The 57,671-nt window shown below is 33.1% G+C and carries 44 protein-coding genes and 1 tRNA gene (2 of these 45 only partly in view); 16 read left to right on the top strand and 29 right to left on the bottom strand.

What is annotated here, in order from left to right; all coding sequences use genetic code 11:
- On the bottom strand, nt 1-734 hold the 5' portion of the coding sequence (gene miaB, locus IPO86_14015; GenBank protein ID MBK9729220.1) for a tRNA (N6-isopentenyl adenosine(37)-C2)-methylthiotransferase MiaB. It extends 697 nt beyond the left edge of the window; the window shows 734 of its 1,431 coding nt (coding positions 1-734); its start codon is at nt 732-734; its stop codon lies beyond the left edge, outside the window.
- 310 nt (nt 735-1,044) lie between these two features.
- Here miaB and aroE point away from each other — a divergent pair, with 310 nt between their 5' ends.
- From aroE to IPO86_14030, 3 genes are all read left to right on the top strand, one after another.
- Entirely contained in the window at nt 1,045-1,773 is a 729-nt protein-coding gene (gene aroE / locus IPO86_14020) for a shikimate dehydrogenase (protein MBK9729221.1), read from the top strand.
- An 8-nt stretch (nt 1,774-1,781) separates the two neighbouring features.
- On the top strand, nt 1,782-2,972 hold the full coding sequence (locus IPO86_14025; GenBank protein ID MBK9729222.1) for a proline dehydrogenase family protein: 1,191 nt from the start codon (nt 1,782-1,784) through the stop codon (nt 2,970-2,972).
- Between the two features lie 193 nt (nt 2,973-3,165).
- Complete coding sequence (locus tag IPO86_14030; protein MBK9729223.1) at nt 3,166-3,900, top strand: hypothetical protein; 735 nt, start codon at nt 3,166-3,168, stop codon at nt 3,898-3,900.
- A gap of 78 nt (nt 3,901-3,978) precedes the next feature.
- On the opposite strand, the gene IPO86_14035 is transcribed toward IPO86_14030, so the two are convergent.
- The 3 genes from IPO86_14035 to IPO86_14045 all read right to left on the bottom strand — a co-directional run bounded on the left by IPO86_14035 (nt 3,979) and on the right by IPO86_14045 (nt 5,946).
- Complete coding sequence (locus IPO86_14035) at nt 3,979-4,638, bottom strand: hypothetical protein (GenBank protein ID MBK9729224.1); 660 nt, start codon at nt 4,636-4,638, stop codon at nt 3,979-3,981.
- 131 nt (nt 4,639-4,769) lie between these two features.
- A complete protein-coding gene (locus IPO86_14040) occupies nt 4,770-5,135 on the bottom strand; it encodes a CoA-binding protein (protein MBK9729225.1) in 366 nt (121 codons plus the stop codon).
- A 52-nt stretch (nt 5,136-5,187) separates the two neighbouring features.
- Nucleotides 5,188-5,946 carry a glycosyltransferase family 2 protein gene (locus tag IPO86_14045; GenBank protein MBK9729226.1) on the bottom strand — a complete coding sequence of 253 codons (759 nt, stop codon included), beginning with the start codon at nt 5,944-5,946 and terminating at the stop codon, nt 5,188-5,190.
- Between the two features lie 58 nt (nt 5,947-6,004).
- Between IPO86_14045 and IPO86_14050 the strand changes: the two genes are divergently transcribed.
- The 4 genes from IPO86_14050 to IPO86_14065 all read left to right on the top strand — a co-directional run bounded on the left by IPO86_14050 (nt 6,005) and on the right by IPO86_14065 (nt 9,447).
- The gene (locus IPO86_14050) at nt 6,005-6,460 is read left to right on the top strand and encodes a low molecular weight phosphotyrosine protein phosphatase (GenBank protein MBK9729227.1); all 456 of its coding nucleotides are present in this window, start codon (nt 6,005-6,007) and stop codon (nt 6,458-6,460) included.
- Between the two features lie 43 nt (nt 6,461-6,503).
- A complete protein-coding gene (locus IPO86_14055; GenBank protein MBK9729228.1) occupies nt 6,504-7,025 on the top strand; it encodes a ferritin in 522 nt (173 codons plus the stop codon).
- A 289-nt stretch (nt 7,026-7,314) separates the two neighbouring features.
- Nucleotides 7,315-7,785, top strand: a complete 471-nt coding sequence (locus IPO86_14060; protein MBK9729229.1) for a T9SS type A sorting domain-containing protein — start codon at nt 7,315-7,317, stop codon at nt 7,783-7,785.
- A gap of 24 nt (nt 7,786-7,809) precedes the next feature.
- Nucleotides 7,810-9,447 (top strand): hypothetical protein, encoded by a 1,638-nt coding sequence (locus IPO86_14065; protein MBK9729230.1) that lies wholly within the window; start codon nt 7,810-7,812, stop codon nt 9,445-9,447.
- Nucleotides 9,448-9,543: 96 nt separating this feature from the next.
- On the opposite strand, the gene hppD is transcribed toward IPO86_14065, so the two are convergent.
- Both hppD and IPO86_14075 read right to left on the bottom strand, forming a co-directional pair.
- Nucleotides 9,544-10,668: a 4-hydroxyphenylpyruvate dioxygenase gene (gene hppD, locus IPO86_14070; GenBank protein ID MBK9729231.1), complete on the bottom strand. Its 1,125-nt coding sequence runs from the start codon at nt 10,666-10,668 to the stop codon at nt 9,544-9,546.
- 27 nt (nt 10,669-10,695) lie between these two features.
- Nucleotides 10,696-11,895 (bottom strand): homogentisate 1,2-dioxygenase, encoded by a 1,200-nt coding sequence (locus IPO86_14075; protein ID MBK9729232.1) that lies wholly within the window; start codon nt 11,893-11,895, stop codon nt 10,696-10,698.
- 761 nt (nt 11,896-12,656) lie between these two features.
- On the opposite strand from IPO86_14075, the gene IPO86_14080 reads away from it, so the two are divergent.
- The 3 genes from IPO86_14080 (at nt 12,657) to IPO86_14090 (ending at nt 19,127) form a co-directional block, all read left to right on the top strand.
- The gene (locus IPO86_14080) at nt 12,657-15,662 is read left to right on the top strand and encodes a histidine kinase (GenBank protein MBK9729233.1); all 3,006 of its coding nucleotides are present in this window, start codon (nt 12,657-12,659) and stop codon (nt 15,660-15,662) included.
- Nucleotides 15,659-16,405 (top strand): response regulator transcription factor, encoded by a 747-nt coding sequence (locus tag IPO86_14085; GenBank protein MBK9729234.1) that lies wholly within the window; start codon nt 15,659-15,661, stop codon nt 16,403-16,405. Before IPO86_14080 ends, IPO86_14085 begins: the two co-directional genes overlap by 4 nt.
- Before the next feature lie 529 nt (nt 16,406-16,934).
- The gene (locus tag IPO86_14090; GenBank protein MBK9729235.1) at nt 16,935-19,127 is read left to right on the top strand and encodes a glutamine synthetase III; all 2,193 of its coding nucleotides are present in this window, start codon (nt 16,935-16,937) and stop codon (nt 19,125-19,127) included.
- Nucleotides 19,128-19,898: 771 nt separating this feature from the next.
- Here the strand turns inward: IPO86_14090 and IPO86_14095 are convergent.
- From IPO86_14095 to IPO86_14110, 4 genes are all read right to left on the bottom strand, one after another.
- Nucleotides 19,899-20,990, bottom strand: a complete 1,092-nt coding sequence (locus IPO86_14095) for a cytochrome C peroxidase (GenBank protein ID MBK9729236.1) — start codon at nt 20,988-20,990, stop codon at nt 19,899-19,901.
- Nucleotides 20,991-20,997: 7 nt separating this feature from the next.
- Entirely contained in the window at nt 20,998-21,741 is a 744-nt protein-coding gene (locus IPO86_14100) for a hypothetical protein (protein MBK9729237.1), read from the bottom strand.
- A 172-nt stretch (nt 21,742-21,913) separates the two neighbouring features.
- A complete protein-coding gene (locus IPO86_14105; GenBank protein MBK9729238.1) occupies nt 21,914-22,741 on the bottom strand; it encodes a ribonuclease H-like domain-containing protein in 828 nt (275 codons plus the stop codon).
- The gene (locus tag IPO86_14110) at nt 22,738-23,586 is read right to left on the bottom strand and encodes a TerC family protein (GenBank protein ID MBK9729239.1); all 849 of its coding nucleotides are present in this window, start codon (nt 23,584-23,586) and stop codon (nt 22,738-22,740) included. The genes IPO86_14105 and IPO86_14110 overlap by 4 nt, the downstream gene beginning before the upstream one ends.
- 233 nt (nt 23,587-23,819) lie before the next feature.
- Here IPO86_14110 and IPO86_14115 point away from each other — a divergent pair.
- Nucleotides 23,820-23,894, top strand: a tRNA-Val gene (locus IPO86_14115).
- A 44-nt stretch (nt 23,895-23,938) separates the two neighbouring features.
- Here the strand turns inward: IPO86_14115 and IPO86_14120 are convergent.
- From IPO86_14120 to IPO86_14205, 18 genes are all read right to left on the bottom strand, one after another.
- Nucleotides 23,939-26,149, bottom strand: a complete 2,211-nt coding sequence (locus tag IPO86_14120) for a PQQ-dependent sugar dehydrogenase (GenBank protein MBK9729240.1) — start codon at nt 26,147-26,149, stop codon at nt 23,939-23,941.
- An 11-nt stretch (nt 26,150-26,160) separates the two neighbouring features.
- Nucleotides 26,161-30,006, bottom strand: a complete 3,846-nt coding sequence (locus IPO86_14125) for a T9SS type A sorting domain-containing protein (GenBank protein ID MBK9729241.1) — start codon at nt 30,004-30,006, stop codon at nt 26,161-26,163.
- Nucleotides 30,007-30,362: 356 nt separating this feature from the next.
- The gene (murB, locus tag IPO86_14130) at nt 30,363-31,349 is read right to left on the bottom strand and encodes a UDP-N-acetylmuramate dehydrogenase (protein MBK9729242.1); all 987 of its coding nucleotides are present in this window, start codon (nt 31,347-31,349) and stop codon (nt 30,363-30,365) included.
- 36 nt (nt 31,350-31,385) lie between these two features.
- Nucleotides 31,386-33,164 (bottom strand): ATP-binding cassette domain-containing protein, encoded by a 1,779-nt coding sequence (locus tag IPO86_14135; protein MBK9729243.1) that lies wholly within the window; start codon nt 33,162-33,164, stop codon nt 31,386-31,388.
- Between the two features lie 557 nt (nt 33,165-33,721).
- Entirely contained in the window at nt 33,722-35,140 is a 1,419-nt protein-coding gene (locus IPO86_14140) for a PKD domain-containing protein (GenBank protein MBK9729244.1), read from the bottom strand.
- Nucleotides 35,141-35,336: 196 nt separating this feature from the next.
- Nucleotides 35,337-36,722 carry a cell division protein FtsZ gene (gene ftsZ / locus IPO86_14145; protein ID MBK9729245.1) on the bottom strand — a complete coding sequence of 462 codons (1,386 nt, stop codon included), beginning with the start codon at nt 36,720-36,722 and terminating at the stop codon, nt 35,337-35,339.
- Nucleotides 36,723-36,826: 104 nt separating this feature from the next.
- Nucleotides 36,827-38,194 (bottom strand): cell division protein FtsA, encoded by a 1,368-nt coding sequence (gene ftsA, locus IPO86_14150; protein ID MBK9729246.1) that lies wholly within the window; start codon nt 38,192-38,194, stop codon nt 36,827-36,829.
- A gap of 31 nt (nt 38,195-38,225) precedes the next feature.
- Nucleotides 38,226-39,017 carry a hypothetical protein gene (locus tag IPO86_14155; protein ID MBK9729247.1) on the bottom strand — a complete coding sequence of 264 codons (792 nt, stop codon included), beginning with the start codon at nt 39,015-39,017 and terminating at the stop codon, nt 38,226-38,228.
- Nucleotides 39,014-40,393: a UDP-N-acetylmuramate--L-alanine ligase gene (locus IPO86_14160; GenBank protein MBK9729248.1), complete on the bottom strand. Its 1,380-nt coding sequence runs from the start codon at nt 40,391-40,393 to the stop codon at nt 39,014-39,016. Before IPO86_14160 ends, IPO86_14155 begins: the two co-directional genes overlap by 4 nt.
- Before the next feature lie 5 nt (nt 40,394-40,398).
- Complete coding sequence (murG, locus tag IPO86_14165) at nt 40,399-41,496, bottom strand: undecaprenyldiphospho-muramoylpentapeptide beta-N-acetylglucosaminyltransferase (GenBank protein MBK9729249.1); 1,098 nt, start codon at nt 41,494-41,496, stop codon at nt 40,399-40,401.
- Nucleotides 41,480-42,691: an FtsW/RodA/SpoVE family cell cycle protein gene (locus IPO86_14170; protein ID MBK9729250.1), complete on the bottom strand. Its 1,212-nt coding sequence runs from the start codon at nt 42,689-42,691 to the stop codon at nt 41,480-41,482. The genes murG and IPO86_14170 overlap by 17 nt, the downstream gene beginning before the upstream one ends.
- Nucleotide 42,692: 1 nt before the next feature.
- On the bottom strand, nt 42,693-44,006 hold the full coding sequence (gene murD, locus IPO86_14175; protein MBK9729251.1) for a UDP-N-acetylmuramoyl-L-alanine--D-glutamate ligase: 1,314 nt from the start codon (nt 44,004-44,006) through the stop codon (nt 42,693-42,695).
- 3 nt (nt 44,007-44,009) lie between these two features.
- The gene (locus IPO86_14180) at nt 44,010-45,266 is read right to left on the bottom strand and encodes a phospho-N-acetylmuramoyl-pentapeptide-transferase (protein ID MBK9729252.1); all 1,257 of its coding nucleotides are present in this window, start codon (nt 45,264-45,266) and stop codon (nt 44,010-44,012) included.
- Between the two features lie 355 nt (nt 45,267-45,621).
- A complete protein-coding gene (locus tag IPO86_14185; GenBank protein MBK9729253.1) occupies nt 45,622-47,073 on the bottom strand; it encodes a UDP-N-acetylmuramoyl-L-alanyl-D-glutamate--2,6-diaminopimelate ligase in 1,452 nt (483 codons plus the stop codon).
- A gap of 24 nt (nt 47,074-47,097) precedes the next feature.
- Nucleotides 47,098-49,209 carry a transpeptidase family protein gene (locus tag IPO86_14190; GenBank protein MBK9729254.1) on the bottom strand — a complete coding sequence of 704 codons (2,112 nt, stop codon included), beginning with the start codon at nt 49,207-49,209 and terminating at the stop codon, nt 47,098-47,100.
- Entirely contained in the window at nt 49,209-49,538 is a 330-nt protein-coding gene (locus tag IPO86_14195) for a hypothetical protein (GenBank protein MBK9729255.1), read from the bottom strand. The genes IPO86_14190 and IPO86_14195 overlap by 1 nt, the downstream gene beginning before the upstream one ends.
- A gap of 6 nt (nt 49,539-49,544) precedes the next feature.
- A complete protein-coding gene (gene rsmH / locus IPO86_14200; GenBank protein MBK9729256.1) occupies nt 49,545-50,453 on the bottom strand; it encodes a 16S rRNA (cytosine(1402)-N(4))-methyltransferase RsmH in 909 nt (302 codons plus the stop codon).
- The gene (locus IPO86_14205) at nt 50,446-50,895 is read right to left on the bottom strand and encodes a division/cell wall cluster transcriptional repressor MraZ (protein MBK9729257.1); all 450 of its coding nucleotides are present in this window, start codon (nt 50,893-50,895) and stop codon (nt 50,446-50,448) included. The genes rsmH and IPO86_14205 overlap by 8 nt, the downstream gene beginning before the upstream one ends.
- Before the next feature lie 643 nt (nt 50,896-51,538).
- Between IPO86_14205 and IPO86_14210 the strand changes: the two genes are divergently transcribed.
- The 3 genes from IPO86_14210 to IPO86_14220 are packed head-to-tail and all read left to right on the top strand — an operon-like array spanning nt 51,539 to nt 55,654.
- Nucleotides 51,539-54,274, top strand: coding sequence for a 2-oxoglutarate dehydrogenase E1 component (locus IPO86_14210; protein MBK9729258.1), 2,736 nt, complete (start codon nt 51,539-51,541; stop codon nt 54,272-54,274).
- A 7-nt stretch (nt 54,275-54,281) separates the two neighbouring features.
- On the top strand, nt 54,282-54,995 hold the full coding sequence (locus IPO86_14215) for a 16S rRNA (uracil(1498)-N(3))-methyltransferase (GenBank protein ID MBK9729259.1): 714 nt from the start codon (nt 54,282-54,284) through the stop codon (nt 54,993-54,995).
- Entirely contained in the window at nt 54,992-55,654 is a 663-nt protein-coding gene (locus tag IPO86_14220; GenBank protein MBK9729260.1) for a DUF4159 domain-containing protein, read from the top strand. Before IPO86_14215 ends, IPO86_14220 begins: the two co-directional genes overlap by 4 nt.
- Before the next feature lie 50 nt (nt 55,655-55,704).
- Here the strand turns inward: IPO86_14220 and IPO86_14225 are convergent, their stop codons facing one another.
- Complete coding sequence (locus IPO86_14225; protein ID MBK9729261.1) at nt 55,705-56,214, bottom strand: hypothetical protein; 510 nt, start codon at nt 56,212-56,214, stop codon at nt 55,705-55,707.
- A 211-nt stretch (nt 56,215-56,425) separates the two neighbouring features.
- Here IPO86_14225 and IPO86_14230 point away from each other — a divergent pair, with 211 nt between their 5' ends.
- Nucleotides 56,426-57,073 (top strand): DedA family protein, encoded by a 648-nt coding sequence (locus tag IPO86_14230; GenBank protein MBK9729262.1) that lies wholly within the window; start codon nt 56,426-56,428, stop codon nt 57,071-57,073.
- Nucleotide 57,074: 1 nt separating this feature from the next.
- Nucleotides 57,075-57,671, top strand: partial view of a cation:dicarboxylase symporter family transporter gene (locus tag IPO86_14235; protein ID MBK9729263.1) — the 5' end (the start) only. It continues 816 nt past the right edge of the window; 597 of the gene's 1,413 nt are visible here — the first part of the coding sequence; it begins with the start codon at nt 57,075-57,077; the stop codon falls past the right edge of the window.

The raw sequence follows: 57,671 nt of genomic DNA on the forward strand, positions 1-57,671 counted from the left end.
TCATTGGTTTCTGGGTTTTCCCATTTATAGGAATCCACATTTTGCCCTAAAAGTGTAACTTCCCGATACCCTTGTTCAAATAATTGTTGTGCCTCCGCCAGGATCGTAAATGCACTGCGACTTCGCTCCCTGCCTCTTGTAAATGGGACCACACAAAAAGAGCACATATTATCGCAGCCTCTCATAATTGAAATGAGTGCTGTAACGCCATTACTATCTAAACGCATTGGGGCGATATCCGCATATGTTTCTTCCCGGGACAGAAACACATTTACCGCTTTATATCCTTCATCCACCGTATGGATTAATTGTGGTAAATCTCTATAAGCATCTGGGCCCACTACGATGTCAACCAATTTTTCTTCTTTTAAAAATTGATCTTTAAGCCGTTCTGCCATGCATCCAAGGACAGCCACCATCAAATCTGGTTTTCGTCGCTTCAGTTTCTTGAAACAACTCAATCGTTTACGAACTGTTTCTTCAGCTTTTTCACGAATTGAACAGGTATTTAACATTATTAAATCTGCTTCTTCTAAAATCTTTGTAGCGTACATTCCATGTTCTGAAAGAATACTTGCTACAATCTCAGAATCCGAAAAATTCATTTGACATCCATAACTTTCCAGATAAAATTTTCGAGCACCAGGAATCTGCATTTGCATAGTTCCATAGGCCTCTCCCTGGCGTTCTTCCGCCAATAATGCTTGTTCCGTATCAGAATGAGCCCGTTGCATTTAGAATTTACAATTTGGGATGCAAATTTAGTATATTTTAAGGAATATGACAAATTGTCAGCAAAATTATTGGAAATGTTTAACAAAATGACCCTTAATAAAAGATCAAAGCTTTTGGTTTCCTGCAATTCCATCAACTTAAATTGTACATCGTCACAGCAATTTGAACTTATCCTGAAAGAGTGTTTAGACTTCCTCAATAAAGTGTAGCTTAAGGTACATTAGAAATATGAATAAATTTTCTATTTAGGCTATCTATAATCTAAATGAAAAATCCCTTCATTTTTCATTCTCAGCGTATCTTGCCTTCATGCGTCAATTCGGTTTGATAGGCAAAAATTTAAGCCATTCTTTTTCTCAAGATTACTTTACAAAAAAGTGGAAAAATACTGGGATTATTGATTGTCAATACCAGCTCTTGGAAATAGAATCTATTTCTGATTTTATTGCGTTAAAATCACAGTTGCCTGCATTTCAAGGATTTAATGTTACAATTCCTTACAAAATTCAGATAATTCCATATCTTGATATGCTAACCCAGGTCGCTAAAGATATTCAAGCAGTGAATTGTATTAAATTCTGGCAGGGCAAATGGATTGGACATAATACCGATGGAGAAGCTTTTCTTCAAAGCTTGATTCATTACATACCTGAGAATTTTGAAGAAAAAGCGTTAATCCTTGGAAGTGGTGGAGCTTCCTTAGCAGTGCAATGGGCCTTGAAACAAGTCAATATCCCATTCGATATAGCCTCATCATCCGGAAATGGCATTTACTATGCCGATTTAGATAGAATTTGGGATTCAAAATGGAAACTCATCATAAATTGCAGCCCAGTAGGTATGTTTCCACAACTCCATAAAACGCCAAAAATTCCATATCAAAGAATCGATAAAACATTCTATCTATATGATTTAATCTACAATCCTGAAAAAACCCTATTTTTGAACCTTGGAATGGATAAAGGTTCCAATATTAAGAACGGCCTGGAAATGTTAAAGCTACAAGCTGAAAATTCCTGGTTTTTCTGGAATGATTAATAAGCAATATGGAAGAAACAGATGGGCGTCATTTAGATTTTGGAAATACAGAAATTGCATTTTCTCATAAATCTGATCGTGAACTCAAAAAGACCTATCGTCTTTTTAAGTTAATGAATAACCCGAAATTGGTTAGTATAGGCTCATTTTTAGGCAATATTGCTGCTAAAGTGCCTTTTCACCTGTTGGACCCAATAATTCGAGAAACTGTGTTTTATCAGTTTTGTGGTGGTACCAATCTATTGGAATGCCAAAAAGTAGTCGATCGATTGTATCACAAAAAAGCATTAACAATCCTGGATTATGGCGTTGAAGCGCGGAATCATGACGAGGATTTTCAGAACACACTGGAAGTAAACCTAAAAGCTCTTGAATTTGCTTTTAGCAACCCGAATATCCCAGTTATTAGTACAAAGCTAACTGGCTATATTCCATTTTCTGTTTTAGAAAAAATGCATGCTGGCGAAACCCTAACAACCTTTGATAAAATAGCTTGGGAACGATTAGAAGAGCGATTTGTAATTTTATGCAATAAAGCTGCGGAACTCGGTGTGGGAATATTTATTGATGCTGAAGAATCCTGGATTCAAAATCCGATTGATCATTTGGTAGATAAATATATGCCGGTTTATAATAAAGAAAAACCTATTTTATATAACACCTACCAAATGTATAGAACCGGAAGGCTCGAATACTTAAAAAATAGTTTTGACAAAGCGAGATCAGAAAACTATATACTAGGTGCCAAAATTGTAAGAGGTGCATATATGGAAAAGGAACGCAACCGGGCAAAAGAAAAGGGCTATCCAGATCCAATCCAGATCGATAAATTAAGTACGGATAACCAATATGATGATTCGATTCGATTTTGTGTACAGTTTCCGGAACTCATAAGCTTATGTAATAGTAGCCACAACTGGAGCAGTTGTTTGTTACAAGTGGAACTTATGAAAAAACACAATATTCCTAATGATCATCCCAATTTAAATTTTTGTCAGTTATTAGGAATGAGTGATAATATTACATTTAATTTAGCATCTCAAGGCTACTACGTTGCTAAATATGTACCTTACGGTCCTATTAGAGATGTGGTTCCATATTTGGTGAGACGTGCTCAGGAAAACTCAAGTATAACCGGTGATATGAGTAGAGAATTGAAACTATTAGACACAGAAATGAAACGAAGAGGACTTAAATAAATGCATTTTTAATAGCCATAAATTTATCCTATTTACAATATTCAACGGTGTAAAAATTATTAAAAAAATAAAAGATTTCTAAAATAAACATGAAGTATTCATAAAATAATTAAATATTTATGGTTCAATTTTTAAAATTCGAGAAACAAAAGCCCAATTAAATTTTTTATAATAAAAATAAACTACTTATAAAATGAAAAAAATTACATTCTTATTCTTTTTTGCCTTGTCCGTTAACTTTGTTAATGCTCAAAAAGTATACGCCTGGATGGATGCCGGAATAAAAGTTGGATATGGTCTTACAGGTATGGTGAATTCAAATTTATTTGATGATAAAAATTATGAACACCATTTAACAACAGGAACCTCTATTGGTGCTAAACTTGGCTTGTACATTGGTTTGTATAATGGAATAACAGTAGATTTTATGTTATCCAGCAATAATCAGAAATTTGATTTCTTTAAAAATAACAAAAGCTATATTCATGATATTAATTGGAAAAATTATGATATTGCAGTATTGTACAGAATGCAAAAAGATGGCATTTATGTTGAACTTGGTCCACAATTTTCTATTTTAAATAAAGTAACTGAAAAAAACGAATTCAATCCTGGTGAAAAAGATGTTAAAGATTTTTATGCTAAAAATTATATTTCCGGAATTTTTGGAATCGGTGGATATATTTTAAACTATGAAAATTTTACTACCATGCTGGGCATCCGATTGGGATATGGATTTACAGATATGATTGGCGACAAAGGAAAAGAAGCACCTTATTATCCAAATCCATTAGCGGAGGCGCAACCTTATGCATCGTATAAATCTACCAATGCAGCTTTTGTACAATTGAATCTGGAATTTAATTTTGCCTTGGGTTATTACGGTAAATCTTCTTGTAGTAAAAGGGCCACTTTGTTTAGTTTTTAATTGAAGTTTAAAGATTTAAGCAGAGCATCTAACGATAAAAACGCTGACAAAAAATCTTACTTACCGGGTATAAAAAATTTAATTTTTACAAAGTGCATTGTTCCAGGCCATTCTGGTTTCAACCATATTTTTATAATGAAAGTTGATCAAATTCGACATTTCATTTATAATGATAACCAGATTGGAAAGTTCGTCTAAAGCTTGATTATTTACCATAGGGTGTTTGATTTTACTGAGGCTGGAATATTGGGATTGAAAACTTTCCACGTTTGCTTTTATAGCATTTTGAAAACTCTGAATTTGCTCATTTATGGATTGGGATGTTTTATTCAGCGCTTTAATAGCATCTTGCATTTGTTCACAACTATTATCTAATTCATTTGGTACGATAAAATCAGCATTTATCGTAGTAAATGACTCCCGGATAATCAACCATTTATTAGAAATTAATTCACGGGTTTTTGTTAATTCACTTAATGCATTCAGAACATCCTTATCTATAGATGCAGGAGCTGTTAATGAAAAACTATTGTCTTCAGAAGCTCGTTCTATATAGGCCGTAAGTTTATCAATCCCCAGGGAATACGCTTTCAGTGATCCACCTGGCACCCAATTTTTAGCCCTATGAAATATGGAATCATTATCAAGTTTTTCCGATTCCCATTCTATTTCAGCGGATTTAAAAGCTTCCTCACAATTTTCATTTGCCAAAGGAAATGATTCAAATAAGAGTTGCATATTTTGAGCCGATAAAGTTAGACTCGAAAACAAATAAATTGCGAAGAATTGAATTTTCATACAATAAAGATAAAATCCTTTTCGGATCTATTCATCCTGCTCTATAAAAAGATCTAAAGTCTTACAAATTATTAGTATTGCCCGGTTTGCAGAAGTACTAAAGTACATGCTTCCTCTGTATGAATTCCGTGCTCTTGAGCCAATTTTTGAAGTTCCTGATTTTCAGTACCCGGATTAAAAATGAGTCGCCTTGGGTGGGTCGACAAAATATAAGGATACCATTCTTGCTGATGATCAGGGTTCAGGTAAAGACTTATCGTGTCAATTGATTTTAATACCGGCTTGTTGTTTTCAATTTTGATACCCTCTATTTCACCTTTTCGAATACCCACAGGTATAACTTCATGATGATACTCCACCAACTTTTTAACTGCTAAATAGGAATAGCGTTCTGGATTTGTTGTGGCTCCTAAAACCAGTGTTTTTTTCGATTTCATGTAGTATTAAAACAATAAATTCTATATTATGTTTTAAATTCGTTCCTATTGCTTATGTACGGGAATTTAGGCTGCGAAGTTTCTTATATTTTAAATAGGTTCCATAGGAAGAAATAACACAGATTTGGATACCGCGCCATCCATCTAATATACCTAATTTAATAATGTACGATTTTACAAAATGCAAAATTGGATTTATAACTAAATGAAACCAATAAGGTTTTTTTGATTTTTTAAAAAGTTCGTTTGCCGCAATGGTTGCGAAATACTCCATTTGTTTAAAATGTTCTTCAACCGTATAATAACTAAAATGAAGAATGTCACCGTTCAATAATTCTGTAAATTTGTCACCGGCGTCTAAGCTGAATTTATCATGAGGATTTGTACCTTTCCAGCTTCCTTTTCGTCGATCAAATAATCGCAACTTTTTATCAGGATACCAACCTGAATGACGCACCCAATAGCCGCAGTAATTATTTAAACGTTTTAAATAATAACCCTCTTGATTAAAATTTGCTTTTACCCTTAAAATTTCTGATTTTAATAAATCATCTAATGCTTCATCCGCATCGAGTGACAAAATATGATCATAACTCGCTTTGGTCAATGCGTAATTTTTTTGTTGAATATGACCTTCAAATGGATGTTTAAAGACGATAGCTCCTTCCAAAATACCTGTTGAAACGGTTCGGTCTTTGCTAAAAGAATCAACCAATATAACTTCATCTGCAATTCCTTTAACAGATCTCAAACAACGAAGAATATTATGTTCTTCATTATAGCAAATAATAACCACTGAAAGTTTAATCATGACTTAATAGAAGTGCAAAGAACGCAAGCATTTTTAAATTTGTGTTATAATTTTGAAAATGAAAATCTTAATGATTTGTGCAGGTAATATTTGCAGATCCCCAATGGCACAAGGTGTAATGGAAGCATTAATTGCCAAGAATGGTTTAAACTGGACGGTAGATTCTGCTGGAACTAATGGATATCATGATGGTGAATGTCCCGATCCAAGGGCGATTCGAGAAATTAGAACGATTGATATTGAGATCTCACATCAGATTTCAAGAAAAATAAAACAACAAGATTTAGATCAATATGAGCTCCTCTTTGCGATGGATTTAAACAATTTAAAGAATCTCCATGCAATGAGCCCTCAAGGTTTACATCGCTCGAAAATTCATTTATTAATGGACTTTGCCTATCCTGGAAAGAATATATCCGTTCCGGATCCTTATTATGACAATCGATTTAAAGATGCCCTTAGGCTTATTCAAATAGGATGCCAGGCAATTATCGCTAATTTTAATAAAAATTGAACCTCTCTAAAGATTATATGTTTGAGTATTAAATTAACTATTTATGTTGGACAAACAAATAGAATTCGCATTAAACGGACAATTGGAAAAAGAAGCGTTCTCCAGTTATAGCTATTTGTCAATGGCTGTTTGGTGTGATCAGAAAAGTCTTGACGGTTGCTCTCGTTTTTTTTATAGACAAGCTGAAGAAGAACATTTGCATATGATGAAAATTATGCATTATTTAATCGAACGAAATGGACAACCTACGATTCCTGCAATTAATCAACCTAAGAGTGAATTCAAAGATATTATTGAGATCTTTAATTTAACCTTCGAACAAGAAAAATCAGTGACGTTATCAATTCATGAGATTATTAATATTGCGCAAAAATTAAATGATCATTCTACTCAAAACTTTCTACAATGGTATGTTGCAGAACAAAGAGAGGAAGAATCGGTGGTACTGAAAATTTTAGATCGTATAAGTTTAATAGGTGAAGGACCCATGAGTTTATATTATATTGATAAAGAAGTTGAAAAAATAAATACCCAGATTCTTGCCGCTGAAGCAGCAGAAAAATAATGTTTATAGAAAATGGATTAAATGCATTTTTACAGGTGCTTTGCGAATTGAAAATGAATATTTGAATATACTGTAAAATCGATTTTTAAAGAATCCTTCTGCTTTCAATCATTCCAAAACAGACGAAATAGCGACCCTTAAGTTTAATATATTAAACATATTTTTAATTCATAATTATCTATAATATAGTTTTTTATATATTAGTTAATTAATTATGTTAAACAAATAAAGGATAATAAACAATATATTCTTTTTGAATGATTAACTTTATCATTCAAATTAAATTAACATGAAGTTTATATTCGGAATTTTCATAGTTGGGAGCATGTTTTTAAGTGTTTCAGCTCAAAAAATTACACCTACTGTTTTATGTAATGCTGGTGCTGTTATGAAATCCGGTAATTTTAGTATTGAATGGACTTTAGGGGAACTAGCAACAGAAACATTGAAATCAAACAATACCATTTTAACCCAAGGTTTTCATCAAACTAATTTAACGATCGTTTCTACCAACAATCCGCAAATTCAAGGATTGGATATATACCCTAATCCAGTGGTTCATAATTTAACAATTAAAAATCAATCCGGACAGGGATTGCAATTTCATTTAATGTCATTAACAGGACAATGTATTGCTAGCTATTATTTTGAGAATGGAGTTCATAATTTAAATATGGAAGCTTATCCTGCTGGTACGTATTTATTGGAAGCCATTTTAAATAATACGGTACAAAATTTCACTATTGAAAAAATCAAATAATCATTCCATTAAAAACAGAATACAATGAATAAACTTTTTTCAACACTTCTTTTTTTTAGCATCGCTTTATGGAGCTTTGCTCAAGGACCATCCTTTAAATATCAGGGGGTTGCTCGAAATAATCAAAATGCCAGTTTAAATAATCAAAACATAGCATTGCGGTTAACTATTTTAAATGCAGCTAATTCTCCAGTATTTTCAGAGGTACATGCAGTTAAAACTTCTGAGATTGGTATTTTTAGCGTGAATGTTTGTCAGGGTACAAACCAAAATGGAACTTGCGGTGCCATAGATTGGGCATTAGGTGGCTATCAATTAAAAGTTGATATGGATCCAGCTGGTGGCGCAACCTTTGCACCCATGGGCGTTTCTCCAATTTTGGCAGTTCCGGTAGCAGCATTTGCATTAAAGGCTCAATCTGCAATTAATGGTGATGCCGATTCTAATCCTCAAAATGAATTACAAAATTTAACTTTCAATTCAGCGACAAATAACCTTGCAATTTCACAAGGTAATAATGTGGATTTGACAAGTTTAAAAAATGATGCGGATGCAGATGCTACAAATGAAATTCAAACAATTTCACTGGATACCACAAATAATCAATTATCCTTAAGTAGAAATGGAGGTTCCATTATTCTACCAGGTGGTGGTGCAAGTCCTTGGAAAATCAATGGTAATATTCTTTCTTACGTCAATGGATCGCAATCTATTACCTTCGATAAAGCAGGTTCTGCACCATTGAATCAAGCATTATTTGAAATCAACTTCAGGTCTAATGCAAAGAGAAGATTTATTTCAGGACCAACAGATTGGTATGATGAATTTTGGACTAAACCTGGAAATGCATTTGGTAAAGAAATTGCATTTGGTTCTTATGTTAAAGAATATCCGGTTACCTATGCCGAAAGCTATTTAAGATTTAATGCCGATTCATTTTTAAGAACTAGAATTACAAATTATACTTTTCAACCAGGTGGTTCACCTGGAGTTCTTACTGAATTTACAGCGTTCAGTCAGGCAAATAATAATGGCAATCCTGTACGTGTTTTATCAGCTGCCACACTCGGACAAGGTGGTTACGGAAGTCATCATGCATATATTGCAAATACCATTTCAGCAACAACCGGTAATGTGATTATTAATAATGCAATTACTCCTTTTGTAGGAGTCTGGCCAACAACGAGTACAGTAGCCGGTATCTTTTTAATGAATGGTCAAGCAACTATTACAGCAGCTTTAAAAAACTTTGTGATGCCACATCCATTAGATCCTCAAAAAGAAATCTGGTATGCGTGTGTTGAAGGTCCGGAGGCTGCTGCTTACGAGCGTGGTACCGCAACTTTAATTAATGGCGAATCTGAAATTATTTTTAGAGCTGATTTTGGCTTAGTCGTTAATCATACAACGATGACCATCCAGTTAACACCTCTTTCTGCAGATTCAGAAGGAATGGCTGTTATTGAAAAATCTGCTAACGGATTTAAAGTAAAAGAACTTAGAAAAGGAAAGGGTAATTATCAATTTGATTGGGAAGTAAAAGGTGTTAGAAAAGGCTATGAAAATTATCAGGCAGTCAGACCAAAAATGGTTGCATCATTACCTACCAATCAGGTATATGATATGAATCAAGTGCATCCTGTAAAAACAGTGGATAAATAATAAACCAAATATCTTTTTAAAATTAAAAGCCCATTTCAATGCGATTGATAATGGGCTTTTAAATTTTATATTAAAAACTATAAATTTATCTTGAAACTACAAATTTCCGCGCAAGTCTTGTTCTCTTTCAATGGCTTCAAATAAGGCTTTAAAGTTTCCTTTTCCAAATGATTTTGCACCTCTTCTTTGAATAATTTCAAAAAACACCGTTGGACGATCCTGAATTGGCTTCGTAAAAATTTGAAGCAGATAACCATCTTCATCCCGATCTACTAAAATATTTAACCTTTTTACTTCATTAATATCTTCTTCAATGCTTCCCACTCGTTCCATCACGGTTTCATAATAATTATCTGGAACATATAAGAAATCAACTCCATTATGTCTTAATTGGTCTACTGTTGCCAGAATATTATCTGTTTCAATTGCTATATGCTGTACGCCAGCACCTTGATAAAAATCAATATATTCTTCAATCTGAGATTTTTTACGCCCTTCCGCAGGCTCATTTATTGGAAATTTAATATAGCCATTACCATTAGAAACTACCTTGCTCATGAGCGCTGTAAATTCAGTCGAAATATCTTTATCATCAAATGTTATGAGTAATTTAAATCCCAATACATCTTGATAAAATTTTACCCAACGATTCATCTGACCTATTTCGACATTCCCTACACAATGATCTACAAATTTCAAACCTGTAGAATGTACTTTGAGTAAACTTTGTTTTTTTACATAACCTGGTAAAAACAATCCTTTATAATTCTTTCGTTCTACAAGCGTATGAATCGTTTCACCATAGGTTTTAATCCCAGCCATTACAACTTCCCCATCCTGATCTTGTAAAACCATTGGTTCAAATGCTGATTCTGCACCCCGTGAACATGCAATATTATAGGAACTTCTCACATCATCGACCCAGAGTGCTAATACTTTTACACCATCTCCATGTGTTTGAAAATGTCTATTAATTTCATGTCCGGGAACTAAGGCTGAAGTTAAAATAAATCGTATTTTATTTTGTTGTAAAACATAAGAACAAAAATCTCGATTTCCAGTTTCAGGTCCTTTATAAGCGATCAATTCAAATCCAAAAGCAGTTTGGTAATAATGCGCAGCTTGCTTTGCATTCCCAACATAAAATTCTATGAAATCGGTGCCCAAAATCGGAAAGGCATCTGTTACTTCTTTCGATTTAAATTCGGTAAGCGTTTGCATAATAATTAATTTTATTTAGATATTAAATTAGGAAGTGATATTGTTAAGTTGCATTCCTGCATTTCCGGAACCTTCAGGTAACCAGGATTTATAGTAATCTGGATCTTCAATTTCAACTGCATTCGTTGTCATCAAAAGCGGTTTAAAAGTATCTATCATCACTGCTAGTTCTCTAGTTTCTTTAGCTCCGATACTTTTTTCAACGGTACCAGGATGTGGACCATGTGGAATCCCACCTGGGTGCAAAGTTAACATTCCTTTTTCTACATGCTTGCGACTCATAAAGTCACCATCCACATAATACAACACTTCATCGCTATCAATATTACTATGATTATAAGGTGCAGGTATCGCTAATGGGTGATAATCAAATAACCTTGGAACAAATGAACAGATAACAAAATTGTGACCATCAAATGTTTGATGGACAGGAGGTGGCTGGTGAACCCTTCCTGTTATAGGTTCAAAATCATGAATTGAAAATGCAAAAGGATATACAAATCCATCCCAACCAATAACATCAAACGGATGATTTAGATAATGGTACGGATAAATATTGTCTTGCTTTTTAATATAAAGCAGATAATCACCTTTCATGTCATTAGTTTCCAAATCTGTTGGTTTTCGAATATCTCGTTCACAAAATGGAGAATGCTCCATTAATTGACCAAAACCATTCCGATATCGCTTTGGAAATGTTATCGGACCAGCGGACTCAATAATTAATAACCTGTTGGAACTTGTGTCAAAATGCATTTGGTATATTGTGCCCCGGGGTATAACAATATAATCACCATAAGAAAATCGAATTTGACCATACATCGATTTCAAAACGCCGGTTCCTTCATGAATGAAAATCACTTCATCCGCATCTGCATTTTTAAAAAAATAAGAAGAACTTGACTCTTGAGGTGCTGATAAAATTATTTTACAATCATTATTAACCAGAACAGGCTTTCGGCTTTTAAGGTAATCCTTTTCAGGATTCACCCTAAATCCATTAAGACAACGATGCTTTAATTGCTTATCATGAATCGTCTGGGGAGCTATTGAATACGGATTATCAACCTGTACAATTTGTGTTGGCGGGGTGCAATGATATAATAAAGAATACAAATCGGAAAATCCTTCCGTTGAAAATAGCTGCTCCTGATAAAGGCTTCCATCCGGTTTTCGGAATTGGGTATGTCGCTTTTGGGGTATTTTCCCAAGACTATGATAATGCATACAAACTTACAAATTTGAGAGGTAAAGATACGATTAAATCACTAGTTAAGAACCTCTGAGATTTAATAATAGTTTCAAATTTTAAAATATAATTTTACAATTTTTACAAAAATATATACGCACTCCATTAACTTTAAATTTCAAAATGTTCACTTTCCAGGCTACTTAAAAATATCAATACAAATAAGATTAAATTTTAGTAGCCGAAAACAAAAAATTAAGAAATCACATCAAAACAAATTGCTGTAAAATTATAAATGGCAGTCCATGACATTAAATATAATTATTATAACTCTTAAACAACAAAATTATCTACCACATTCAAATACAATAAAAAATGCTAGCTCCAAGAAAAGCTAGCATTCGGCATTCACATAGAATATTTAAAGAAGTGTTATTTAAAATTATTTAAAAAATCAAAACAAATGATTCCTATTAACCTACTAAATAATGATCCCAGAAACAAAAATAGCAATTACCAATACGCGCATACTAATATAAGAACACATTTTATTTAAATGTCGAACTATTTTATTGAATGTCACTGATGTTTGATTCAATGAATTAAATAATGTCAATTAAAAGGTGAACCTATAAAATCTACAGTATCTTATTGAATGGGCTTAACTTCTGATTGAGCTTCGAGACATTATTATTAAATAACCTATCCTTGAAAAACTTATTAAAAATTAAACAAATTCAATTGCAAATAACTAAAAATAAATATTCCAATTTAAATTGCATAAGTTATATTTGCTAAAATGGATAGCATCATTAACTCTTTAAACTATCTTATAAAAACAAAAATAAAAGTAAGCAGATTCCTTTTATATATACTTCTATTGAAATTTCATATCGCCATTAGCCAGGCTCCGGCATTTCGACAATATACAGATGAGGATGGGCTTCCAAGTATGACAGTATATGGCATTAAGCAAGATCTATCTGGATACTTATGGTTAGCCACTACGAAAGGTATTTGCCGCTTTGATGGTCATGAATTTAAAAAATATTCGCTTCCTGATATGAAAGGTCAGGACATTCCGTACTTATTTATGGATGAAACAGGTACGCCCTGGTTTTACAATATGGCCGGAGAAATATTTAATATTGAAAATGACAAGATTAGAAAAATTGATATTTCAAGTCCTCATCCAGATCTGACAATCTATTACTTTTTTGTTCATGAAAATTGTATTTACATTACCTGGGGCGGCCTTAATACATATGTTTCTTATAAATATGATAATTGCAATTTAAATTCTTTTGAAAAACTACCCAATGCTTATGGTTTTATTAAAATACACAATGGCAAATTTTTATGTACGTCTATAATTAAAAGGGATTCCTGTTTTCAAATTATAAACTTAAAGAATTCAAATCTACTATTCAATTATAAACTTCCATCCAATTACTTTTTTAATTATCATAATGAAACGAATATTTTCACTGCGGTTACAGAAGATTCATTATTTTTATTCACTCCATATTACGCCGCACTCTTTGATTCACAATTCAGTTTACTAAAATCAATTCGATTAAGGGAACTTGTAAACGATACAGTAGTTTATATATCCCTGATTAATAAAACGGAACTTTTTATTAAAACAAACTACAAATCCGTAGTGTATAATCTAAGAAACAATAAAATATCAGCTGAAACTAAATATGGTGTTTCACTCAATTCCATAATGGAAGATCGCCAAAAAAGACATTGGGTAAGTACAACAAATAAAGGACTTTTCTTGATTTTTAATAAAAATCTAAGTTTATACACTGAGGACAACTCAAAGATTTTCAGTAATGAAATTATTTCTTTAAAAAGTGATTTTCCATATTTATATATCGGCCATAGTAACAATTCAATTTCTATTTTGAATCAATTAACACTTGAATGGAAAACGATTCTAGTACCAGGAGCCAGAAGAATCAAATCGATTTCCAGAATTAATGAAAATAATTTAATCGTAGGTGCAGACAATGGGATATATCAAATTCAATTAAGGGATAAACAAAAAGATAAAATCACTCTTTTAAAATTTGGTAGTATTAAAGATGTTTTTTGGCAAGATGCTGAAAATATAATCATCTTAACAAGTTTAGGAACTTTTTATTGTAACTATAATGACCTTCTCAATACGAACTATAAATTTTTACTAGAAAATTCTTCCATAAATATAAGAAGCACAAGTCTCACAAAATTTAAAGATACAATTTACATCGGCACCGTTAAAGGCCTTTTTAAAAAAATTGGCAGTCATTTTGAAAAAATTAACCTTGGTCAATTTTCAAATTTATATATAAACAAACTATATACCGACCATAATAAACTCTATATCTGTACAGACGGGAATGGTCTATTGGTTTATCAAAATGGACAAATTATTGATATTATAAATAATCAAAATGGTTTACCGAGTAACAGCATCACCTGTATCTGGTCGATCCATCCTTCACAAATTGCAATTGGAACAGATAATGGTGCCTATCTATTTAATCCAAATACAAAAAAAGGTTTCGGATTTAATCAGTTAGATGGCCTACCTGCCAAGGAGATTGTCGACTTAAGTTGTGACCAGGGTAGACTTTGGATAGGCACAAACAAAGGACTAGCCTCCATACCAATTGAAGAAATCCAACCAAATAAAGAAAAGCCACTTGTTGAACTAATTTCATCAGAAGTTTTTTCTAAATCAGGAAAATTTCCGTTTTCCAAGATATTGCCGTATAATTTTAATCACCTTAGGTTTAAATTACAAACCCGGTGTTTACAATCCAAAGATCAATTAAAAATTTACTATAAATTATATAAAAATGACTCAAATTGGATCAGCACAACAAATAAAATTCTTGAATTTATTGGACTTTCACAAGGAGATTATGAACTTCAAATTAAAGCCACAAATGAAGATGGCATTGAATCTGATCCACCTTTAATTTTCCCCTTTAAGATTGAAGCTCCTTGGTGGGAAACTACCATTTTTAAAATTAGTCTATTAAGTTTCATGATATTCAGTACTATTGGCATCTCTTATTGGAGATCTTTTAGTATAAAAAAAACCGAAAAAAAACAACGGGCTATCCTGGATCAAATAAATCAACTAAGATTGCAAGCGCTTCAACACCAAATGAATCCTCATTTCATTTTTAATTCTTTAAATGCTATTCAAAGTTTTTTAGGAAATAATGAAGAGAAAGTAGCGATGACTTACCTTTCACAATTTGGAAAACTTATCAGAATTATTTTTGATCAATCTAAATTAAAATCCATCTCACTTCAAGAAGAAATTGAACTCTTGCAACATTATATTTATTTAGAAGAATTAAGATTCAAAAATAATTTAGTAATAAAATTAGAAGTAGATCCAATCTTATTAAAATACAGTCGACAAATACGCATACCTCCATTAGTAATTCAACCCATTGTTGAGAATTCATTTCGGCATGGGTTAATACATTTGGGAGCTCAAGGTAAGCTATCAATTAAACTTGAACTTAATGGAAATCAAGTACAATGTGTTGTTCAAGATAATGGAATTGGCAGAGAAAAATCAAAACTGATCAATGAATGGAAACGCAAAAATCATGTTTCCACCGGCATTGCTTCGGCTGCTGAAAGGCTTTTGATAATTGATAATGAACGAGATAAAATTGGTTTGGATATTATCGATTTATATGATCCCTTTGGCAACCCAGCTGGTACAAAGGTTACCCTTGTTTTACAGATATTTGATCCATCTAAATATAATATTAATAGAATATCATGAATAAACTAAAATGCATTATCATAGAAGATGAAAAGGAAAGTCAGGCAGCCCTTCAAAACTTAATAACAACCTATTGCCATAATGTTGAAGTGATTTCCACCTATGAATCGGTTACAAGTGCTATGGATTTTCTGAATACAAATACTGTAAATCTTGTTTTTCTAGATATTGAATTGCAAGGAGAATCTGGTTTCAATTTATTTACATTTATTCCAAATCCTAAATTTAAAATAATATTCACAACAGCGTATAATCAATATGCAGTTAAAGCTTTTAAATTTTCGGCAATAGATTATTTAATGAAACCGATAGATCTAAATGAATTGAGATCAGCGATCACAAAAGTTATAGAATTGGAAGAATTTATTAAAACGAATGAACTTTACAATATTTTAATCCATAATATAAAAAATGGATCAAATCAAATTGCAATAACACATCAAAATGGCTTTGACCTGATAAATATAAGCGATATTGTTTGGTTAGAAGCCGAAGTAAATTACACATCTATTCATTTAAGCAATGGTTCAAAAATAACCGTTGCAAAAACACTAAAGCATTTTGAAGACTATTTGGATTCCAATATGTTTTTTAGAGTGAGTCGATCAGCCATTGTAAACATTCGTTGCATATCTAAGTTTCATAAACAAAATGCACTTACAGTAACGATGACAGATCGTTCTACTATAACGGTTTCAGAAGCCCGGAAAGATGAATTGCTTTCAATTTACCATAGAATATAAATGAAACTATTGGATACTTTATGGAATGCATTTTCAATGGATACAAATTGCAAAGCCTTGATTAAAATTGTATTCATTACACTGAAACCATAATAAATTTTAATTGAGAAATGTGTCTATTGCTTTCGAATTCTAATAATAACAGAATTAAATATAAGTTGGGATCTCAGTCTTAGATCCTTTTTAAATTTTAAATGTCTTTGTACATTCATAAAATAACAACCCAGTTGATTTCAAAATTTTAAGAAATCCGAACTAAGAATTCAGAATTGCTTAGAAACTGGAGGAATCCAGTTTAAAATAGAATTGCGAATGAATTTTCATAAAGTCAAAATTAGGTTTGATTCAATCGACCATAAGTATAAAAAATTAATATTTGATATATTTTTCATTTTTGACTATATTTCAATAGTATTTGGTATATATTTTTTAATTATTTTTGTTAATTTTATCATTTTCGTAATAAAATTGCAAAAATATATCACTAATTTTGCCAATAAATCAATTTCTTCATTAAAATCAATCACCTATGTCTACCAACCGCAGAACGGCATTAAGTTTATTTTTATCAAGGCCTAAAACACCAAAAGAAAGAGAAAATAAAAAAATATCTTTATATTATGGAGATAATGTCTTCACAGACAATAAGTTAAAAAGCTATCTTTCAAATGACGCATACAAAGCTTATAGCCAAACGATATTAAATGGCCAAAAAATATCCCGCGAACTAGCAGACCAAATTGCCGCAGCAATTAAAGCTTGGGCAATGGAACAAGGCACAACGCATTACACTCATTGGTTTCAACCATTAACTGGAACGACGGCAGAAAAACATGATTCCTTTTTTACACTAAGCTCATCCGGAGCTGCAGTAGAAAAATTTGATGGAGATGCACTTGTTCAACAAGAGCCGGATGCTTCTTCTTTTCCTAGCGGTGGTTTGCGTGCTACTTTTGAAGCCCGTGGATATACTGCTTGGGACCCAATGTCTCCTGCTTTTATAATGGATATTGCTGGATCCAAAACCTTGTGTATTCCTACGGTTTTTATTTCATATACCGGGGAAGCATTAGATCATAAAGCACCTTTATTAAGATCTATAGAAGCTTTAGATAAAGCTGCAACAGGTGTAGCTCGATATTTTGACAGGTTTGTGAATAAAGTTACTGCTACTTTAGGCTGGGAGCAAGAATATTTTGTGATAGATAAAGCGATGTATTATGCACGTCCAGATTTAATGGCAAGCGGACGAACTGTATTTGGAAGAGGACCTGCAAAAGGACAACAACTTGAAGATCATTATTTTGGCGCAATTCCGGAACGAGTGTATTCATTTATGGTAGACTTGGAAATGGAATGTCACAAACTTGGTATTCCAGTAAGAACCAGACATAACGAAGTTGCGCCAAGTCAGTTTGAATGTGCTCCTATGTTTGAAGTGGCAAATATCGCTGTGGACCATAATCAATTATTAATGGATTTAATGGATCGTGTTGCCAGAAGGCATCAACTCATCGTATTATTACATGAGAAGCCATTCGCAGGAATCAATGGATCTGGAAAACACAATAACTGGTCCATGAGCACAGACACCGGAACTAACTTATTAGCTCCCGGTAAAACGCCAAGGAATAATCTTCAGTTTCTAACTTTTTTTGTCAATACTATTAAAGCGGTACATGATCATGCAGATCTCTTAAGAGCTAGTATCGCTGCTGAAAGTAATGATTATAGGTTAGGCGCTAATGAAGCACCTCCAGCGATAATTTCTGTTTTTATTGGCGGCTATTTGACAAATGTATTAGATGCTATAGAACAACGCGTTGACAATGATCTACGAGAAGAGGATGAAAATGAATTGAAATTAGATATTCATAAAATGATTCCAGATGTAATGATGGATAATACAGATAGAAATAGAACATCACCCTTTGCATTTACCGGAAATAAATTTGAATTCCGTGCAGTTGGTTCGTCTGCAAATTGTGCAGATCCAATGATGGTTTTAAATATGATCGTTGCGAATCAATTAAATGAATTTAAAGAGAAAGTTGATAAGCATATTGCAGATGGTGAAAAGAAAGATTCTGCTATCTTAAAGGAACTTAGGGCCTGCATTAGTGCATCCAGAAATATTTTATTCGAAGGTGATAATTATAGCGCTGCCTGGGCAAATGAAGCAGCCAAGCGCGGTTTGCAAAATATCAAAACCACTCCATTGGCATTGGATGCATATACTACCAAGAAAGCAAATAACTTATTTAAAGGAATGAAAATTTTAAATGATAAGGAACAAGAGGCAAGACATGAAATTCATTTAGAAAAATATATTAAAAAGGTTGAAATTGAAGCTAGTTTGGTTGAAGAATTAGCCTTAAATCAGATTATTCCTGCTTGTCTTAGATATCAAACGGAAGTCATGCAAAATATAAAAACTTCCATTGATGCCGGAATGCCAAAATCATCTATTTTAACACAACAAAAGATTGCACAAACGATTGCGAATCATATAGACGCTGTGTATCTAGGAGTCGAAAAAATGGTGGAAGAAAGAGAAAAAGCAGAACATCAAAAATCAACCCGTGAAAAAGCAATTTATTTTTGTGATCAGGTAAAACCAATTTTTCTTGAAATTAGGTCTCATGTGGATGACCTTGAATTACAAGTTGAAGACCAATATTGGCCTTTACCAAAATATAGGGAAATATTATTTAATCGTTAATCCAATCTTTGGTATCAATTCACTCATGGTAGAAAATGGAATTTATTATTTCACATTAAAATTTTAATAAACAGGTTCTGATTAAAATTTAAAGTTCAAAGATTATTCCACACCAAATAAAAAGTCTATTCAAATTGAATAGACTTTTTATTTATAATGCTTTATATCTTTTTGTATAAAAAAGTAAAGATTCACTTCAGTTTTTAAAAAACATCATATAAAAAAAAAGTCCTGCACTGCTGCAGGACCTTTTCTGTTTTTCGTTTTGAAATAGATTTATCAGAAAGTACATTTTATTTTCTTAAAAAAGAGCCGGTTGCTTGCCAACCGGCTATGAATAATCCCATGAACATATCCAAAATAGCTTACTTATATAGAAAAGACGAATTTCAAATTACTGGGGGGTAGAAATAAATTTGTTAATAGGAGCTAATCTCCTTGGAGCCTAGCTCCCTATTAACAAATTATTAATCCCATGAACATATCCGAATTTTACGGTCGCCGATACGTTTACCGGCATTCTGATTGTATTCTTTCCCTTTGTTAAACAATCACAGTACAAGTATCCGACTATTTGAAAGCCTAGACAAGTACAAAAAAACAGGCTTGTCATATATTAAATTTATATATATGAAACTGAATTTTTATTAACATATTGATTATTAGCTAATTAAATTTATTGTATCTTTAAAATTATCAAAATTAATTTAAAATAAATTTAAATTAAAGACCTTTTGAAGGCCTTTTCAGAAAAAAAAAATTAAAATAAAATTAAAATGGGCTTAAAATATCTGGATTTTGGAGATAAGAAGTGTCCGTTAAGGTTTTTAAAAATAAAACCAGATTTTGCTTTTGACGTTTATTCAAACCTAATGGCCGGATAAATCCATCTTTATTTTCAGCATAATGACCTCCAGAATTATAATGCTCAATAACTTCTTCTAAAGTTTGAAAACGCCCATCATGCATATATGGAGCAGTCAATGCTATGTTAAACAAACTCGTTGCTTTAAACTTGCCATTGTCAAACCTAAGTTTCGTGATTTCTCCCCGACCCTTATCGTTAAAATCATCAATAGATTGAATGGTATCAATACCATTATTAAAAAATTCATTGGCTTGAAACAAGGGTGCTGCATGACAATGAAAACATTCTGCATCTGGTATCAAAAGATCCGTATTAAAAAATAGGTCATGGCCTTCTTGTTGATCAGGGTCAAAAAATACTTCACCTCGAACTTGCTTGTGATAGAGTGAATTCCCACCAGTCAGTAATATGCGTTCAAATTGTGCTATTGCTTTTGTGGCTAATTCCTTGGTAATCATAGTTTTTGATGAAATACCAAAAGCTTTACGAAACATCTCAGGATAGACAGGATGTCGTTTTAACTTAGCTTCAACATTTGGCCAAAGTTCATGTAGCTCAATTGGATTTTGGACGGGTTCAATTGCTTGTGCTTCCAGATTGATCGACCTTCCATCCCAAAATAAACCTTTATAATAGTATGCTGCATTTAAAATTGTCATTGAACTTCTATTGCCTATCGCTCCTGTAACCCCAGGACTAAATGGTAAATTGTCTGTAAATGCTTTTCTAGGATTATGACAAGACGCACATGACATCGTGCTATCAGATGAAAGAATCGGATCATAAAAAAGATGCCTACCTAACTGTACTTGATCTTTCGTTAAGGGAGAATTTATAAAATCTGGAAGTATCGGTAAACCTTTGGGAATGATTAATGGATATTCTACTGGATTGTAGGCTATTTGGCTTAGATCATTCAAATCTAATTTAGGATCATCCTGACAGGATCCAAAGAGTAATAAAAAAGCAAGTAACCCTATTTTAAAGGATCGCATGTTTTGACTATTTTATTTGAATAGATGATTGAAATCGATCAACAAAAGCATTCATAATACTACTGGTGTTATGAATTTGTGGATTAGCGGCAATATCCATCCCAAGCCCACCTTCATCAAATAATTTCTTATAGTCTATTTCAATCAAAATCTTAGTGATCTCAGAATCTCTGATCTTAATAAGTTTTGAAAACTGAATAAAACGCTTTGCAGCATCAAATCCAGAATGGTAACTAAAATTAAAATTTGAACTTCCGGTACTAAAAACACCTTCCGTTTTTGAGTATATATACGAATTCCAACCTGCCCAATAGTGCGTGCCTTCTCCTAAAGGATGTGTTGGAGCAAATTCTGCAGGTTTTTTCTTATTTAAATCAGAGCTTAGGCCGAAATCAAAATTAAGTTCTGAATAGTCTCCAGATTTTATATTTGTATACTTTACAACCAAGCCTTCTAATGCTGTTGCTTCATTAACCTGATGTTCAATTAATGAAATGTAATCAACATCTTTTACTTGTACATTGTCTTCAATATTCTTAAGCCTAAGGTCACTGATAAAAAAATCACCTTTCGAAAATTTAATTGTCCCAGATCCAAAATAATCATAAGCGTTTCCTACGTACAATGGTTTCGAATCATACACCGCTTTAAAAACGATTTCCAATGTACCTTTCCCAGTCAACCCAGAATTATCATCTGTACAGGTAAAATGAAAGAAACTAAGAATTAATAAATAAAAAGGAATTTTCATAATTTAGTATGTAATTTACAAATAAAACGCATAAGTACTTTATAAAGTGCCTTCATTGGGCCATTATTGTATAACACTATATCGATGTGATTAGTTATGAAAAACCATTATTTATTGCATTGGAGCATCCAAAATTTTGTCAAAATATATATGAAAACAAATTTCATTTACATTATTTCAATTTTAATTTAATTTCTTCTTGTTGTTTGAGATAATTTTTCACAGTATTTTTTACTTGAAACGAAAACTCTTTATCTAAAATCCAATGGAAATAGTTTGGTTCTCTTTGCCACACTTGTTCAAAGGTTTGATTCATATATTTACCAAAATTAAAAACTATGTTCCCTTGTTCATTATAACGCAGGCGTTGGGTGGCATCAATTGTTTTTAGATCATTTGTAAATTCATGCAATACTTGCATATCATTTATTACAGGGGAATTAATTAGTTGTCCTTCTTCATTGATATAATCCACGCCTTCATACTTTTTCAATTGACCCTCTAATACTTTTACTGTTGCTTTAATATCTGCTAATGCATCATGTGCATCTACAAGTTCTTCATTACAATAAAACTGGTAGGCTGCTTTTAAAGTCCGGGGTTCCATTTTATAAAATATGCGTTGAATATCAATTTGTCGACGCTTATCCAAATCGAGGTTGAAACCACACCGGTCAAATTCTTCTGCTAATATTGGAATATCAAATCTATTTGAATTATAACCTGCTAAATCTGAATCTCCAATAAAATCAAATAACTCCTGAGCAATATCTTTAAAAAATGGCTTGTTTTCAACTTCTTTTGGCCCAATACCGTGAATTTTATAAGCTTCTTCTGAAATTGGTATTCCTGGATTTATAATAATATTCAATTCTACTGGTTGGTCACCATTTTGAAAATACTTTATCATCGCTATTTGAAGTATACGATCTCTCAATACATGAAGACCTGTGGTCTCAACGTCAAAAAAAACTAAGTCATTGGAAAGTTTAAACATCATTTATTTTTATCATTTGTAAAAAAACCTTGTTTTCTAGCTCCTTCTTCAATACCATGCAACTGAAGTGGATTCTTAGGTTTTCTAAGCCTCATATTCAAAAATTCAACAAGCAAAGAAAAAGCAATTGCAAAATATAAATAACCTTTTGGAATTGAGCCAACTTCATTGTCCCCGATATGTAAATGTGCTAAATGGGAACCCTCTGTAATCAACATAAAGCCAATTAAAATTAAAAAGGACAATCCTAACATCTGAATCGTTGGGTGTTCATTTACAAATTTTCCAACAGGATGAGCAAAAGCCATCATTATAATTATAGATACTATAACTGCTAAAATCATAATCCATAATGATCCTGTTAGTCCGCTTGTCATTCCAACAGCTGTCAATATAGAATCCAAACTAAAAATCAGGTTTATTAATGTAATCTGAATAATTGCATCCATAATACTTATGTTAGTCTTTTTTCTTTGCGAAAATGGATCCTCTTGTTGTTCTAGCTTATGATGAATTTCTGTGACACTTTTATACATCAAAAAAAATCCTCCCAAAATTAAAATTAAACTTTGGATTGAAAAACCAACATGAAAAAACTTATTATCAATAGTAATGATTGATTTTTGCATAGCAGTCAAAAAACTGAGTCCGAAAAGTAATAGAACTCTAAGGACCATCGCTGCCATTAATCCTAATTGAGTCGCTCTTTTTTGATCTTTTTCTGGAAGCCTTGAAGCGGTAATCGAAATGAAAATAATATTATCAATACCCAGGACAATTTCTAAAAACGTGAGTGTAAATAAACTCATTAAGATCTCAATACTTGCGAAATTTGGAAATTCAAACATGGATACTTTATTTTAAAGAAAAATAGATAAATTCAATAAAAAATTATTTTGAAGGCATTCAATTCAAGTATTCATAAGACCTGCAATTTTAGTCAATAAAAGGCATAAAAACAAAAATAAACTATAACCAATCTATAGGTAGACTTATTTATAAAAACAAACCAAGTCTTATCCCTTTAATTTAAATATAGGATAGTTTGAAGAAGTATGATAAATTTGCAAACGATTTCAATGGGTGTTTAGCTCAGTTGGTTCAGAGCGCCGCCTTGACAGGGCGGAGGTCGGCAGTTCGAGCCTGCCAACACCCACTAAAGTAAATTTGTAGAATGAGCGAATTTGAGCTTACTTCAACTTATAGTTTTATAAAATAACTTTGCTCGATTCCATCCGGCGTTTGTATAAATATGAAATAAAAACCTGTTTCTATATTTAATACATTTATGCTATTATTTGAATTATCAAATCTACTTCTTCCAGTTCTTATGATCTTCGATTGCACATCTACAATACTCCATAGCAATTCTTGTTGATACGTTTTTTGAAATCGAATTTTTATTATATCGTTCACAGGATTCGGCACTACTTCAAAATTTGAATCTGATTTTTTGAAATTATATAATTTGGTAATTAAATAGCGTACAGTATCTGATAGTTTACTATGGCATTGGTTACTATCAATAACTTCCACTTGATACAGTCCTTCTTTAGCCGCTTTCCAATAGTTCGCAGTGCTTCCTCCCAATAATTTTCCATCCAAAAACCAACGATAGCTGGGATAACCTGGACTTGCATACAAACTATCTTTAAAAATCTGAAGTTCTGGCAGATTAGGCAAAGGAAATACTGTTATTTCAACCCCTGCAGAAGGAATTGCTTTGCACCCCGTACTGTCCAAAAATGTAAATTGATAATTTCCTGGTTCATAAACCCAGAGTCTCTTTGTGTTCTTTCCAATGAGCAATATACTGTCTTTATACCATTCCAAACCATTTGCATTTAAAGGGTCACATGCAATTAAAACGGCGGAATCCCCTTCACAAAAAGACGTGATAAATGGGACCGTAATACAAGCAGTTTGTTGAGGTATTAAGGTTGTTGTGATCATTACCACACTGTCGCATAAACCCCCGGTATAAATAATGGTGTCTGTACCAGCCTGGTTTAAATCACAACTGGCCATAAATATTCTGGTGGTATCGCCAACTGGATCCGTCAAACTAAAGGTATCATTTGCTATACAATTATTGAGCATTACAGAAACGGAATAGATTCCAGCATTCAAATTTTTGAGTTCTGGAATGGTATCCCCTGTAGACCACAAAAACTTAGCTCTTGTAGGATCTACCAGATCAGTTTTGGCGAGACCACTAAAACCTCCTGAACAAATTGGATCCTCAGCCAACACCTTTATTTTAAATTTACAGGTGTCTGAAATTTTATAAATACTACCTGATGTAACATCCGTAAAATATAAATTCCCATCAACATCTTCTCCAAAACTTGTTAAAGCATTGTTTGTAAAATCATATGCAAGGGTATTTGTATAACTATTATTTGCCGATTTATTTAGAATCCAAATTTTACCACTACAATAATCAGCATAAATATATTTACCATACAAGCTTGGATACTTTTCTCCTCTATAAACATATCCTCCGGTTATAGAACAGCCATTTACATTTTCATCACTAAAATACTCATGGAGTGGAAATGTATAATTAGATTTTGCATTACATCCTGTTAAATTAAAATCTTTATTTCCTTCATAACAACGCCAGCCAAAATTCTTTCCTGGCAGATCAGAAAACAGTGCAAAATCAATTTCTTCCCAATCTCCCTGACCGACATCACCAATCCATAAATCTCCGGTGAGTCTATCAAAACTAAATCGCCAAGGATTTCGAACACCTAATGCCCAAATTTCCTTTAAATAGCTTGTATCTTTTACAAATGGATTCGAAAGTGGTATTTTATAACGATTTAGGGTATCTACATCTAATCTTAACATTTTTCCCAATAGTGATTTCTTATTTTGGGCATAATTTTGTGGATCTCCGCCACTACCTCCATCGCCCATTCCAATATATAAATAACCATCCAAGCCAAATTTAATACAACCACCATTGTGATTTGTGTAGGGTTGGGTAATGCTTAATAAAATAGAACCACTACTGCTGTCTGCTTTAGCTGGATTTGCACTTACTTGATATCGTTCGATAACAGTTTGCGTTGGATTCGCTCTATTGGTGTAATTCACATAAAAATAGCCATTCGTTTGGTAGTCTGGATGAAAACAAATACCTAATAAACCTTGCTCACCACCACTAGAACGCACTTTATTAATGATGTCCAAAAATGGTGTATCAATTAATTTGTTATTCTGAATAATCCGAATCTTTCCAGCTTTTTCGATGACAAAAAGGCGATCATCTCCACAATGGGCCATTCCCAATGGGATCGAAATACCACTAATCCATTTTGTTACAGAAATTGCATTTTGACTAAAAAGTCCATTTACTCCTAATAGTAATATAACTAGGGTTCTCAATAATTGTTTTTTCAATTTGTGTTATTTTAGTGAATGTAATGTATTCTTAAAAACGTACTGACCCCTTTATTGTTTAATATTTTGAAATGATAAATCCCTGAAGCTAAGTCCAAGCAAATTGGAAAAACATCATTGTAACCATTTGACTTCCAGGTATTGTGATTTACTAACACTCCATTTGAATTGTATACATAAATCTGTAAATCTCGTTCATCTGATTTATTTTGAATTAAACAATTAAATTTCGAATGAATAGGATTTGGATAGACAATAAATTCAAATTTTAATTTTTCTACACCTTCTGTTGAAGTTAAATTGGGAACAGTAATAATAAAGCTTGCTTTACAATTATTTGCATCTGTAATAATCAAGGTGTAATTTCCAGCTTTTAAATTTGTAATAATAGACGTTCTGCCACCTGTGCTCCATTGATATTGATATGGACCTTTCCCTCCATGAATTACTACACTAATGGCTCCACTTCCGGTTCCATCATCTTTAATGATTGTTGTATCCGACATTTTTATTTGTGGATACCAAGCCAGGTTGACGCGAATTACACTATCACATGCATTTTGTGAGGCATTATCAATGGATACATCATAAATACCTGGAGCCCCTAAAGTTTGTCCAAACAAGGTGAAGGAATCACCAAAACAAATGGTATCTGATCGAAATGAAAAAGATCTCGATTTAGGTGTTACAAATACACAATCGGTACCGATACATCCATTATTTGCAGTAACCGTTAGACAGTATAATCCACCGGTATCAATTGGTAGTATTGAATTACTGTCTAATGTATTCCAATGATATTTTAAAAAACTTTGAGTTACCTGAATAAATTTTAAATCGCCTGTACAAATTGTATCCGGAGCTTGCAATACAGGAATTGGTGCTGTAGCGTTTCCAACAGCAATACAGGTAGAACCAGTACAGTTTCCAGCGTCCGTCACCGTTAGACAATAAGTTCCAGCGCTTGCAACATTTATGATTTTTGTACTATCACCAGTGGACCATTTAAATTTTGAGTAAGGTCCACCATCAAGTTCTGTAGTTTGTCCTGGGCATACAAATAAAAATCCATTCACAATGGGCTTTAAAGTTTCTATAAAAGTTACTTTAATTTCATCTTTATGACTACAATATCCATTACTAACTTCCCGTACAAAACCATAGGTTCCAAATGTGTCCACATTCACTTTTGTTAAATCTCCTATAGGATTTTCAAAAGATGCATTTCCTGGACCATTTAGTTTTTTCCACAAACCAGAAGTGTAATTTCCAAAACTATTTAGGATCCCTTCTAATCCACAATAGATAAGGTCAGGACCTACTGAAACTAGTGGCCTGGATCTAAAAATAACAGCCTGGAAATTTGAATAACTGACACATGGATGCTCATAATTTATCTCCCCTTTTGCATTCGTTCTGCCAACGATTCTAGAAACATAATAATAGACATCAAACCGAAATTTTGATGGATCAAAAGGAAACAAACCATTAGAACTTGTTTTTATAATGGATGATTTTGGATTTCCGGGGTCTGTAAACAGAATATAAACTCCGATATCTGCTGGATCCTGCAATTCAGAACCAATAAACTTTGTGGTGAAACTTTGGCCTTCACAAACTTTAATGGTATCTATTGGCATAGACCCTGCTTTTGAATTACAACCACAGTTTTCTAATCCTTTATATACCACGGAACAACCCCTTGCATCAATGATTTCAAAATCATATGCCGACCGGCATAATAGTGTATCGGAAAAAAACTTTGAACTCAGGCTGTCAATTTTTCCCCTTCCTTTTTGAACTTTATATGGAGGAATTCCACCTTCTACTATGAATGTAAGCTGAAACGCTGAATCCACTTGAATTTTTGAAACAACAATGTCCTTTATCAAAATAGAAGGGGTAATCTGGAATATTAAAAAGGAAGAATTTGTGGAATCACAAAAATTTAATGCCCTTACTTTTAATTGATAGATACCTGTTTTGAAATTTTTAATTGAAATAAATGAATCCGGTGTACTTTGATAGAACGTATCATTAATAAACCATTGATAAATTGAAGCACCAGGAATTGAAGCTATAGAAAAATAATGATCTAAAGAATCTGGACAAAAAGATTGATCTCCTGAAATGGATCCAGGCTCGACTAATTCAAAGTTTTGTTTTCCTGCAATAACTTTAATTAAAAAGTTACAAATATCCCCTTTACAACCATTTAATAAGAGCTTATACTTTTCTCCTACTTTAAAATAATTCCCACCGATTGTAAATTGTTGTTCTTGACATTGTGTTTGGCAAACTACGACGCTATCTATATTGCCCCCGCAAGAATTCCAAATTGCTGCTTGCATTCCTTTATATAAAACGCCTCCTTCATCCACACCTTCACAACTAAGTGGAAAAATTTCAAAGACTATACTGTCTGCTGGTGCTCTAAATGAAAGCCATCGTGCATTTCTTGTTTTTTCAAAACTATCGCATAAAAAAACTTGACCTGAAGTATCCGGGACCGTTAAGGTTCCGCAATAACTGTGGAGTTCGGAAGTACTACAAAATTCTGGAGCTGTGCTACAACTACTGGATGATATAGGTTTATCACAATTATTTGGATTATAAACAACCACTCTGAATTTGGCAATTTCAAGTTCAAAATCTGATATCAACGGGTTTGTAATTCTTGCACTATAATAGCCTTCATCTGCTTCTGTGACATTTAAAATTTCATAGGTATTTCTATTGCTTATATAAACTACATTGGTGTCTTTAAACCATTTAAAATTATTATCAGAAAGTCCTGGATCTACACCTGTAATAATAATATAATTAGAACCTGCATTAATATATATAATTGAATCCAACGGAATTGGATCTTGGGGTTTAAATGAATAATAATAACGTCTATGAATTTTACTTAAAGGAATCAAATCATCAAATGTGAATTTATTACCATAAATTACAAAACCGAAAGGCAGTTGGTTTCCCCAAGTAGTAACTGTGCTATAATCTGGGATCTGATCTAAACTATTGTTTTCAATTCGCAAAGCATTTAATGGAGCACTTCTCATATCTGGAACTAAACCAACAAAATAATTATCATTGAGCCATACAATATTCAATGCAATTAAATTTGACATGGAAGCTGGTAATACACCGCTTAGATTATTATGATTTAAATAAATTTCTTTAATATTTGATAATTGCCCAATGGAAGTAGGCACCACTCCATTTAAATTATTATGACTTAAGTCTAGAATAGTCATTTTAGATAATTGAGAAATCGAACTTGGTATCGATCCATCTAATTGGTTATAACTTATGTTTAATAAAATCAAATTCCCAAGATTAGAGATTGATGAAGGTAAATTTCCGCTAAGATTATTTTTAGATAAAGAGAGGAATTTTAAGGAGGATGCATTTCCAATTTCAAATGGAATTTGACCATCGAAATTATTATCCTCCAACGCTAAATCTTCAATGCTAGAAAGACTGCCCAAACTTGATGGTAATAAACCAAACAATTTATTGCCAAACAGGTAGAGCACTTTTAAGCCGGTTAAGTTTCCAATTTCAAATGGAAGTGTTCCGTTCAATTCGTTATTTGGTAAGTTCAATGATTGAACACAACCCATAGCACTTAATCCAACACCAGCCCATTGAGTCATTGGTAAATTCAAATTCCAGCGCACTGTCCAATTGGGTCCACCTGTTGAAAGGTAAAATTTTACTAAAACTAAAGAATCATCCGACCGATTACAAGCTCCATTTAAAAACCTTTTAGGGGCTATCTTAAATTCCGATTGTATAAGCTCGGTTTGCCACGATGAAAACAAAAATAAAAGAGAATATATTATATACATCTAATTAGAATAATTTGAACTTTCTGTTAAATGCCAATCAATCAACCGAATTCCAGTTAATTCAGTAAATTTAAGTGAAAAAAATCATGTGCGTATCCAAATTTTTATTTGGACTTATAAATTTCAGTTTGAGCCTGTTGAAAGTATCCACTAGATTTAATATATATAATATTTAAATATTTATATATATTTGTTATTCAGTGTATTATAAAATTTATTTATAATTTTTATAATTAAGATGGATGTTATCAAACTACCCATTTTTCTTTGGGTATAAAATTCATAATTCCATATAAAAGCATTGAAATGGAAAATAGATATTTTATTTATACCTAAATTCTTAAGATCCCCAAGAATTACCAAATATTGACTTCTGGTGTTAATTCAATACCAAATCGATTTTTTACAGAAGTAATTATATCCATTGCAAAGTCTAGTATTTCAAATCCGCTTGCATTTCCAAAATTCACAAGCACTAAAGCTTGTTTTTCATAACTTCCTACATCCCCTTTTCGTCTTCCTTTCCATCCGCATTGATCAATTAGCCATCCACTTGGCACTTTTACAAATTCATCATTTTCAGAATAACCAGGCATTTGAGGAAATTGCAATTTTAAAGCATTAAACTCTTTTCTAGAAATAGAAGTATTTTTAAAAAAGCTACCCGCGTTGCCTAATATAGCTGGGTTTGGTAGTTTAGAATTTCGTATATTAATGATTGCCTTACTTACATCCTGAATTTTAGGATTATCAATTTTCAATGCATTCAACTCGTCTAAAATGGTACCATAGTTTAATTGCAGTACATGTTTTTTAGTTAATTTGAGTACGATTGAATTAATGAAAAAATTTTGTTTTAATTCCGTTTTAAAAATACTCGTCCTATATCCAAAATGGCAAGATGGATTCGTAAACTTCAGGAATGCCCTATCTGGAATATGAAAACCATTTAACTCCACCATCACATCTTTTAATTCAACACCATAGGCTCCTATATTTTGGACGGGTGCTGCACCTACACTCCCAGGTATCAAACTTAAGTTTTCAATTCCTCCTAAATTGTGTTGCAAGGCCCATAATACAATAGAATGCCAGGATTCACCTCCACCCACTTTTACATACGCATATGCATCATTCTCTTGTAGAATTTGGATACCTTTTATTTCATTTTTTAAAATAATTACCGCTTGATTTTGAGTCAATAAGATATTACTACCTTCACCCAATATTCTATAACCTTCATTATAATTAACTTCAATTAAATCCTCTTCCTTTTGAATTTGAATCATCTCTTTTGCAAAAGACTCAACACCAAAACTGTTAAAGGGCTTTAATGAAATCATTTTAAAAATTATTCTGAATGCAAGATAAATACAAATTTAACTTTCGTTTAAATCCATTTGCAACTCAACTAAGGATTTATAGATCCCATCTTCTTTATGAATGAGTACATCATGTGTGCCATATTCTGCAATCCTGCCTTTCTTTAAAACATAGATACAATCTGCATTTTTTACAGTTGATAATCGGTGTGCAATAATAATAGAGGTTCGATCTTTCATAAGCGTATCCAGTGCGTCCTGAACTAAACGTTCACTTTCGGCATCTAAAGAAGAAGTCGCTTCATCCAAAATTAATATAGAAGGATTTCGCAAAATGGCTCTTGCAATTGCTATCCTTTGTCTTTGTCCGCCACTTAATTTGACACCTCGTTCTCCGACAATCGTGTCAAATTGATCGGGAAATGATTGAATAAATTCAATGGAATTAGATTTTCGACTTGCCTCCATTAATTCCTCATCCGTAGCATTTGGTTTACCGTATAATATATTCTCGCGAATAGTTCCTCCAAATAACAAAATTTCTTGCGGTACGATTGCAATATTTTTTCTATAAGAGGTTAAATTATATTCATCAATATTTTTTCCATCAACTTCAATAGTTCCTAATGATGGTTTATAAAAACGCATCAGAAGCTGCACTATTGTTGATTTACCTGCTCCACTTGCTCCGACAAGAGCAATTCGTTTTCCATTTAATATATGAAAATTAATTTCTTCTAATACCTGCATTTCTGGGCGCGCCGGATATGAAAATGAAACTGTATTATAAAAAACATCCCCTATAAATTGCATATCCTGCTCCTTGAGATCTTGCGATAAAATTACTTCTTGATCCCGATCTAAAATATCCTGAATACGTTCTGTAGCACCTAATGAACCAGCCAAAGCTGTATATAAATTTCCTAAGCCAGCGATTGCTCCACCGATGATTCCTGTATAGATAATAAACGAAAACAAATCGCCAACAGCCATTTGTCCATCCTCCACCATCATTGCACCTCGCCATAAAATAAAAAATAAACCTCCAAACAATACCGTAATAATAAATATAAAAAACAGGCCTCTCATTTTTGCATAATTCAGTGAAATTTCTACCATCTTAGAAATCGATTGTGAAAATCTATTCACTTCAAATCGCTCATTTGTAAATGCTTTTACTGTTTGAAAAGATTGAAAACTCTCTTCCACAATAATATTCGTTTCAGCCAAACTATCTTGCCTTTTTCTAGATAATCCTCTTATAAATCTTCCAAACAAAATACTTGCAATTACAATAAATGGAAAAGTTAATAACATGATTAAAGCTAATCGTGGTGTCATCCATGCCAGAATAATAATACCACTAATCAAGACTACAATTTGTCGAATTAATTCAGCCAGGGTGATTGAGAATGCAGATTGTAACTGCTCTACATCTGCTGTAAGTCTGCTGGTAAGTTCTCCTACTCTATGGCTTTCAAAAAAAGTTAAATCCTGGGTGATTAATTTCTCATAAAGTGCCTTCCTGACATCTGCAATTCCTTTTTCACTTACAAGTGCAAAAAAAGTGGTTCTAAAATACGATAAAATGCCTTGAACAATTAAAATCACCAAAAAAACCAATCCGAATTGCTTAACAGGTATATTCCATTTACCCTTTCCTATTGCAGCATTAGCCATTTCACCTGCAGCAGCAGGAAATATCATAAACATGGAACTACTTATGACCAGGCAAATCATCCCTATTGCAAAATGCAACTTATAAGGCTTTATAAACTTAAAAATTCTATAAGATTTTAAGATACTTGCTCTGGTAATTTTAGGTCTTTCAGCCATATCCGTTTTATAACAGATACAAATCTAAAGTGTTTTACTGCTTTCCATAATTTATAAAAATAGATTGCATTGATTCGTATGTTGAACTATTTTAATTTAGGTTTATTTGACCTAAATTAAACTTGCAAATTCTAGCTTCTTTGTTAGCAATTGAAAAGCACACACTATTAACGTATGCCAATTTGCATTGGAGATGTTAAACGAAAACATATAAAATATGAATCAGCAAAAAAAAATAAGGCTACTAAATTTTAAGAATGCGCCTACACCGTTTGATTTAAACCAAAAGCATAAGGTTAAGATTGCAATTTATTATAGTTTGGTGAATTCAGGATCCAATGGTTTGTATTTGAATCCCTGGAAATCCCATACTATGATAATCCAATAAATTTAAAATCAAACATATAGAATACTAATTTAACACCATTACATTTCAAAAATGTAATCCTGGGTATTCTGAATAAAATTTTATAATTTATATGTTTAACTGCTTTTAAATAAAATAAAAAGAGCCATCCTATTGGACAGCTCTTCAATTTTAAATCGATATTTAAACTCTAAATTTTTTGAAACTTTGCTCTTGAAACGATATTATTATCAAAGTATAAGTAAATAATATAAGTACCTGATTTCAAATCTTTCACTTTCATTGGTACTTTATTATCTCCAACTTCTAATTCAACTGCTTGTTTAGCCAAGTAAGCATTGCTGATGTCTGCTATTACCAGGGTAACCGGTGTTTTTAAACTACTCTTAATAGAAACCATAATATCTTCAATGGCAGGATTTGGACTCACTTCATAAATCACAATAGAAGTTGGGTTCGGTGGTGAAACCCGTGAACCCACTTTAATAACTTTTGTAATCTGACATACAACACCATTAATAGAGGCAAATAAAGTGACTTTATATTCACCATTTTTTGCGTAGGTATGGGATGTTGCTTGATCAGAAGAAAACGCACCATCTCCAAATTCCCATCTGACTTTATCCGGTACAGCTCCTTTAAAGTCTGGGCGGAATTTTGCTGATAAATTATCTGTTGAAAATGCAAAATCTAAATCACATGGTTTTGGTGGTGGAGGTGTAACAATATCATTCACATGGATCCATGTAGAAAGTACTATTTTACAAAACTCTCCAGTAATGGTTGTTGTCACTAAATATTTTCCAGGTTTAGCATACACATGTTTTGCATCTATGCCAGTCGCAGTTTCACCATCGCCAAAATCCCAACTCACTTCTTTCGCACGGAAATCAGAGCCTGCATTGAATACAAATACATTTGGAGAAGAGGCCGTATTGCTAGGTATTGCATTTATATGTACTTTACCACAACATGCGTTATCCCAATTTTGAGAAGGTGGTGGAGGAGGAGGAGTTACTCTTGTTTTTACTTCCACTTTTGCTACAAACTGCGATTTACAATTAGGGGTTGCAATGGTTAGCGTAACAACATATACACCTTCTTTAGAAAATTGATGTTTTACATCTTTTCCTTCACCGTTTTGACCATCGCCAAAATTCCAATAATATTTTGCATCTCTTAATTCAGGTACGGCATGAAATTCAACCCAACCATCATTGTTTACAACAAATTCAAACTTACCGTCGCAAGGATTCCCTCCTGGAGTACTTTTTGTACAAATTACAAAATCATGACGCTCAATTCCTTCTTTAGCTTCCGCTTTTTGTATTAAAGCTTGTGGCTGACATGGGTCTTCTACAATAATCTGGTAAACTTGAATAGCGCCTTTTGTAACTGAAAACTTATATTCATAATTACCATTTCCATCTGTTTTCAATTTAATGCTTGGTGTTGTAGGATCTCCTACAATGGTTACAGGCCAATCTGCTACTGTTTTCTTGTCTGTATTGTATACCGTCCCAATGATTTTAAAAGTAAACGACTGACTATAAAGTGCCGTTCCTACAAAAATCATCAAAACATTCAGTAAAAGTCTAAAATTCATCATGTTAATATTTAAATGTTATCAAAAAAGTGATATCAATAATACCATACGAAGGTACAACTAAAAGGTTGGTTGCAAATGAACAAAAAATTGCTAAATGGAATGAATTTTCAGTATTTAACTAAAATAAAAATGGTCCGGACTAGCATCCGGACCAATAAACCAATCTCATGAAAAGGTATGAAAAGACGAAGCATCTTTAATCGACATTATCGTGAAGGAATGAATTCTCTTCCCGGATTTCCGGTCTATTGTCCTCATCCATCACCATTTTTATACGGGATGAATTGAGTTCTGAAGAGTGATTAATAGAATCCAAACGTACGTTCCTTCGTTCGTATGCTGGTGTATTTTCTGCTTCTGCCAGATTTTTTAGATCAGACAGAGAAGGTCTTTGATGATTATAACCCGGGTTTCTAATATTTAACGGAGTATTCATTACATCCTCTTTTTTCTTAAATTGATTAAATGAGTTAGATCCCATATCAAACAAAGAAGGCGTAATTTTTTGATTTTTATCAGTTTCATCTTCAAAATCGAAAACGGTTGCATTTGATTTAAAGGCATCCTCTTGAGGATCCAGTTTCTCGTCTTGATCTAAGTTGATTTTTAATTTTGAAGTAGCTGTATTTCTATCTTTATAACCTGCACCAAAACCAGTAGCTATAAGGGTTACACTAATTTGATCGTTTAGACTATCGTCAACACAAGAACCCCAAATCAAATCGGTTTCATATCCTGCTTCTTGTTGTATATACTCGGTAATTTCACCAACTTCATCCATTGTAATCTCTGGATTACGGCCCGTTGTAATATTCAGAAGGATATGCTTAGCACCTCGAATATCATTATCTTCCAATAAAGGTGAATTCAATGCATTTTCAATTACTTTTTTAGCTCTGTCTTCGCCACCGGCCATAGCAGAACCCATAATTGCAACACCACTTTCCTTCATCACAAAATTCACATCTTCAAAATCAACATTGATATATCCAGGTACCGTAATTATTTCGGCAATTCCTTTAGCTGCAATTGCAAGCACGTTATCTGCATGGGAGAAAGCACTGGACATCGGCAAATTGCCAAACATCTCTCTAAGTTTATTATTAGAAACCACGATAAGTGCATCTACATTCTGTTTCAATTGCTCTAATCCATCATGCGCTAACCGCCCTCTGCGAGGCCCTTCAAATACAAATGGCAAGGTAATTATACCAACTGTTAAAATGTCTAATTCCCGTGCGATTTTAGCTAATATTGGGGCTGCACCTGTACCGGTTCCACCGCCCATTCCAGCTGTAATAAATAACATTTTTGTATCCCCTTGTAAAAATTCCTTCAGTTCTTCAACCGACTCTAAACAAGCTTGTTTCCCAACTTCAGGATTATTTCCTGCACCTCTTCCAACAGTCAATAATGGACCTAATTGAATTTTTACAGGCACCGGACTGATATCCAAAGATTGTTGATCTGTATTACATATGGCAAAATCTACGCCCCGGATGCCCTGACTGAACATATGCGTTACCGCATTGGTTCCTCCGCCACCGACACCTATTACTTTAATAATGGACCCTTTGCTCATATTAATATTTTTCAATATCTATTGATGGTGTAAAGATATACAATTACATATTAAAATTAAAAATAATTTATGATTTTTTTTTATATATAATTAAAATAAATTTATTAAAAATAATTATCGGCACTTGGTCCGAAAAAGTCTCTAATGGAATCATAGCTTTTAGACACTACACGGTTAATCCATCCTGATTTTTCCTGGTCGTTCCTTGCTTCCATGGCTACCTTTTCCAATTCAAAATCATCCTCGTTTAAATCAAAAACAGAATTTGTATTAAGTTCTTTTGGCTCCGCAGGTAAACCCGGCGTTACTTTTTGTAATGCTTCACCCAAAATTCCAATAACAGTTGCAAATGAAGGGTGCGCATATTCTCTATCGAAATAAGATATTTTATGATCTAGTGCTTCTCCAATTCTTGTAGATAATCCCGTCTGATATTCGGCAAGTAATTCTATATCTTTCAATTTAGATCCTCCACCTGTCAAGACCATCCCCGCAATTAAATGATTCTCAAAACCACTCCTTCGGATTTCCCACATGACATACTCAAAAAGCTCTTCAACTCTGGATTGAATTATCCGGGCTAAATTCTTTTCTGATATTTCCTTTGGTTCGCGGCCCATTAAGCCTGGTATCGTAATTACCCGATTATCAACAATTTCATCTGCTAATGCCGAGCCAAATCTAACTTTCAACTTTTCTGCTTGATCTGGCATTACACTGCAACCCACTTTTATATCTTTTGTAATGACATTTGACCCCAATGGAATCACCGATGTATATCGAATGATTCCTTCAAAATAAATAGAAACTTCCGTTGTTCCACTACCTAAGTCTACCATAACAACACCTCCGTCTTTTTCCTCTGTTGATAAAACAGCATCCGCCGTGGCAATAGACTCCAATACAAATCCGGCAATAGAAAGACCCGCTTTATCAATTGCCCTCATTAAATTATCCAAAGCATCTGTACTTGCGGTAATTAAATGAAAATTCGATTCCAATCTTGAGCCTGACATTCCTATCGGATCTATATGTCCCTCTTTATGATCAACAAAAAATTCTTGTGGAATTATATGTAGTATTTTATCACCATGTGCAAGTGGAATTTTATACATTTCTTGCGTCAATCGATCTATGTCTTCCTGACTTATTTCCTTTTTAGGATCATCGCGATAAAGTACACCTTGTTGATGCATACTCTTTATATGGTCACCGGCAATTCCAACAAAGACAGATTGAATTTCCTGTTTGGATTTCTTTTCAGCCATATCCACCGCATCGCAAATTGCTTTTGATGTTTTTTCAATATTGGTGACTACACCTCTCATCACACCATCACAAGATGCTTTTCCATAGCCAAGAATTTCCATTTTGCCTAAAATGTTTTTCTTGCCAACCATAGCAATCACTTTGTTGGTTCCAATATTTAGAGCAACTACAATTTCGGGATTAGGATTGAGTATTGATTCCATATGATAATTTTAAATTTATTCAAATTAAGATTTAACTTTCCTGCTGTATTTTTTTTCCAATAATTTGGCCTTTAAACTTTAAGTTCACAAGCTTATAATAATTCCACCCTTGGCGTCCCATATTTTCTTTATAAAATAACTTCAAACGATCCAATTTATCTTCAATAATTTCTGAACTACCAATAAATATTTGTTCGTTTCCAATTTTCGGAATTAAGGTAAACTCCCCATTTTCATCTAAATCTATTTGCTCTATGAGTGAATTCGCAAACGTATCTTTTCTAATTGCCTTAGCAATATCTAATAACCCTTTATAATAACTTAACTCTGTTACAGATAATTTTTTACCCTGTACGCTCGTCAAATTCCCAGTAGCAACCGGGATTCTTGTTGAATATTGCTGAGAAACCGATATTTTAAATCCATCTTCATCTAAAAAATATTGATGCCCACTTTTATCCATTATTCGAACTAAAGGATTCCTTTGATAAATATCTACATGCAATTGATCTTTTGCATCGAGATATGTATCTGCTCGTTTTACAAGTTCTTGAGACAATAAGTACTCTTCCAATTTTTTTAAATTCAAAGAATATGCTGGAATTTTTCGAATATCCTTTTTATAGAATTCGTTTAACCAATTTAAAATATCACTTTTTTCCAGGAGCGTTTCACTAGAGACCGAATTAAATATTTGTATTTTTAAACCTTGTGATTTAAGAATTCTCTGTTGCCTGATTGAATTCATCCATAAAATTGCAACACCTACCAGGATTAAAATATTTACAAGTATGATAACAAGCCCTTTAACTTTTGTATTCATGCTGATTTTTTTAAATCCGTAGAACCAAATACGGCATCCTTAATTTCATCCATCATCATATCCAAATCTCCTGCACCCAAACACAAAACCACATCCATTTCCAAAGTTTCAATTAGATTACATAGATTCTTTTTCAAACTAAGATGTTTATTTGGATGCTTAATTTTCAGAAATAAAGTTTCTGAACTTATCCCTGGTATTTCCAATTCCCTTGCAGGATAAAGTTCTACCAAAATGATAACATCCAAGTGCGCTAATACGGCTGCAAAATCTTCCATAAAGTCGCGCGTCCGAGAATATAAATGCGGTTGAAAAATTCCTGTAATTTTCCTGGCAGGGTAAGCATCTCTACAAGCTGAAATTACAGCCCTTAATTCTTCAGGGTGATGTGCATAATCATCAATTAAAACATTATCTTCTGTTTCATAAATCCATTCAAATCTTCTTTTAATTCCTTTAAAATTTAAGATGCTGCTTCGGATTTGATCTTCAGATATTCCTAATTCCAGTGCTACCCTTATGGCAGCAGCGGTATTTCGAATATTGTGTTGACCTGGAAGACGGATTGCTAAATTTAACATATTAACATTATCACTAATATAATTAAACGTTGTCCAACCCTTTTCTGTTCCAACAATCGTTACTTTTACTTCAGTATTATTAAAACCATAACGCATAACCCTATTTCCGACACAAGTATTTTTAAACAATTGAATTTCTGTTGGATCGATGGTGTCACTCATTAATAAAATTCCATTTCCTTTTATTTGACTTGCAAATCGCAAGTAATTCTCTACCATTTGTTCTCTGGACCCGTAAATATCCAGATGGTCTGCATCTAAAGAACCAATGATTGCTATAGAAGGGTGTAAATTAAGAAATGAGCGGTCGTACTCATCTGCTTCTTCAACAACCCAAGCACTGCCATTATCCAGAAAATTAGTTTTATAATTTAAAGCGATCCCACCAAGAAAAGCAGTAATTCCGATACCAGAATCAAATAAAATATGCGCAATTAATACACTTGTAGTTGTTTTTCCATGGGTACCTGCAACTGCAATATTATTTTCAATTGAAGTTATTTGACCCAGCACTTGAGATCGCTTTAATACTGGAATATTCAACTTTAATAGATGCTGATATTCTAATAAATCCATTGGAATCGCTGGTGTTATTATTGCCAAATCTAAATTATCTGGTATGAAATCAATTCGATCTTCATAATGGATTTTCATTCCTTCCTTCTCCAAGCATTCCGTTAATTCCGTTTTTGTTTTATCATATCCATAAACTGCAACACCTCGTTTACTGTAATAGCGAGCTAACGCACTCATTCCGATGCCACCAATTCCAATAAAATATAATTTTTTATACATTGTTACTACACTGCAACTTTAACTAAAGTAAGAATTGCCTTTGCGATATTTAAATCCGCATCTGGCTTTGCCAATTGCTTTAATTCAAAGCTCATTTTTTCTCGCTCTTCTGAATTTTCTAATAACTTTATAATTTCATTCCAAAGACAATTTTTCAAATCTGCATCTAAAATCATTTTTGCAGCACCTTTACCTGTAATTGCTTCTGCATTTTTTCGCTGATGATCTTCAGCTACATTTGGAGATGGTACAAGAATACAAGGTGTACCCAGAATACAAAGTTCTGCTAATGTTAAAGCACCAGCTCTTGCAACTACCAGATCACAAGCACTGTAAGCAATATCAATACGATCGACAAAAGGAAGCATCTTTACATTTGTTGCTGTTGCCAATGAAGATTTTTGCATTTCTTCTGCATACATACTCCCTGTTTGCCAAATCCACTGAATGTCATTTCTTTCTGAAATATTCAAAGACATTGAAATTATTGCATCATTCATTGCACGTGCACCTAAACTTCCTCCAAAAACACCAATGGTAAATTTACTTTTTTCCAATCCGAAATAAGTCCTTGCTTCAACACGATCATGCTGCGCTTTAAAAGCAGTTCTTACCGGATTGCCCGTTAGTATAATTTTATTTTTTTGAAAATAATTTTCCATTCCTTCAAATGCAACACATATTTTTTGGGCTGCTTTTGCAAGCAACCGGTTTGTAATCCCTGGATATGAATTTTGTTCTTGAATTAAAATTGGAATCGTAAACCAGGAAGCCATCCTGAGCATGGGACCACTTGCATATCCTCCTACTCCAACGACAACATCTGGTTGAAATTCCTTTAAAATATTTTTAGCCATCCACATACATTTCATTAAGCGATAAACAAGCTTCACATTTTCGATTGAAAGATTCCTTTGGATTCCACGAATTGGCAAACCTATAATTCTATAACCCGCTTCAGGAACTTTTTGCATTTCAATTTTTCCTAATGCCCCAACGAATAAGATTTCAACATCTGGAACTAAACATTTTACTGCATCCGCAATCGCAATTGCAGGAAACACATGCCCACCGGTACCGCCACCGCTAATTAAAAGCTTCATTTGCAAGTTTGCTATTGTGAATATCTATACTTTCTGAATCCATTTCTTCATTTGGTTCAAGCTCAAGTTTCAAGTTACTAATATGCCTGCTCACACTAATTATCATTCCTAATGAAATGCTTGTAAAGATTAAAGAAGTTCCTCCCATACTTATAAATGGAAGTGGTAACCCGGTAACCGGAACCAATCCCAGCGCAACTGCAATATTTGAAAATGCTTGCATAACCATATTGATACCAATCCCTATCGTTAATAAAGCTCCAAATGCACGCGTTGTGTTACTCACAATCCCTACGCAATGAACTAATAAGGCCAGGTATAATAAGATGACACCAAAACCCCCTAATATTAAACCATATTCTTCACAAATAATTGGATAAATAAAATCAGCATATGAGTATGGAATAAAATTTCTTAACATACTATTTCCAGGACTCGGAATAAACCAATGGCCGTTTGCAATAGCCATTTTTGCTTGCTCTAATTGATACTCTTCCTCTGTGCCATAGCGAAATTTATTGATCCTTGACATCCAAGTTTCTGCTCGAGTCAAACCAGGAAACAAATTTTCAAGATAGACCAAACAAATTAATAATAATATTCCCAAGCCTACTAGCATCAATATATACTTCATATCAATTCTTCCAACAAACATCATGATAACACAACCTAAAAATAAAACGGCAGCAGTACTTAGGTTTGAAGGTGCAATTAATCCACACACAATAAGTATTGGTAACATGATTGGTATGAATGCAGATTTAAATCCTTTAATGACATCTTGTTTTTCTGAAATTGACCTTGCTAAATACAAAATCAAAGCAAGCTTCGCAAAATCTGAAACTTGAAATGTAAGATTTAAAATTGGAATATTTAACCAACGTCTGGCATCATTTACATTTACACCAAAGAAAAAAGTCAAAATCAAGAAAAATATTGAGACAACGAGCATTGCAGGTGCCCATCGATTAAATAAGGTATAATCAATTTTACTAAATATCCAAATGAGTGTTAAACCTATTAAAACAAAACTAACATGCCGACCCAGAAAATAAGAGGTATTGTCAGCATCATACTTTGTTAAACTTCCGGACGCACTATATACTGCAACTAAAGATATACCTACCAATAAGAAAATCAGAGTCCAGATAAAATTTGGACTTAAGATTTTGTCTTTAATAATATTAAGTGTCATGTTATTTAGTTAATAGACTTAATTTCTTTACTTCCTCTTTAAATTGGTTACCGCGATCTTCATAATTTTTAAATAAATCAAAACTTGCACAACCAGGCGATAACAAAACGACTTCGCCTTTTTTTGCAATTTCAAATGCAATTCTAACTGCATCTTGAATTGAATGCGTATCCTTAATTAAAGGAACGATCTTTGTGAAGCTCTTTAATAATTTTTGATTATCTACACCAAGGCAAATTAATGCCGATACTTTCTGTACTACAAGTGCTTCGATTGCTGCATAATCATTTCCCTTATCCAGACCACCTGCAATCCACACTACTTTTTGCTTCATTGCATCTAATGCCCAAAATACGGAATCGACATTTGTAGCTTTGCTATCATTCACAAAAAGCACCTCATTAATTTCTCCAACCGATTCTAACCGATGTGGATCATTTACAAAATTCAGCAATGCAGATTGAATTTCTTCTTGCCTTAATCCTATAAACGTTGCAATTTTAACAGCACAAGCAACATTAATTGCATTGTGTTTTCCTTTTAAAACTGTGTTCTTCAAATTAGCAATTATGGAACCATCCAAGATCACTTCTTCATTTAAATTAAAATCGGGATTCAGTGAAAGTAATCTAGCTTGGATTCCATGCTCTTTTAAATATTTTTGAATGGCAGGATCTTTTTCATAGGTAATTAAAAAATCCTCTGATGTTTGATTTTCTGTAATTCGAAATTTCGAAGCGACATATAAATCAAATTGATTTTGATATCGATCCATATGATCCGGTGTAATATTAAGTAATACTCCAAACCGGGGCTTAAATTCTTGGATTCCATCTAATTGAAAGCTACTTAACTCCAAAACATAATACTCCCAATTCTTTATACTTATAGCTCTGGCAAAAGAAAAACCAACATTACCTGCTTTAATTACATCCTTATTATTTTGCTTAAGAAGATGAAAAATAAGATTCGTTGTCGTTGTTTTTCCATTACTTCCTGTTATCCCTATTATCGTCCCGCGGCAATACCTGTAAGCAAACTCAATTTCTGAAATTACATCAATACCTTGGTTTTTGAAATGGCCGATGATTTCTGCTTGATCAGGTATGCCTGGACTTTTCACAATAAAATTGGGTGATATTCCATAAGCGATGTCGTGACTTCCTTCTTCAAAGTCAATTTCATTATCAATAAGCTCCTTTCTAAAAGAATCTCTTATTGCATTGCTATCACTTACAAATACAGGCAATGTCATTTTCTTAGCCAGCAAAGCTGCCCCGACACCACTTTCACCCGCTCCCAAAATCAATATCATATCTTATCTGATTTTTAGCGTTATAATTGTAAATACTGCTAAAATCAATGTTACAATCCAAAACCGCACTGAAATTGTTGCTTCATGCATTCCCTTCTTTTGAAAATGATGGTGCAGAGGAGACATTAAAAAAATTCGTCTGCCTTCTCCAAATTTTCTTTTTGTAAATTTAAAATATGCCACTTGTATTACAACCGACAAACTTTCAATAAAGAAAACTCCACAAAACAAGGGTATCAATAATTCTTTTCGCAGCAATATTGCCAAAGCAGCAATAATTCCTCCTAATGCCAAACTCCCAGTATCTCCCATAAATACTTTCGCGGGAAAAGAATTATACCATAAAAATCCGACACAGGCACCTAAAAAAGCTGCTGAAAAAACTACCAACTCGCCACTATATGGCAAATAGAAAATACTTAAGTAATCAGCGACAATTGCATTACCAGATACATAGGCTAAAATTGCTAAAGTCATAGCTATTACAGCAGAGACCCCTGTTGCAAGACCATCTAATCCATCTGTTAAATTCGCAGCATTTGAAACTGCTGTGACAATAAATATTACAATTGGAATAAAAATTAACCAAATCCATACATGTTTATTATCACCAAAAAATTCCGATATCCAATAATAATCAAAGCGATTTCCTTTTAAAAATGGAACGTTTGTTAACTGTGTTTTCACATAAACATACTCATGTGTTTGATTTCGAATGGCATCCCATGTTGTAAATTCTTCTTCTATCACATAATGCATTTTTAATGCTTCTGCTTTTGGCATCCGCACTAAAATCTTTTCATGGTATAACATAACAAGAGCAATCACTAGTCCGCAAACTACTTGCCCCAATATTTTAAAAATAGCCTTAAGACCGGACTTATCTTTCAGAAAAACTTTAATATAATCATCCGCAAAACCAATTAATCCCATCCATACCGTAGTAAATAACATTACCTGGATATAAACATTGTCTAATCTTGCTAATAACAAACAAGGAATACAAATCGCAAGAATGATAATAATTCCACCCATTGTTGGTGTACCTTCTTTCTGTTTTTGGCCTTCTAAACCCAAATCCCGTATGGATTCACCAATCTGCAATTTCTTCAAATAACGGATAATGCGATCACCAAAAACCATGGAGATAATTAATGATAAAATGATCGCAAGTCCAGCTCTAAAAGATATGTATTGAAACAATCTTCCACCTGGTAAATGAAATAATTTTTCCGTAAATTGAAATAAATAATATAACATTTTTAGTAGTAAAAATTAATGGAAACTACATCTATAAATAAATACAATCCATCTAAAAATTTCTATATCCAGTAAAAAATAAAATTTTAAAAATAAATCAAGAATGAACGCTTTGCTTAGTCTGGGATCAAATCAATAAACAAATCAAATTTATTTATACAGTGCATTTGTAAATACCTATGAACTCTTGAATGTATATTAAAGAATTCATAGCCAATTTAGAAATTTGATAATAAATCCAAATTTTTTGTGGAAAATAACAGTACAGCAGGGACCTGATCCCTTTGGTCACAATCACCTGCTGTATCTGTTAAAACCAACCTGAGAATGATAATAGAACCTACTCTATTTTCTTTTATAAGTTTAACAAATATGTTTTCAAATTTTCCAGATCGTCAAATGGCAACTTCTGCCCTTTGATCTCTTGATACTTTTCATGTCCTTTTCCTGCTATCAAAACAATGTCATTATTTCCTGATATCATGCAAGCGGACTTTATTGCTTGAGCTCGATCTTCAATAACAATGCAATCTATTTTCTTCGATTCCAATATACCCTTTTCAATATCTTTAAGAATTTGAAAAGGATCTTCACTTCTTGGATTATCGGAAGTTAAAACAATTCGATCACTCAATCGAGAAGCAATCTGACCCATTTCTGGTCTTTTCGTCTTGTCTCTATCGCCTCCACATCCAATGACTGTTATAATTTTTTGTTCCTTGCTTTTAATTTCTATAATATTCTTTAGAATTTTCTCTAATGCATCTGGTGTATGTGCAAAATCTACAATTCCAATTTTCCCATTTTCTTCATTGCGAATCCAATCAAATCTTCCTTTTGGAGGAAGCAACGTGGACATAATTTTTAGAACTTCATCTTCCTTATATCCCATTAATATTGAACAACCATAAACAGCAGCTAAATTATATGCATTAAATGAACCAATTAATCGCGAAAACCATTCTGTATTTCCAAATTTTAAATGTAATCCTGAAAAACTATTCTCCAAAATCCGAGCTCTAAAAACTGCCATATTATGCAATGCATATGTCTGCACTTTTGCCTTTGTATTCTGCACCATAATGCTTGCATTCACATCATCCCCATTTACAAGCGCAAAGGCCTTTTTATCTAAGGTATCAAAAAAATATTTTTTTGCTTCAATATATGCTTTAAATGTTTTATGATAATCCAAATGATCATGCGTAATATTTGTAAAGATGGCTCCTGTAAAGTTCAATCCACCAATCCGTTTTTGATCTAATGCATGAGAACTCACCTCCATAAATACATGGCTACAATTATTTTTTTGCATTTGATACAATAAATCGTACAGTGCAATCTGATCTGGTGTTGTATGGGTTGCTGGTATCACTTTATCAGCAATCCGATTCTCAACAGTCGAGATTAATCCACACTTGTAACCTAATAATCCAAACAGTTGATATAACAAAGTCACGATGGTTGTTTTGCCATTCGTACCGGTTACTCCAATGAGGATCAGATTTGTTAAATCATAATTATAAAATGCATTTAATATATCACCAAGTTGTCTTGAAATAGAATCACACTTTACAAATGTGACTTGTTCCGGACAATGCAATGGAAATTTTTCACAAAAAACCAACTCGCATCCATGGTTAATAGCATCTGCAATGAAATCATGACCGTCTAAATACGTGCCCTTCTTAGCAACAAATGCAATTTCGCTTCCTACATTTTTGGAATTAAAACTAAATCCATTCACGTTTTTTTCTACAGAACCTTTAATTTCAAATTCTGCATTAAACGGTAGAAAATTACCCAAACTTTTCAAAGAACATTTTTTTAATTATTCTAAATATAATTCTATCACACGATTCTGAATAGCCGAACCCGGACTTATACTTTGTGATCTTATTTTTCCCTTCCCGTGTGGAATTAATTGGACACCATAGATATCCATGATATACATGGCGTCGCGCAAACCCATTCCTATCAAATCTGGCATTCGTTGCGAATTAAACTCCCACGATCTTGAATACACTCCATCTTCTCCTGCTATTGTTGAAATCCATTTTGAAGATTCCAAATTATTTATAGGTAAACCTATATGTTTGAATACTTTTTCAAAGTCTAAGGCAAACCCTTTATTTCCAATCGGAAGTGCTTCACTTCCCAAAATCGATTTAGGATCTCGGTTAATAACAGCAACTTTCGAAAATTCTGAACGCATACATCGATCTGCTATTTTTTTAAAAACAGGCGCGGCTACTTCTCCACCATAAAATCCAGATTCCTGAGGATTGTAAACAACTACAATACATGAATATTTTGGATCATCTGCAGGAAAAAAACCAGCAAAAGAAGATTGATAATTTTTCTTTTCAAAGCCTTTCTCAAAATAATTGCTAACTGCAGTCCCTGTTTTACCAGCTATAGAATAAACTTCACTTTTGATGTTTTTGGCCGTCCCTATCTCTACCACTTCTTTCAACAATGCTTTTACTTTTACAAGCGTGGCATCAGATGCAATTGAATCTCTTAATACTTTTGGTTCAATATGTTTTACAATTTTTCGTCCATCAAGTATATCGCTTACTAAGTAAGGTTTCATCACTCTTCCATGATTCGCAACCCCATTGTAGAAAGTTAATACTTGCAAAGGCGTTAATTGCAACTCATATCCAACAGACATCCAGGGCAAGGTAGTTCCATACCAAATATTTTTATTCTTAACCGGATGTTTAATCATGGGTTGTGGTTCCCCTTCTAATTCAATTCCGGTTTTCTGATTTAATCCAAACTTCTGCAAATACTCAATAAATTTTAATGCATTTGAATTAAAAACATGAGATGCCAATTTTGAAATTCCAACATTTGAGGATTGAATAAAAGAATAACTTAAATCGGACATTCCGATGCCATGCAGCTTAGAATCTTTCATGATTCTGTCATAAAATTTACAAGCACCACCATTTAAATCAACTGCAGTTGTGGTATCTATTTTACCATCTTCAAGCATCGCTAACAAACTCGCTAATTTAAATGTAGATCCTGGCTCACTTGATTTCGCAATCGCAAAATTATAGGTTTCAATCAATTCCTGATTTTCATTCCAAGATAAATTAGCAATAGCCTTGATGGCTCCGGTAGCAACTTCCATTACGATTGCACAACCTTCTTCCGCCTGATGTTTTGTTATTGACTCAGCAAGTGTAAGTTCTGCAATTTCCTGAATTCCAGGATTAATTGTAGTGATGATATCACTCCCTTTTTTCGCAACAATTTCTTCCAAACCATTTACTGGGATATAAACATTTGCACCTACTTTACGCATAACACGGTGCCCTTCTCTACCTTTTAAATATGCATCGAAAGACTTTTCCAAACCAATTGGTTCCGCATTTTCGCGATCCAAACCTACCGTTCTGCTTGCAAAATTTTTGTATGGTTTTTCCCTTCTGTTTTCAGTAATTGTAATCATTCCTCCTTTATTAGCACCTAATCTAAAAAGTGGAAAAGATTTTAGTAACTGGAGTTGATCATAATTAAGATTTTTTGCAATAAATGCATACCTATCTGATCTTTCCCTGGCTTGAGTCAATTGATTCTTAACTTCATTTTTTGATTTGCCAGGATACAAATGTGTAGATATACAAAATGCTAATGAATCTACATTTTTATTAAACAAAGCCTGTGTTAACCCAGCTGCTTTTGTATCCATTCTGATTTCAAAGATCGGTTGGGAAGTCGCTAAAGGACTTCCATCATCAGCAAGTATTTTTCCACGCTCGGCCTTAATATCCATTACGTTGAAATATAATTCTCTGCTTTTTTTTCTCCATATTTCACCTTCCATCACATTGATGATAAAGGCTTTGCAGATAAGAATCCCAGCTACGAGTGTGAAAACACCCATTACAATGTAGACTCGTATTAAAAATTCTTTCCGCCTATCCATTAATTTTTTTGCCCTTGTTGTATCAAAACTTTAGGAGCTTCCTCCTTTATTATTAATTCTTTTTCTGAAACTTTTTTTCCTACTTGTTCTTCCATTCCATTATAAATCATTCCAGATTTCATTGTCCAGTAATTCCACTTCAAATGCGTGATTTCCTTTTCAATAATTTGCGTCTTGCGAATTCTATATTCTGAATACTGAACATTTCCAATATATACTAACATTAATGAAAACAAAAAAACCAAATACATTTTATTCTTCCAGACAATCATAGCACTTACAGAAGAATACTTCTTGTTTTCATTCTTTGTATGTCTGCTATAATCCATTCCTTTTTATTGTTTTACTCCAATTCGCATTTTCGCAGAACGCGCACGGGAGTTTAATATGAGTTCATTTTCATCTGGCAAAATTGCTTGTTTGTACAAAGATTTAAAGGGTATCTCGGAATTCTGCATTCCTTCTAAATGAAGTTCTGGAGATCCTGTTTTAAACCATTGCTTCACTTTGCGGTCTTCTAGAGAATGATAACTAATTACAACCATTCGCCCACCAGTTTTCAGTAATTCCGAACCCTGTTTCAACAAATCCTGCAATGAATCAATTTCTCTATTGACTTCAATTCTAAAAGCTTGAAACAATTGTGCAAGAAACTTTACTTTTTTACCGTAGGCAAACATTTCTGCCCAATTTGCAAATTCCTTACAAGAATTAAAAGATTTCTTATTTCGGTCTTTCACTAATTGCTTTGCAATAATTCTTGCATTCGTTAATTCACCAAATGTTTTTATTAAAAATTCCAGTTGTTGCTCTGAATATTGCATCAATACATTTTTTGCAGTTAATGTTTGATTCGTATTCATTCGCATATCTAAAGGCTTATCTGAAAATATAGAAAAACCCCGACTGGTTTCATCAATATGGTGCGATGACAATCCTAAATCCGCAAGAATTCCATCCAATTTTTCAATTTTATAATATTCCATATACTTCTTTAAGTATCGGAAATCTGAAAAAATAATTTCAAATCGTTCATCCTTCGGAATATGATTCAAAACATTTTGATCTTTATCAAATGCAAAAAGTTTTCCGTGATTGCTAATTTTTGATAAAATCTCTTTGCTATGTCCACCTCCTCCAAATGTCACATCTACATAAACTCCATTCGGATCTGTAATCAAATTTTCAACAGATGCTTTTAACAGCACTGGAATATGATGATACGTATTCAAATGCTCAGACATCTTTATGTCCAAAAACTTCTTCTGCAAGTAATCCAAAGTTTTCAGGCTCTTGTTCTACCATTAATAAATATTGCTCCTTAGACCACAATTCAACATGTTGATGATACGCAAGCAATACTACATCGTGAACAATTCCTGCGTGCTCCTGTAGCAATTTAGGAATCAAAATACGCCCGGAGGCATCTGAAACCAATTGCGTAGCACCTCTGTAGAAATACCTTACAAACTCTCTATTCTTTCTAATATATTGATTGAGTTGATTGACTTCCTTCGTCTTTTCTACCCAGACGGATTCCGGGTAAAGGAGTAAACACTTCTCAAATCCTCGGTTAACCACGAGCTTTAATGCACCTTCGCCTAGTTGCGAGCTAAGACCAGAAGGCAGGCGAAGCCTGTTCTTGTCGTCTAATCTCACTTCGTACTCACCAGTTAGATTGTACATTTTTTTGCTCAGTTGGTTTCCTTGGGACAAATGTAAATACTATTTCCACATTTTCCCACTTTTTGCCACAAAAAAATTAATTTTTTTTTTAATATACATCAAGCTGATAATCAGCCAATAAGCCTACTTATTTCAAAATACTTGATTTTCAATGAGTTAGATAGAATATAATCATTATATATAGATTACTATGATAGTAGTTCTTATACATTAGTATTAATCAAATATATAATGTTTTTATTCCTTGCACTCAATAAATATCAAAAAAACATATATATTATATCACAGGATGATCGGATTTCTTAGTAACGACAGCCTTGCTGTACTTAAATATCAGGTATTTTGAAACCTGAAGGAGTCGCTTAATCAAAGAACGATGACCAGGCTTCAGAATCACTTTCCAATATTTCGCTGTCTACCAAAACAACAAATTGGAATTTCGTCCCAGAATATGCTTGTGAATATTATCAACCAAGCCATTTATCCCCTATAATTTCAGAATCCCTTCATCAAATTTTAGAAACTCCCTAATCTAATAAAGAGAGAAACATCAAGGACTTATGACAAAAATGGCTAAATCCAAGTTCAATAGATTAAATCGGAAGTCTTTAACTTTGCCTTCGCTTTGTTGTTATTTAATGCTATGAAAGATTACTCCTTTATATATAATGCGAATCCTTCCTATTTAGAGGCTTTATACGCTAACTACCAAAAAGACCCAGGTTTAGTAGATCCAAGTTGGATAGATTTCTTTAAAGGTTATGATTTTGCGCAATCTTCAAGTAACGGAAATAAACTAAATCAAGCAGATTTAAATCACCAGGACTTAGCATTGGAATTTTCTGCTTTTCAACTTATCCAAGCATATCGTGCAAGAGCGCATTTACTTTCAGACACAAACCCTATTCGGAAAAGAAGGGATCGAATTGCAAAACTAGATCTTTCTGATTTTCAAATTGCCCAAATAGATTTAAGCAGACCATTATCTGCGGGCAGTGAAATTGGTTTACCGAATGCAACTATGGAACAAATTGTTTCTAAGTTAAAGAAAATTTATTGTGGTAAAATAGGATTTGAATTTACACATATTGAATCTCATGAAAAGAGAGTATGGATTACTGAAAAAATTGAGTCCAGAATTTTAGATGAAGATTATGGATTGGAAATCGGTTCAAAAAAAAGAATTCTACATAAATTAAACGGATCTGTAATTTTTGAAAAATTCTTACATACAAAATATGTTGGGCAAAAGCGTTTTTCGCTGGAAGGAGGTGAAAGCACAATACCTGCTTTAGATGCAATTATTAATGTTGGTGCTAAACTCGGTGCAGAAGAGGTGATCCTTGGAATGGCCCATCGTGGCAGATTAAATGTATTAGCAAATATTATTGGAAAAACATATGAGCAAATATTTAATGAATTTGAAGGTACCGCAATCCCTGACCTAAGTTTTGGTAGCGGGGATGTAAAATATCATTTAGGATTTGCCTCCCAAATAAAAACAATAGATGGCAAAGACATGCATTTAAAATTAGCGCCGAACCCCTCTCATTTGGAAGCAGTAGATCCTGTTGTGTGTGGTTTAGCCAGAGCAAAAGCAGATTTACTATATGATTCCAATTATACTAAAATATTACCCATTCTTATTCATGGGGATTCTGCTATTGCTGGACAAGGTGTTGTTTACGAGACCCTTCAAATGTCGCAACTGGAGGGCTATTACACAGGTGGCACCATTCATTTTATAATAAATAATCAAATTGGATTTACAACCGATTTTGAAGATGCTCGTTCCTCAACCTATTGTACTTCCGTAGCAAGTACTATTCAAGCACCCGTTTTACATGTAAATGGTGATGACCCTGAAGCGGTTGTGTATGCTGCCACATTCGCAACGGAATACCGCCAAAAATTTAATAGTGACATTTTTATAGATATGGTTTGCTATCGGCGTCATGGTCATAATGAAGGTGATGATCCGAAATTTACACAACCTGAAATGTATGAAATCATTAGTAAGCATCCGAATGTACGTGAATTGTATATTAATGTATTAGAACGCAGAGGGGATGTTCAAGCGCAATTAGCAGAAGTAATGGAAAAAGAATTTTGGGATTTATTGCAAGAGCGTTTGAATCTTGTTAAAGAAAACCCACTTCCATATGCTTATCAAGAACCTGAACTTGCATGGAAAAGTTTAAAAAAATTTACAGTCGATGAAGATTTTGATTCAAGTCCTGATACCGGGATCCCTGAAAATGAACTTAAACAATTATTAAAAAAACTCCTTACCATTCCTGAAAATTTCTCTGCACTTCCCAAAATAAAACGATTATTTAAATCATGGGAAGATTTAATAAAAACCCATTCAGCGGACTGGGCTTTAGCAGAGTTATTAGCGTATGCGAGTATCCTCACCGATGGAAAAAATGTAAGAATGAGTGGTCAGGATGTAAAACGGGGTACATTTTCACACCGCCATGCAGTCCTATTTGAAGAGAAAACCAACGCCTCTTATAACCGGCTTTCACAGCTGCATGAAACGCAAGGAAAATTCTTAATATACAATTCCTTGCTTTCTGAATTTGGTGTACTAGGTTTTGAATATGGCTATTCGCTAGCTTCTCCCAATCATCTCGTACTTTGGGAGGCTCAATTTGGTGATTTTTCAAATGGCGCTCAAGTTATCATTGATCAATTTATTTCAACTGCTCAAAGCAAATGGAACCGAATGAGTGGGATTGTATTACTCTTGCCACATGGATATGATGGTCAAGGACCAGAACATTCTTCCGCAAGATTAGAACGCTTTTTGCAATCCTGCGCTGAGCGAAATATGGTGATTGCAAATGTTAGCACGCCATCCAATTTTTTTCATTTAATCCGCAGACAACTTTCTCGCGATTTCAGAACACCCCTCATTGTTATGGCTCCAAAATCATTATTAAGACATCCAAAATGTGTTTCTAATTTGTTTGAATTTTATCCTGGAAATCATTTTAAGGAACTTATTGAAGATCCGATTCTTGATCCTCACTTAATTACTGAAATTATTTTTTGCAGTGGCCAGATTTATTATGATATAAAATTGAAACAAGAGCAAATTCAATCAAAAAATAAAGCAATAATAAGAATTGAACAATTATACCCATTCCCGACAAAACAAATTGAAAAAATGCTACTTAAATTTCCAAACGCTAAAACAAGCTGGGTTCAAGAAGAACCCTTAAATATGGGTGCTGCTAGTTTCATTAAACTCCATTGGAATTGGAATGCTATTCAAATAATTGCCAGACCAGCAAGTGCTTCAACTGCCGTTGGATTTAAGAAAATACATGACCGCCAACTTCAGGACATTCTAGAAACAGCTTTTAATTAATATAAAAATGGAATTATTTATTGGCCATAAAATCAATGTAAAGCAATTTTGTTTAACACAAGATGAATTTCACCATTGTATTCGGGTCACACGACATAAAATCGGGGATGCCATTCTCGTAACTGAATTTAATGGAATCATTTTTAATGCAAAAATTATACAAATAAATATCCAGGAAGCAATATTAGAAATAAATGGGATCTTTCGGGAAGAAAATTTGCACACCACCAAAATCAGTATCGCTATTAGTCCGACACAACACATGGATCGCTTTGAATGGTTTATAGAAAAAGCAGTTGAAAATGGTGTTCATGAAATTATTCCGCTACATTGCAAACGAACTGAAAATATAAAAATTAAAACAGATCGATTACTAAAGATTATCACAGCATCTGCTAAACAAACACTCCGTCCATGGATTCCCAGGATGCAAAGTCTATGCGCTTTTGAAAATCTTTTCAATACCTATGATCTGCAGAGCCAAAAATTTATTGGGCATTGCCAGGATGGACTTGAAGGCTATTTAGGAAAGCTTTATTCGCCTGCTGCTAATGTTTTAATTTTAATTGGTCCAGCCGGAGATTTTACAACCGATGAAATTAAATTTGCAATTTCAAATAAATGCATTCCTGTATCTTTAGGAGACTATAGACTTCGCACAGAAACCGCCGGTTTAACGGCTTTACAAATTTTACAAACCATTCGACATCTTCAACTATGAAATATTATTATTTACTAATTCTGACTCTTTCAACGATTCTATTTTCATTTATAGAACCAACAAGTTTACCTATGAAGCTGGCATTATTAAAATATAATGGCGGAGGTGATTGGTATGCGAATCCAACGTCATTATTAAATCTTGCCAAATTTTGTAACAAAGAAATGCATACAAATTTTGATATTAACTATGCAACGGTTGAAGTGGGAAGTGCTGAACTATTTAATTACCCATTTATCCATATGACTGGGCATGGAAATGTTGTTTTTAGTGATTTTGAAGCCCAAAATTTAAGAACCTATTTATTAGCTGGTGGATTTTTACATATTGATGATAATTATGGTATGGATCCTTTTGTCAGACCTAGTATGAAAAAAGTATTTCCAGAATTGGATTTCATTGAATTACCTTTTACGCATCCTATCTTTAAACAAAAATATAATTTCCCAAATGGCTTACCAAAAATTCATGAACATGATAAAAAGCCTGCTCAAGGATTTGGACTAATTTATCAAGGACGCCTCCTTTGTTTTTATAGTTTTGAATGCGATCTTGGTGATGGATGGGAAGACCGTGAAGTACATAAAGATCCTGAAGAAACGAGAATGCAGGCCTTAAAAATGGGCGCTAATCTAATCTCCTATGTTTTTTTAAATTGAATAAATAATATACGATAGTTTAAATTTGCAAACCTATTTTTCAATTTAATTTAAAGATCATTTTTATTATCCTTTCGAATCGTAATCGTTTCAGCTGATAACAATTGCCATTTCGTATCTATCATTTGGTAGCATTGCACTAAATATAATCCAGGACTATTATACCGCATACTCATAGACGGGGATGTCATTCTATGTTTGTTACCATTTCCAAAATCAATCATATAGATCTTGATTTCATCAAATTTTAAATTTGTAATTCGAGTTACATCGCCTACAAACATAGTACCTTGTACCAAGATATTTTCTTCTTGAAATTGATAGTTTACTTTTTGCAACTTTTCTTCTGCTTCTGAATTATTGGATGCATTCATTTCAAAGGTTGGTTGAATATAGGATGCGTTATCATCCTTAATCGGATCTTGTATCGACTTTCCTAAAACAAGATAACTACCTGCTAAACCAATTATAGCAATCAATAATGCTAACAACAAATCCTTAGATCGCTCCGTAAGAACTCCTTTCTTTAGATCTTTAAATGTTTGAACAGCTTGTTCCATGTCTTTCTTTTTGGATTCTGCAAATTTAAGACAATAATATTAATATTTTACTTAATTATATGATTTACAATAATTTATAAATATCAATTTTAACTCATTTGTATTCAATATATTATACTATTTTGCAAATTATATATACTTTTTACAAATGTTTATGAACTCGTCATGACAGTCCGATTTGTAAGTATCTTTGTCCGCTTAAATAGTATAAATGGATTGGATTAATCAGATTATAGATTTTATTTTACATATAGATAGTCATTTAATAGAGCTTGTAGAGAACTATGGTATTTATATATACATTATTTTATTTTTAATATTATTTTGTGAAACCGGATTAGTAATTGCGCCGTTTCTTCCGGGCGATTCCTTATTATTTGCGGCAGGAGCTCTTGCAACGAGTGGGAATATGAATCTTACATTATTATGTTTTATTTGTCTACTTGGAGCGATTCTGGGAAATCAATTAAATTTTACTATTGGAAAATATTTTGGTCCTAAAATTTTTGAAAAAGATCGCAAGTATATAAAGAAAGAATATCTTCACAAAACACAAGCATTTTATAATAAACATGGTGGGAAAGCTTTAATTATAGGAAGATATCTCCCATTTATCAGAACATTTGTTCCATTTGTGGCAGGGATCGGTCAAATGGATTCCTATAAATTTACTTTTTATAATTTTTTAGGTGCCTTCTTATGGATAATTCCGGTAGTTGGTATTGGTTACTTATTCGGAAATATTCCAGCTGTTAAAGAAAATTTTTCTATTGTTATTTTAGGAATTTTAATAGTAAGCATTTTGCCAATGATCATAGGTGTTTTTTCTGCTTGGTCACATTCGTCCAAATCAAAATAATATGAATTCTTTTCTAAAAAAAAATAGAAAAATCTGGCTCCTTATTGCAGGCATAATGGCCTTGGTTAGTTGTATTCCTGCTTTAGGAATCATAAGCCTGGAAGACACTACTTCAGGAGGACTTCGTTGGATCGGTTTAATTTCATTAATTCTATTCGGTATACAACAGCGAAGTTTGACAGCTTGGATTTTCATAGCTATGCTAATAGGTGCAGAAGTTGGATACGATTTTCCAATTATTGCTAAAGAACTTAATATATTTAGTAAGATCTTCATTAAATTAATAAAATGCATTATTGCACCTTTATTGTTTGGAACCTTAATCATAGGGATTGCAGGCCATTCAAATATGAAGCAAGTTGGTCGATTGGGTTTAAAATCATTAGTGTATTTTGAAATTGTAACCACCATTGCATTGTTAATTGGGTTGGTAGCTATTAACTTTAGTAAAGCAGGTGTTGGTATTCGCCCAATAAATTCTCCAGAAACAATTCCTGAAGTAGCAAAAGCTCAAGGTTGGAAAGATATAATTTTACACACAATACCAGAAAATTTTATTAAATCAATTGCAGAAGGTCAAGTTTTACAAATTGTTGTT

The sequence above is a fragment of the Saprospiraceae bacterium genome (assembly GCA_016717265.1).
GTDB lineage: Bacteria > Bacteroidota > Bacteroidia > Chitinophagales > Saprospiraceae > Vicinibacter.

What these genes read in the sequence shown, in the direction of transcription:
- IPO86_14090 (MBK9729235.1), top strand. Translation starts at nt 16,935, where the DNA reads ATGTCTACCAACCGCAGAACGGCATTAAGTTTATTTTTATCAAGGCCT.
- IPO86_14230 (MBK9729262.1), top strand. Translation starts at nt 56,426, where the DNA reads ATGGATTGGATTAATCAGATTATAGATTTTATTTTACATATAGATAGT.
- IPO86_14075 (MBK9729232.1), bottom strand. Translation starts at nt 11,895, where the DNA reads ATGCATTATCATAGTCTTGGGAAAATACCCCAAAAGCGACATACCCAA.
- IPO86_14060 (MBK9729229.1), top strand. Translation starts at nt 7,315, where the DNA reads ATGAAGTTTATATTCGGAATTTTCATAGTTGGGAGCATGTTTTTAAGT.
- IPO86_14135 (MBK9729243.1), bottom strand. Translation starts at nt 33,164, where the DNA reads ATGGCTGAAAGACCTAAAATTACCAGAGCAAGTATCTTAAAATCTTAT.
- murD (MBK9729251.1), bottom strand. Translation starts at nt 44,006, where the DNA reads ATGATATTGATTTTGGGAGCGGGTGAAAGTGGTGTCGGGGCAGCTTTG.
- IPO86_14180 (MBK9729252.1), bottom strand. Translation starts at nt 45,266, where the DNA reads ATGTTATATTATTTATTTCAATTTACGGAAAAATTATTTCATTTACCA.
- IPO86_14190 (MBK9729254.1), bottom strand. Translation starts at nt 49,209, where the DNA reads ATGGATAGGCGGAAAGAATTTTTAATACGAGTCTACATTGTAATGGGT.
- murB (MBK9729242.1), bottom strand. Translation starts at nt 31,349, where the DNA reads ATGATTTCATTAAAGCCCTTTAACAGTTTTGGTGTTGAGTCTTTTGCA.
- IPO86_14100 (MBK9729237.1), bottom strand. Translation starts at nt 21,741, where the DNA reads ATGAAAATTCCTTTTTATTTATTAATTCTTAGTTTCTTTCATTTTACC.
- aroE (MBK9729221.1), top strand. Translation starts at nt 1,045, where the DNA reads ATGCGTCAATTCGGTTTGATAGGCAAAAATTTAAGCCATTCTTTTTCT.
- IPO86_14025 (MBK9729222.1), top strand. Translation starts at nt 1,782, where the DNA reads ATGGAAGAAACAGATGGGCGTCATTTAGATTTTGGAAATACAGAAATT.
- IPO86_14045 (MBK9729226.1), bottom strand. Translation starts at nt 5,946, where the DNA reads ATGATTAAACTTTCAGTGGTTATTATTTGCTATAATGAAGAACATAAT.
- IPO86_14125 (MBK9729241.1), bottom strand. Translation starts at nt 30,006, where the DNA reads ATGTATATAATATATTCTCTTTTATTTTTGTTTTCATCGTGGCAAACC.
- IPO86_14160 (MBK9729248.1), bottom strand. Translation starts at nt 40,393, where the DNA reads ATGTATAAAAAATTATATTTTATTGGAATTGGTGGCATCGGAATGAGT.
- IPO86_14215 (MBK9729259.1), top strand. Translation starts at nt 54,282, where the DNA reads ATGGAATTATTTATTGGCCATAAAATCAATGTAAAGCAATTTTGTTTA.
- ftsA (MBK9729246.1), bottom strand. Translation starts at nt 38,194, where the DNA reads ATGGAATCAATACTCAATCCTAATCCCGAAATTGTAGTTGCTCTAAAT.
- IPO86_14035 (MBK9729224.1), bottom strand. Translation starts at nt 4,638, where the DNA reads ATGCAACTCTTATTTGAATCATTTCCTTTGGCAAATGAAAATTGTGAG.
- hppD (MBK9729231.1), bottom strand. Translation starts at nt 10,668, where the DNA reads ATGCAAACGCTTACCGAATTTAAATCGAAAGAAGTAACAGATGCCTTT.
- IPO86_14140 (MBK9729244.1), bottom strand. Translation starts at nt 35,140, where the DNA reads ATGATGAATTTTAGACTTTTACTGAATGTTTTGATGATTTTTGTAGGA.
- ftsZ (MBK9729245.1), bottom strand. Translation starts at nt 36,722, where the DNA reads ATGAGCAAAGGGTCCATTATTAAAGTAATAGGTGTCGGTGGCGGAGGA.
- IPO86_14095 (MBK9729236.1), bottom strand. Translation starts at nt 20,990, where the DNA reads ATGCGATCCTTTAAAATAGGGTTACTTGCTTTTTTATTACTCTTTGGA.
- IPO86_14105 (MBK9729238.1), bottom strand. Translation starts at nt 22,741, where the DNA reads ATGATGTTTAAACTTTCCAATGACTTAGTTTTTTTTGACGTTGAGACC.
- IPO86_14155 (MBK9729247.1), bottom strand. Translation starts at nt 39,017, where the DNA reads ATGAATACAAAAGTTAAAGGGCTTGTTATCATACTTGTAAATATTTTA.
- IPO86_14080 (MBK9729233.1), top strand. Translation starts at nt 12,657, where the DNA reads ATGGATAGCATCATTAACTCTTTAAACTATCTTATAAAAACAAAAATA.
- IPO86_14065 (MBK9729230.1), top strand. Translation starts at nt 7,810, where the DNA reads ATGAATAAACTTTTTTCAACACTTCTTTTTTTTAGCATCGCTTTATGG.
- IPO86_14210 (MBK9729258.1), top strand. Translation starts at nt 51,539, where the DNA reads ATGAAAGATTACTCCTTTATATATAATGCGAATCCTTCCTATTTAGAG.
- murG (MBK9729249.1), bottom strand. Translation starts at nt 41,496, where the DNA reads ATGAAGCTTTTAATTAGCGGTGGCGGTACCGGTGGGCATGTGTTTCCT.
- IPO86_14040 (MBK9729225.1), bottom strand. Translation starts at nt 5,135, where the DNA reads ATGAAATCGAAAAAAACACTGGTTTTAGGAGCCACAACAAATCCAGAA.
- IPO86_14225 (MBK9729261.1), bottom strand. Translation starts at nt 56,214, where the DNA reads ATGGAACAAGCTGTTCAAACATTTAAAGATCTAAAGAAAGGAGTTCTT.
- IPO86_14220 (MBK9729260.1), top strand. Translation starts at nt 54,992, where the DNA reads ATGAAATATTATTATTTACTAATTCTGACTCTTTCAACGATTCTATTT.
- IPO86_14085 (MBK9729234.1), top strand. Translation starts at nt 15,659, where the DNA reads ATGAATAAACTAAAATGCATTATCATAGAAGATGAAAAGGAAAGTCAG.
- IPO86_14030 (MBK9729223.1), top strand. Translation starts at nt 3,166, where the DNA reads ATGAAAAAAATTACATTCTTATTCTTTTTTGCCTTGTCCGTTAACTTT.
- IPO86_14205 (MBK9729257.1), bottom strand. Translation starts at nt 50,895, where the DNA reads ATGTACAATCTAACTGGTGAGTACGAAGTGAGATTAGACGACAAGAAC.
- IPO86_14055 (MBK9729228.1), top strand. Translation starts at nt 6,504, where the DNA reads ATGTTGGACAAACAAATAGAATTCGCATTAAACGGACAATTGGAAAAA.
- IPO86_14050 (MBK9729227.1), top strand. Translation starts at nt 6,005, where the DNA reads ATGAAAATCTTAATGATTTGTGCAGGTAATATTTGCAGATCCCCAATG.
- IPO86_14110 (MBK9729239.1), bottom strand. Translation starts at nt 23,586, where the DNA reads ATGTTTGAATTTCCAAATTTCGCAAGTATTGAGATCTTAATGAGTTTA.
- rsmH (MBK9729256.1), bottom strand. Translation starts at nt 50,453, where the DNA reads ATGTCTGAGCATTTGAATACGTATCATCATATTCCAGTGCTGTTAAAA.
- IPO86_14195 (MBK9729255.1), bottom strand. Translation starts at nt 49,538, where the DNA reads ATGGATTATAGCAGACATACAAAGAATGAAAACAAGAAGTATTCTTCT.
- IPO86_14170 (MBK9729250.1), bottom strand. Translation starts at nt 42,691, where the DNA reads ATGACACTTAATATTATTAAAGACAAAATCTTAAGTCCAAATTTTATC.